Origin of the sequence: Metabacillus rhizosphaerae, from assembly GCF_037201795.1 — a bacterium.
GTDB classification, from domain to species: Bacteria; Bacillota; Bacilli; order Bacillales; family Bacillaceae; genus Metabacillus; species Metabacillus rhizosphaerae.
This window is the reverse complement of sequence record NZ_CP147403.1, coordinates 1,973,874-2,020,000: the sequence shown is the minus strand read 5'-3', so window position 1 is coordinate 2,020,000 and position 46,127 is coordinate 1,973,874. Positions and strand designations below refer to the sequence as shown.

63 protein-coding genes, 1 tRNA gene and 1 riboswitch (2 of these 65 cut by a window edge) are annotated in these 46,127 nt (G+C 36.0%); of the genes, 13 read left to right on the top strand and 51 right to left on the bottom strand.

Annotated elements, in window-relative coordinates:
* Positions 1–547 carry the 5' portion of a hypothetical protein gene (locus WCV66_RS09770; RefSeq protein ID WP_338788847.1) on the bottom strand. The gene continues 167 nt to the left of window position 1, outside the view, so the window shows 547 of its 714 coding nt (coding positions 1–547); its start codon is at positions 545–547; its stop codon lies off the left edge, out of view.
* 66 nt (positions 548–613) lie between these two features.
* A riboswitch (TPP riboswitch) is annotated at positions 614–719 on the top strand.
* 145 nt (positions 720–864) lie between these two features.
* On the opposite strand from WCV66_RS09770, the gene thiT reads away from it, so the two are divergent.
* From thiT to WCV66_RS09750, 4 genes are all read left to right on the top strand, one after another.
* Positions 865–1,437 carry an energy-coupled thiamine transporter ThiT gene (thiT, locus tag WCV66_RS09765; protein WP_338788845.1) on the top strand — a complete coding sequence of 191 codons (573 nt, stop codon included), beginning with the start codon at positions 865–867 and terminating at the stop codon, positions 1,435–1,437.
* Positions 1,438–1,593: 156 nt separating this feature from the next.
* Entirely contained in the window at positions 1,594–2,388 is a 795-nt protein-coding gene (locus WCV66_RS09760; RefSeq protein WP_338788843.1) for an SDR family NAD(P)-dependent oxidoreductase, read from the top strand.
* Positions 2,389–2,753: 365 nt separating this feature from the next.
* Entirely contained in the window at positions 2,754–2,942 is a 189-nt protein-coding gene (locus WCV66_RS09755) for a hypothetical protein (protein ID WP_066339691.1), read from the top strand.
* 307 nt (positions 2,943–3,249) lie between these two features.
* Entirely contained in the window at positions 3,250–4,377 is a 1,128-nt protein-coding gene (locus tag WCV66_RS09750) for a hypothetical protein (protein WP_338788842.1), read from the top strand.
* Positions 4,378–4,388: 11 nt separating this feature from the next.
* Here WCV66_RS09750 and WCV66_RS09745 read toward each other — a convergent pair whose 3' ends face one another.
* Complete coding sequence (locus tag WCV66_RS09745; protein ID WP_338788841.1) at positions 4,389–5,297, bottom strand: DMT family transporter; 909 nt, start codon at positions 5,295–5,297, stop codon at positions 4,389–4,391.
* Between the two features lie 150 nt (positions 5,298–5,447).
* Here WCV66_RS09745 and WCV66_RS09740 point away from each other — a divergent pair, with 150 nt between their 5' ends.
* Both WCV66_RS09740 and WCV66_RS09735 read left to right on the top strand, forming a co-directional pair.
* Positions 5,448–5,951: a DinB family protein gene (locus WCV66_RS09740; RefSeq protein ID WP_066339701.1), complete on the top strand. Its 504-nt coding sequence runs from the start codon at positions 5,448–5,450 to the stop codon at positions 5,949–5,951.
* Positions 5,952–5,975: 24 nt separating this feature from the next.
* Positions 5,976–7,310 (top strand): SGNH/GDSL hydrolase family protein, encoded by a 1,335-nt coding sequence (locus tag WCV66_RS09735; RefSeq protein WP_338788840.1) that lies wholly within the window; start codon positions 5,976–5,978, stop codon positions 7,308–7,310.
* A gap of 61 nt (positions 7,311–7,371) precedes the next feature.
* Here the strand turns inward: WCV66_RS09735 and WCV66_RS09730 are convergent, their stop codons facing one another.
* Positions 7,372–8,175 carry a hypothetical protein gene (locus WCV66_RS09730; protein ID WP_338788839.1) on the bottom strand — a complete coding sequence of 268 codons (804 nt, stop codon included), beginning with the start codon at positions 8,173–8,175 and terminating at the stop codon, positions 7,372–7,374.
* A gap of 290 nt (positions 8,176–8,465) precedes the next feature.
* Here WCV66_RS09730 and WCV66_RS09725 point away from each other — a divergent pair, with 290 nt between their 5' ends.
* Positions 8,466–9,353: a nucleoside hydrolase gene (locus WCV66_RS09725; protein ID WP_338788838.1), complete on the top strand. Its 888-nt coding sequence runs from the start codon at positions 8,466–8,468 to the stop codon at positions 9,351–9,353.
* Positions 9,354–9,570: 217 nt separating this feature from the next.
* Positions 9,571–9,942 (top strand): small nuclear ribonucleoprotein, encoded by a 372-nt coding sequence (locus tag WCV66_RS09720; protein ID WP_338788837.1) that lies wholly within the window; start codon positions 9,571–9,573, stop codon positions 9,940–9,942.
* 64 nt (positions 9,943–10,006) lie between these two features.
* Here the strand turns inward: WCV66_RS09720 and WCV66_RS09715 are convergent, their stop codons facing one another.
* The 3 genes from WCV66_RS09715 to WCV66_RS09705 all read right to left on the bottom strand — a co-directional run bounded on the left by WCV66_RS09715 (position 10,007) and on the right by WCV66_RS09705 (position 14,519).
* A complete protein-coding gene (locus WCV66_RS09715; protein ID WP_338788836.1) occupies positions 10,007–10,891 on the bottom strand; it encodes an SMP-30/gluconolactonase/LRE family protein in 885 nt (294 codons plus the stop codon).
* Between the two features lie 71 nt (positions 10,892–10,962).
* Complete coding sequence (locus tag WCV66_RS09710) at positions 10,963–12,795, bottom strand: ABC transporter ATP-binding protein (protein WP_413789639.1); 1,833 nt, start codon at positions 12,793–12,795, stop codon at positions 10,963–10,965.
* A complete protein-coding gene (locus WCV66_RS09705; protein WP_338789428.1) occupies positions 12,792–14,519 on the bottom strand; it encodes an ABC transporter ATP-binding protein in 1,728 nt (575 codons plus the stop codon). The genes WCV66_RS09710 and WCV66_RS09705 overlap by 4 nt, the downstream gene beginning before the upstream one ends.
* Positions 14,520–14,799: 280 nt before the next feature.
* Between WCV66_RS09705 and WCV66_RS09700 the strand changes: the two genes are divergently transcribed.
* Positions 14,800–14,872, top strand: a tRNA-Ala gene (locus WCV66_RS09700).
* A 108-nt stretch (positions 14,873–14,980) separates the two neighbouring features.
* Here the strand turns inward: WCV66_RS09700 and WCV66_RS09695 are convergent.
* The 3 genes from WCV66_RS09695 to WCV66_RS09685 all read right to left on the bottom strand — a co-directional run bounded on the left by WCV66_RS09695 (position 14,981) and on the right by WCV66_RS09685 (position 17,333).
* On the bottom strand, positions 14,981–15,400 hold the full coding sequence (locus WCV66_RS09695; protein ID WP_338788835.1) for a hypothetical protein: 420 nt from the start codon (positions 15,398–15,400) through the stop codon (positions 14,981–14,983).
* Positions 15,401–15,526: 126 nt separating this feature from the next.
* Positions 15,527–16,066, bottom strand: coding sequence for a replication-relaxation family protein (locus WCV66_RS09690; RefSeq protein ID WP_338789427.1), 540 nt, complete (start codon positions 16,064–16,066; stop codon positions 15,527–15,529).
* Positions 16,053–17,333, bottom strand: a complete 1,281-nt coding sequence (locus tag WCV66_RS09685; protein ID WP_338788834.1) for an FtsK/SpoIIIE domain-containing protein — start codon at positions 17,331–17,333, stop codon at positions 16,053–16,055. Before WCV66_RS09685 ends, WCV66_RS09690 begins: the two co-directional genes overlap by 14 nt.
* A 289-nt stretch (positions 17,334–17,622) precedes the next feature.
* On the opposite strand from WCV66_RS09685, the gene WCV66_RS09680 reads away from it, so the two are divergent.
* The 3 genes from WCV66_RS09680 to WCV66_RS09670 all read left to right on the top strand — a co-directional run bounded on the left by WCV66_RS09680 (position 17,623) and on the right by WCV66_RS09670 (position 18,250).
* Positions 17,623–17,826, top strand: a complete 204-nt coding sequence (locus tag WCV66_RS09680; protein ID WP_338788833.1) for a helix-turn-helix transcriptional regulator — start codon at positions 17,623–17,625, stop codon at positions 17,824–17,826.
* The gene (locus WCV66_RS09675) at positions 17,819–18,019 is read left to right on the top strand and encodes a hypothetical protein (protein ID WP_338788832.1); all 201 of its coding nucleotides are present in this window, start codon (positions 17,819–17,821) and stop codon (positions 18,017–18,019) included. The genes WCV66_RS09680 and WCV66_RS09675 overlap by 8 nt, the downstream gene beginning before the upstream one ends.
* Before the next feature lie 87 nt (positions 18,020–18,106).
* Positions 18,107–18,250, top strand: coding sequence for a hypothetical protein (locus WCV66_RS09670; RefSeq protein WP_338788830.1), 144 nt, complete (start codon positions 18,107–18,109; stop codon positions 18,248–18,250).
* Positions 18,251–18,297: 47 nt separating this feature from the next.
* Here the strand turns inward: WCV66_RS09670 and WCV66_RS09665 are convergent, their stop codons facing one another.
* The 9 genes from WCV66_RS09665 to WCV66_RS09625 form a co-directional block, all read right to left on the bottom strand.
* Positions 18,298–19,152: a peptidoglycan-binding protein gene (locus WCV66_RS09665; protein WP_338788829.1), complete on the bottom strand. Its 855-nt coding sequence runs from the start codon at positions 19,150–19,152 to the stop codon at positions 18,298–18,300.
* On the bottom strand, positions 19,152–19,406 hold the full coding sequence (locus WCV66_RS09660; protein WP_338788828.1) for a hypothetical protein: 255 nt from the start codon (positions 19,404–19,406) through the stop codon (positions 19,152–19,154). The genes WCV66_RS09665 and WCV66_RS09660 overlap by 1 nt, the downstream gene beginning before the upstream one ends.
* A 2-nt stretch (positions 19,407–19,408) precedes the next feature.
* A complete protein-coding gene (locus WCV66_RS09655) occupies positions 19,409–19,693 on the bottom strand; it encodes a hypothetical protein (RefSeq protein WP_338788827.1) in 285 nt (94 codons plus the stop codon).
* A 69-nt stretch (positions 19,694–19,762) separates the two neighbouring features.
* A complete protein-coding gene (locus WCV66_RS09650) occupies positions 19,763–20,002 on the bottom strand; it encodes a hypothetical protein (protein WP_338788826.1) in 240 nt (79 codons plus the stop codon).
* Between the two features lie 96 nt (positions 20,003–20,098).
* Positions 20,099–20,236, bottom strand: a complete 138-nt coding sequence (locus tag WCV66_RS09645) for a hypothetical protein (RefSeq protein WP_338788825.1) — start codon at positions 20,234–20,236, stop codon at positions 20,099–20,101.
* Positions 20,237–20,269: 33 nt separating this feature from the next.
* Positions 20,270–20,449, bottom strand: a complete 180-nt coding sequence (locus WCV66_RS09640) for a hypothetical protein (RefSeq protein ID WP_338788824.1) — start codon at positions 20,447–20,449, stop codon at positions 20,270–20,272.
* The gene (locus WCV66_RS09635) at positions 20,449–22,464 is read right to left on the bottom strand and encodes a phage tail spike protein (RefSeq protein WP_338788823.1); all 2,016 of its coding nucleotides are present in this window, start codon (positions 22,462–22,464) and stop codon (positions 20,449–20,451) included. The genes WCV66_RS09640 and WCV66_RS09635 overlap by 1 nt, the downstream gene beginning before the upstream one ends.
* 81 nt (positions 22,465–22,545) lie before the next feature.
* Positions 22,546–22,722, bottom strand: coding sequence for a hypothetical protein (locus WCV66_RS09630; protein ID WP_338788821.1), 177 nt, complete (start codon positions 22,720–22,722; stop codon positions 22,546–22,548).
* A gap of 112 nt (positions 22,723–22,834) precedes the next feature.
* Positions 22,835–24,097 carry a cellulase family glycosylhydrolase gene (locus tag WCV66_RS09625; protein ID WP_338788820.1) on the bottom strand — a complete coding sequence of 421 codons (1,263 nt, stop codon included), beginning with the start codon at positions 24,095–24,097 and terminating at the stop codon, positions 22,835–22,837.
* A 193-nt stretch (positions 24,098–24,290) separates the two neighbouring features.
* Here WCV66_RS09625 and WCV66_RS09620 point away from each other — a divergent pair, with 193 nt between their 5' ends.
* Positions 24,291–25,523, top strand: coding sequence for a hypothetical protein (locus WCV66_RS09620; protein ID WP_338788818.1), 1,233 nt, complete (start codon positions 24,291–24,293; stop codon positions 25,521–25,523).
* A gap of 3 nt (positions 25,524–25,526) precedes the next feature.
* Here the strand turns inward: WCV66_RS09620 and WCV66_RS09615 are convergent, their stop codons facing one another.
* The 33 genes from WCV66_RS09615 to WCV66_RS09455 all read right to left on the bottom strand — a co-directional run.
* Positions 25,527–27,443, bottom strand: coding sequence for a hypothetical protein (locus tag WCV66_RS09615; protein ID WP_338788817.1), 1,917 nt, complete (start codon positions 27,441–27,443; stop codon positions 25,527–25,529).
* Positions 27,444–27,454: 11 nt separating this feature from the next.
* A complete protein-coding gene (locus WCV66_RS09610; RefSeq protein ID WP_338788816.1) occupies positions 27,455–28,273 on the bottom strand; it encodes a phage tail domain-containing protein in 819 nt (272 codons plus the stop codon).
* 1 nt (position 28,274) lies between these two features.
* Positions 28,275–30,089, bottom strand: a complete 1,815-nt coding sequence (locus tag WCV66_RS09605; protein WP_338788815.1) for a hypothetical protein — start codon at positions 30,087–30,089, stop codon at positions 28,275–28,277.
* Between the two features lie 12 nt (positions 30,090–30,101).
* Complete coding sequence (locus WCV66_RS09600; RefSeq protein WP_338788814.1) at positions 30,102–30,722, bottom strand: Gp15 family bacteriophage protein; 621 nt, start codon at positions 30,720–30,722, stop codon at positions 30,102–30,104.
* Position 30,723: 1 nt separating this feature from the next.
* Positions 30,724–31,110, bottom strand: a complete 387-nt coding sequence (locus WCV66_RS09595) for a hypothetical protein (protein ID WP_338788813.1) — start codon at positions 31,108–31,110, stop codon at positions 30,724–30,726.
* A 53-nt stretch (positions 31,111–31,163) separates the two neighbouring features.
* On the bottom strand, positions 31,164–31,598 hold the full coding sequence (locus WCV66_RS09590) for a phage tail tube protein (protein WP_338788812.1): 435 nt from the start codon (positions 31,596–31,598) through the stop codon (positions 31,164–31,166).
* A 4-nt stretch (positions 31,599–31,602) separates the two neighbouring features.
* Positions 31,603–31,998, bottom strand: coding sequence for a minor capsid protein (locus WCV66_RS09585; RefSeq protein WP_338788811.1), 396 nt, complete (start codon positions 31,996–31,998; stop codon positions 31,603–31,605).
* Between the two features lie 8 nt (positions 31,999–32,006).
* The gene (locus tag WCV66_RS09580; RefSeq protein ID WP_338788810.1) at positions 32,007–32,372 is read right to left on the bottom strand and encodes a minor capsid protein; all 366 of its coding nucleotides are present in this window, start codon (positions 32,370–32,372) and stop codon (positions 32,007–32,009) included.
* Positions 32,373–32,714 carry a putative minor capsid protein gene (locus WCV66_RS09575; protein ID WP_338788809.1) on the bottom strand — a complete coding sequence of 114 codons (342 nt, stop codon included), beginning with the start codon at positions 32,712–32,714 and terminating at the stop codon, positions 32,373–32,375.
* Positions 32,704–33,084, bottom strand: a complete 381-nt coding sequence (locus tag WCV66_RS09570; RefSeq protein ID WP_338788808.1) for a hypothetical protein — start codon at positions 33,082–33,084, stop codon at positions 32,704–32,706. The genes WCV66_RS09575 and WCV66_RS09570 overlap by 11 nt, the downstream gene beginning before the upstream one ends.
* 2 nt (positions 33,085–33,086) lie before the next feature.
* Positions 33,087–33,386 carry a hypothetical protein gene (locus WCV66_RS09565; protein ID WP_338788807.1) on the bottom strand — a complete coding sequence of 100 codons (300 nt, stop codon included), beginning with the start codon at positions 33,384–33,386 and terminating at the stop codon, positions 33,087–33,089.
* A 17-nt stretch (positions 33,387–33,403) separates the two neighbouring features.
* Positions 33,404–34,387, bottom strand: coding sequence for a major capsid protein (locus WCV66_RS09560; RefSeq protein ID WP_338788806.1), 984 nt, complete (start codon positions 34,385–34,387; stop codon positions 33,404–33,406).
* Positions 34,388–34,407: 20 nt separating this feature from the next.
* The gene (locus WCV66_RS09555; protein ID WP_338788805.1) at positions 34,408–34,992 is read right to left on the bottom strand and encodes a phage scaffolding protein; all 585 of its coding nucleotides are present in this window, start codon (positions 34,990–34,992) and stop codon (positions 34,408–34,410) included.
* Positions 34,993–35,242: 250 nt separating this feature from the next.
* Positions 35,243–36,346, bottom strand: a complete 1,104-nt coding sequence (locus WCV66_RS09550; protein WP_338788804.1) for a phage minor capsid protein — start codon at positions 36,344–36,346, stop codon at positions 35,243–35,245.
* A 2-nt stretch (positions 36,347–36,348) separates the two neighbouring features.
* The gene (locus WCV66_RS09545) at positions 36,349–37,824 is read right to left on the bottom strand and encodes a phage portal protein (RefSeq protein ID WP_338788803.1); all 1,476 of its coding nucleotides are present in this window, start codon (positions 37,822–37,824) and stop codon (positions 36,349–36,351) included.
* Between the two features lie 11 nt (positions 37,825–37,835).
* A complete protein-coding gene (locus WCV66_RS09540) occupies positions 37,836–39,107 on the bottom strand; it encodes a PBSX family phage terminase large subunit (RefSeq protein WP_338788802.1) in 1,272 nt (423 codons plus the stop codon).
* On the bottom strand, positions 39,104–39,892 hold the full coding sequence (terS, locus tag WCV66_RS09535; protein ID WP_338788801.1) for a phage terminase small subunit: 789 nt from the start codon (positions 39,890–39,892) through the stop codon (positions 39,104–39,106). Before terS ends, WCV66_RS09540 begins: the two co-directional genes overlap by 4 nt.
* A gap of 62 nt (positions 39,893–39,954) precedes the next feature.
* Entirely contained in the window at positions 39,955–40,542 is a 588-nt protein-coding gene (locus tag WCV66_RS09530) for a hypothetical protein (RefSeq protein ID WP_338788800.1), read from the bottom strand.
* A 135-nt stretch (positions 40,543–40,677) separates the two neighbouring features.
* Positions 40,678–41,136, bottom strand: coding sequence for a sigma factor-like helix-turn-helix DNA-binding protein (locus tag WCV66_RS09525; protein WP_338788799.1), 459 nt, complete (start codon positions 41,134–41,136; stop codon positions 40,678–40,680).
* Positions 41,133–41,324 carry a hypothetical protein gene (locus tag WCV66_RS09520; RefSeq protein ID WP_338788798.1) on the bottom strand — a complete coding sequence of 64 codons (192 nt, stop codon included), beginning with the start codon at positions 41,322–41,324 and terminating at the stop codon, positions 41,133–41,135. The genes WCV66_RS09525 and WCV66_RS09520 overlap by 4 nt, the downstream gene beginning before the upstream one ends.
* Positions 41,325–41,431: 107 nt before the next feature.
* Positions 41,432–42,052 carry a hypothetical protein gene (locus WCV66_RS09515; RefSeq protein ID WP_338788797.1) on the bottom strand — a complete coding sequence of 207 codons (621 nt, stop codon included), beginning with the start codon at positions 42,050–42,052 and terminating at the stop codon, positions 41,432–41,434.
* Entirely contained in the window at positions 42,049–42,249 is a 201-nt protein-coding gene (locus WCV66_RS09510; protein WP_338788796.1) for an XtrA/YqaO family protein, read from the bottom strand. Before WCV66_RS09510 ends, WCV66_RS09515 begins: the two co-directional genes overlap by 4 nt.
* A 135-nt stretch (positions 42,250–42,384) precedes the next feature.
* On the bottom strand, positions 42,385–42,630 hold the full coding sequence (locus WCV66_RS09505; RefSeq protein WP_338788795.1) for a helix-turn-helix transcriptional regulator: 246 nt from the start codon (positions 42,628–42,630) through the stop codon (positions 42,385–42,387).
* Between the two features lie 150 nt (positions 42,631–42,780).
* Positions 42,781–42,966: a hypothetical protein gene (locus WCV66_RS09500; protein ID WP_338788794.1), complete on the bottom strand. Its 186-nt coding sequence runs from the start codon at positions 42,964–42,966 to the stop codon at positions 42,781–42,783.
* A gap of 25 nt (positions 42,967–42,991) precedes the next feature.
* Entirely contained in the window at positions 42,992–43,168 is a 177-nt protein-coding gene (locus WCV66_RS09495; protein ID WP_338788793.1) for a hypothetical protein, read from the bottom strand.
* A gap of 126 nt (positions 43,169–43,294) precedes the next feature.
* Positions 43,295–43,492 carry a hypothetical protein gene (locus WCV66_RS09490; RefSeq protein ID WP_338788792.1) on the bottom strand — a complete coding sequence of 66 codons (198 nt, stop codon included), beginning with the start codon at positions 43,490–43,492 and terminating at the stop codon, positions 43,295–43,297.
* Between the two features lie 100 nt (positions 43,493–43,592).
* The gene (locus WCV66_RS09485) at positions 43,593–44,144 is read right to left on the bottom strand and encodes a dUTP diphosphatase (protein ID WP_338788790.1); all 552 of its coding nucleotides are present in this window, start codon (positions 44,142–44,144) and stop codon (positions 43,593–43,595) included.
* Positions 44,122–44,367, bottom strand: coding sequence for a hypothetical protein (locus WCV66_RS09480; protein ID WP_338788788.1), 246 nt, complete (start codon positions 44,365–44,367; stop codon positions 44,122–44,124). The genes WCV66_RS09485 and WCV66_RS09480 overlap by 23 nt, the downstream gene beginning before the upstream one ends.
* Complete coding sequence (locus WCV66_RS09475) at positions 44,357–44,782, bottom strand: RusA family crossover junction endodeoxyribonuclease (protein WP_413789638.1); 426 nt, start codon at positions 44,780–44,782, stop codon at positions 44,357–44,359. The genes WCV66_RS09480 and WCV66_RS09475 overlap by 11 nt, the downstream gene beginning before the upstream one ends.
* A complete protein-coding gene (locus WCV66_RS09470) occupies positions 44,775–44,936 on the bottom strand; it encodes a DUF6011 domain-containing protein (RefSeq protein ID WP_338788784.1) in 162 nt (53 codons plus the stop codon). The genes WCV66_RS09475 and WCV66_RS09470 overlap by 8 nt, the downstream gene beginning before the upstream one ends.
* A gap of 11 nt (positions 44,937–44,947) precedes the next feature.
* The gene (locus WCV66_RS09465) at positions 44,948–45,106 is read right to left on the bottom strand and encodes a DUF6906 family protein (protein ID WP_338788782.1); all 159 of its coding nucleotides are present in this window, start codon (positions 45,104–45,106) and stop codon (positions 44,948–44,950) included.
* Positions 45,103–45,303 (bottom strand): Fur-regulated basic protein FbpA, encoded by a 201-nt coding sequence (locus WCV66_RS09460; protein ID WP_338788781.1) that lies wholly within the window; start codon positions 45,301–45,303, stop codon positions 45,103–45,105. The genes WCV66_RS09465 and WCV66_RS09460 overlap by 4 nt, the downstream gene beginning before the upstream one ends.
* A gap of 4 nt (positions 45,304–45,307) precedes the next feature.
* A protein-coding gene (locus WCV66_RS09455; protein WP_338788780.1) for a DnaD domain protein crosses the window boundary here: on the bottom strand, positions 45,308–46,127 show its 3' portion. 191 nt of this gene lie beyond the right edge of the window; only the last 820 of its 1,011 coding nucleotides appear in the window; its start codon lies off the right edge, out of view; its stop codon occupies positions 45,308–45,310.

The window sequence follows — 46,127 nt, the reverse complement described above, 5'->3', positions numbered from 1 at the left end:
ATTCAATATGAAGCTTACAATATACTTTACATTTTTGCATGGAGGCCTCATCATTTTCACGCAACAGATAATGCATTTTTATTAATTCCTGATATGCTCGATGGATCATTATCGGAGTAAAAGCTCGATTCACGATCTCCATTAATATTTTTTCTGTTAGTTCGTATTCCTTCGATTCATATGACCATGATGCAAGTCCAAATAAAAAACTACAATCACTTCTCTTCGTTTTAACATTACTATCGGTATGATCAAATTCCTCTGACTTAATTTTCCCTCCAAAAGACCATTTTGTACAATTCCTTAAAAATGCTCTTTCATATCCTTTTAATTGATGCCAAAAGTCATCAAGCTTGAGCTGATGAATAATTCCACCATATAGTTTTTCACTCTGAATTTGGTTCACTTGTTTTACTAACGATACATTTTTTAAACTTAATAGTTTTTTTAACCCCAAATCATTCACCTCTTGGACAATCTCAGATGAATTATATGAAGATCTCATCACATTCATTACTACAAAGCCACACCATCTCATACCTTCCATTACACAAACTACTTGCCTGTTCTATTTATAATCATGTATAGTAAGTATCAAAATAAAATAACGCATGTAAACCACAAGGGGAGCCATAGCTGAGATTGAACGTTGTAAAAATCGTTCTAACCCTTCGAACCTGTTAGTTAGCACTAGTGTAGGGATGTGGATGGCCATATTAAAAGCAATGTTTGGAACCATCATCATATTCCAAGTATTGCTTTTTTGTATTTTCACTCCTGGAAGCAGTCATATTAGTTATCTTTTAATAGTAGTGGCAACTATAGGTTACTTTTTGGTTTTATGTAAAGAGAGAGGTTTTTAGTTTGAAAGTAAATCAACGTTTACTATTTTTAGTTGAGGTGGCGATGTTATCAGCATTGGCATTCTTATTAGATTTATTATCAGGTGTTATCGGAAAACTACCACAAGGCGGCTCGATTTCATTAGGAATGATTCCTGTTTTTATTATTGCCTTTAGATGGGGAGTAAAAGGCGGGCTTTTATCAGGTTTATTATTCGGACTTCTCCAAGCATTTCTAGGAAGTCCATATATTATTCATCCAGTACAAGGATTCCTTGATTACTATTTAGCTTTCACAGTCATTGGTCTGAGTGGGATTTTCTTCAAGAAGATTCAAACTGCTTTACTAGATAAAAAGCAAAAAACGGCTATATTGTACATTACGCTTGGTACTTTGCTTGGTGGTATACTTCGTCTTACTATTCATGTCCTAGCAGGAGTGTTCTTTTTTGCTTCATTAACACCTAAAGGAACACCAGTGTTAATTTATTCAATTGGATATAATGCTTCATATATGATTCCTACTATTATTGTCTCAGCAATAGTTGTTAGTTTCTTATTAATAACTGCACCACGTTTAGTTACTAGAAAATAATGAGTCTAAACCTTGGATAAAAGTCCAAGGTTTTTTGTATTGTTTAGACAAGGTAATAAAGGGTAAATAGAAATGACTCTATCATCCGTTCTATTTTTTAGTAAAAATAACATTCCTAGAAATACTAGTATTATGACTAATTTCAGGAGGGTGCTCATGAATCTATATGATGAAAATAGGTTTGTAAATAAAGTAGCTGTTGTTACAGGTGGAAGCTCGGGAATTGGACGTGCTGCGGCAATTCATTTAGCTAAACAAGGAGCAAAGGTTTGTTTAATGGATATTAAGGAAGAGAATGCAGAAAAGGTGAAGAAAGAAATTGAAGAATTTCAAGGTGAGGCACTAATTACAGATGTTGATCTTTCCGACCATAATCGAGTGAAGGAAGGAATTGAAGAAATAGTGGACAAATGGGGCAGATTAGATATTGTATTTGCAAATGGTGGGATTAACGGAGTTCTTGCTCCCATCGAAGATTTGAGTCCAGAAGATTGGGATAATACTCTACAAATTAATTTAAAGGGTACGTTTCATACGATTAAATATGCGATACCAAAAATGAAGGATAATGGTGGAAGTATTATTATCACTAGTTCAATTAATGGAAGCAGAGTTTTTTCAAACTTTGGCATGGCTGCATATAGCACTTCTAAAGCCGGTCAAGTTGCTTTTGCAAAAATGGCAGCTTTGGAGCTTGCCCAATATAAAATAAGGGTAAATGTTATCTGTCCCGGTGCAATCGAAACGAATATTGGAATGAACACGAAAAAAACACCGGAAGTTAAAAAGATTGATATACCTGTTGAGTATCCAGAAGGAAGCCAGCCATTGGAACATGGTCCTGGGAAGCCAGAGCAAGTTGCTCAACTTGTTTCCTTCCTCGCTTCTGAGGAATCTAGTCATATTACTGGAACTGAGATTTATATTGATGGAGCAGAATCTTTATTATAACAGTCATAAGTAAGAAATACAGATGCTTATCGTCAAAATTACTTAATTAAACCTATTATTCAAAGAATATTAATTATGCTAAATGAAAAAGGATCATTCAAAATATGGATGATCCTTTTTCTGTCTATACATTCTCCTTTGATACACTATTCTTTCAATACAAATTCCCCAAAACTCTCACTGACCTGTTCCGTTAAAATGAGATTAAGCAATTTAATAGAATGATAAATCTTCCTATACTCTAGTTCCCTTTTTGAACGCACCCGATGTTCTATGAAAGTTTATGAAAAAGTTATCATATTAAGAGAAGCTTGAGCATGTATTAATAGAAAGAATAGATTGTAAAAAAGGCGGAGGACTTGATGATGAATATTTCTTTTGCAGTAATGTTACTTACACTTTTTTTATCATTATTCCATTTTTCTTACGGTTATAAGGAAGCGATACGAATTAGTAATGAAGAGGGACCAGTTCAAGGATTGACTGTTATTTTCAGCCTTCCTTTAGGGTTTACATTTGCTTATTTGTCATCGATTTTTTATCAACAAGTTTAACATATGCAGTTTTAGCGTTATGCATATAGCATAACGCTTTTTAGGAATTATAAAATTTGTTGAACTGTGGATAAGCGCACCACATCCAGCTCCAGCGCCTAGCCCCTCGAGGTCATAAGCTATTTTAGAATTGAAGGCAAAGTACGCCTTCTATTCTAAATTAGCTTATGCTTGTCGGGGCTGTTCAAGGCGCTTGCGCTTTTGTTCTTTGTCATAACATTTTTGAAAATTAAATAGCAAATATCATGATTTTTTTCTTAGTTCCTTCATAGATATCAATAAAGATACACCTTTATAGGAGGTTACTTTGAAAATAGTTAATGTGATTTTTACAAATCTTTTTTATTCTTTTCTTTCATTTATCATGACATTTGTTATTTTATTAGCTTTATTTTTAATTATGAACATACAGGTAAGTCTTATTTTAAGTATTATCATGGTACTTCTTTCTTTCAGTCTATTTTGCTTCTGCATCTATTCGTTTGTATGTATAAATAGGAACTTTCATTTTCTTTTTTTAAAGGGAATCAGCGGATTGGTCTCACTTGGATGTTTAACAGTCGTGTTTACGATCGTCACCGTTTTCTTTTTTTCAATAAATTTTATGATTTCAACCGAGCTTGGCAAAAACCTTACAATAGAAGAAAAATTCGAGCTATATATGCTTCCCTTTCAAGAAGATCAAACGACACCAACTGACTATAATGCAATGAAGGAAAATAAATTAATCCAATCCTATCGAAATGTAACGATCTATTATACGCCACAGGAAAAGGAACTTCTCCCAGTAATAGAGGGAGTACTGGATAAAGCTGATTCCTTAACAACACGTTTATTCGGGAAAGTAAACGACAATAACATTGATTTAATTCTTCATGCTTCTTCTGAAGATCTTTATGAAAGAACATCACTAATTGAAACGATGGGTTATTTTGATGATCCGAATGATATTGTCGGGGTAGCAATATCTGATCTAGATGAAATTGTTTCTGATCAGATGCCAGGTACTTTTTATTTCCAAAGCACAATTATGCATGAATACACACATTATCGTCTACAAGCTTTTATTAAGGAGCAAGACCTTTTTGTCTACAGGATTCCTCTTTGGTTTCACGAAGGTGTCGCTGAATTCGTTGGGATGTATGATGTAGCACACCGTTATTATCCTTTTCAAGAGACGTCATTTGAAAATCTAGTGACGCATGATGACTGGGAAAAAAAACGTTTAGAGGACTATGATGTTTATCTTCAAAGCTATTATGCAATTGACTATTTAGTAAATCACTACGGAGAAAAAATGATTAAGACGATCATTGAAGAAACAGCTAAGGTGAATGATTTTGATGAGGGATTTACCAATGCCACAGGTATAAGCGTTAAAGATTTAGAAACAAATTATTTAAAGGAAGCTAGACAATCTATTGAGGAAAAATAAAGCCTGCACATTCAGCTAGCAGGCTTTAATTCATTCGTGGATAATTTCTTTAAACGTTTTTCAAGTAAAAACAAAATGATACCAACCATTATAATAGAGCCACCGATAACCTGCGGGAGAATAACCTTCTCATCTAGTAAATAGTAAGCAAGTATAATGGCACCTACTGGTTCTAATAGAATCATGACGGAGATTACATTTGTGCTAACCCACTTTAATGACCAATTAAATAATGAATGACCTAATAATGTCGGGACGATTGCTAACAAAATAAAATAATACCAATCTTGCATTGGATAAGGCCCTAATGGGTAGTTCAAAAGCAAACAATAAAGCAATAATGTAATCGAGCTAATACCATACACTATAAACGTGTATAATGTTAAAGAATGTCGCTTTCTAATCCCTTGCCCTAATAGCAAATACGCGGTTATCATCGCACATGCTGCAAGTGCTAACACATCCCCAAACAATGCAAGGCCACTTATTTGAAAATCTCCCCAGCTAATGATGACACTGCCAACAATTGCAATTACCCCACTAAATATTGCAATTCCAGAAATCCTTTCTTTAAAAAAGAAATACGTTCCAATAAACGCAAATAATGGCTGTAGCGTAACGAGGACAACAGAGCTTGCAACAGAGGTGAAATTCAATGATTCAAACCATAAAATAAAATGAAAGGCTAAAAGCACACCAGCGATTGTCGAATATAACCAATCTTTCTTTGACATCTCATTTAACTCACCTAGACTTTTTATGAAAAATAACGGCGCGATAAGGATTGTTGAAAAAAACAATCGATAAAAGGCAATAACAGGTGCCGGAGCAGAAGTTAGCTTAACAAATATCGCAGAGGTTGATACAGCAATGACACCAATAAGTAGTGCTGCGTAAGGATATATGCGTGAAGAATTCATACTTTGTCTCTCCTACTCTTTAAAATAAAACCTTTCTCATTCTACCATGAAAGGAACAATAAATAGATGCGAAATTTGTAGATGGAATTTTCAAAAGAGGGAAAAAGTATGTAGTATAATGAAAAAGAATGACAAATCGGGGGGAAATATATGATTTTACAGTTAAATGCAACACGGAAAGAAATCTTGATGGCCATTGAAAGCATTCCTGAACATTTATTCAATGCAAAAAAATCAGAACACACTTGGAGTGTTGGACAAGTTCTTGAACACTTACACAAGACAGAAGTTGAAATTACAAAGGCGATTTCGTACATGCTTTCATTACCACCACAAGAACCTCTAGCAGATATCCCACTAGCCATGACGCTTGATCGTTCAAAGAAAATAACGGCATCATCGACAATTACCCCATCATCACAAGCACTTAATAAACGAGATATTCTTGACTCTCTATCGAAATCTCGTAACCACTTATTGCAATTAATTGACACCATTCCTTCTGAGCTAGATTTGACTAGAATTGGATTTAAGCATCCAGTTTTTGATAAAATTTCTTTGAAGCAATGGATCGAATTTATTGGCTATCATGAGAAAAGGCATTTAGCACAGATTGAAGAAATAAAGGATGCTATTACAACTGAAAGTGTCTAATCACAAGGAGGATTTCAATTAAATATGATTAAAAAGATACCTTTCCTTTTTGCTATTATACTTCTATTAAATGTAGTGTGTTCATCGTTTGTTGCTGCAAATGAACCTGAGAAATTGAACATTTTATCATTAGGTGATTCGATTACGTTTGGCTATGGTCTTGAAGAGCCAACTAAAAACGCCTTCCCTTATTTAATCGCGAATGGAGCAAGTGAAGTAGAAAATATTAGTTTTCCCGGCTGGACATCCACTGAATTATTAACAGAAATCCGAAAGGAAGAATATACACCTCAGCTCCAACAAGCAGATGTGATTACATTATACATTGGGGCAAACGATTTGATGCGGGCTGTAGAGCTTACGGAAATCTTACATTCACAACAACCAGTTATGTTGACAGAAGAGATACAAGTACAAATAGGACTAGCAACTCAAGCTCTGGCTGAAAATTTAAAAGAGACAATTAAGCATATTCGAACAAATACAGAAGCACCTATCTTAATATATTCTATATATAATCCATTCGCAGTTAATACGGAAAATGCCTTTGCAGGTTCCTTACATATGATGGGTGAGCAAATAACAACAATCGTTAACAGTAATGTAATTAGTCAAGCTGCATTACTACCAGGAATCTATTACCTTGATGCATACTCCGCTTTTGCTGGTAAACAAGCAGCTTACGTTATTCCAGGTGATATTCATCCTACTGTTGCCGGTCATCAAGCGTTAGCGCAACTCGCAACAACTAAAATTGTTGAACTTCAACCAAAAGAACTGATTATTGAACTCACACTTTCAACCGAAGCAGAAACCACTGAACCGGTTGTTGTTACGATCGGGGAAATCGCAGATGTAGAAAAATTGAAATGGCTGCCCGGAGAAAAGGGTACAGTAGACTTTGCTAATGCGGGTAACGATATCAATGGGAATAAATTTGAAGTATCTGAAAATGGCAAATATACGATTTATGTAAAAACTACGAATCAAGAAGCTGTCACAACAATTGAAATTAAAAACATCAAGACAGTTCCCGATAAAGAAGAGGAACCTGTTGTTGAAGAGCCGCCAACAGAACAACCAGAAGAAAATAAACCAACAACACCAGTCGGTAAACCCGAACCTGTTGAGCCTACTCCTGAGAAAGTAGGTCAAGAGGAACAAGAACAAGTTAAAGCCGAGGAAACATCTAAGGTTGAAAAACCGGCAAAACCTATCGTAAAATCTGGACATACCTTACCAAACACTGCTACTTCAATATATAGCTTTTTAATAACTGGATTATGTTTAATAGTAGTTGGTAGTGGTGTATTAATGATTCAATGGAAACGTAAAACAAAGGTATCTAATACACTTTAATGAATAAAGCCCCATCCTATAAAATCAATATTTAGGATGGGGTTCTTTAGTTAGGTAACCGCTATTCTGTTTCTCCACCAGAGGATTCCCCTTTATGGAAACCACCTTTGTGTCCGCCAAAATGAAAGCCTCTTTCTCCATCAAATGGGAAAAGCTTCTGCGCTTTTGCTTCATCTGCATAGTTTGTGAAAACTTCCTCCATGATTTCACGGGTTGTTTTATCTTTCGTATCTATTCCTAGTTTTTCTGCAGTTTGAAGGACCTTTTTATCCATTACTTCCTTCACTAGCTCCCTCTCATCTTTCCCTTCTGTTTCAATGCCTAGTTCTGCAGCATCTTTCTTAAGGCTAGCTTCACGAACTTCTTTTGCTAAATCTTCAAGCTCTTTTCCTTTTGTTTCTATCTTTAATTCTTTTGCTTTGTTTAAAATGAGTGTTTCTCTTACTTCGTGAGCTAGATCATCAACCTCTTTTCCTTCTGTTTCAATACCAAGTTCTTTCGCTTTATTTTGAATACGTATTTTCCTAACTTCTTGGGCTAAGTCACCGACTTCTTTTCCCTCTGTTTTAATGCCAAGCTCTTTCGCTTCTTGTTTCAAGTGAGCCTCATGAACCTCTTCTGCAAGCTCCTTTGCCTCTTTTCCTTCTGTTTCAATCCCTAATTTTTCTGCTTGTCTTTGAAGAAATTCTAAATGATCCTCAGGATCACCATGTCGATGGCCAATATCAGCATATGCCACCTCACGCTGTACTTTTTCAACTGACACTTTAGCTGCCTGCACCTCTTCAGCATAAGCTTGACTTGCTCCAACAACTCCTAGAGTCAATACTCCAGATAGGGCAAATGTGAGTGTTTGTTTCTTCATCTTACTACCTCCAAAGAATTAAGTATTGTATTACTGTTTGAGTGTTCTCTCCTACTGACTCTACTATCAAATCATGTCAGCAGTATGTCGGAGTATTGCTCACCTCCACTGATTTTGATAACCGTCATTAGTAGCTTTTCCAATAATTGTGAATAAATTATGACCAATCTGTTACTTAATGATTAAATCATTCTATTTAGTTGTTACTTCTTTTATAAAGGAAGTTCACGACATTAATCGAAATACTTAGCATAAGTCAACTAAAACCCACAGTTTGGAGTGATCGCTATATGAGGAAAAAGGTATTATTGGACACAGACATTGGTGGTGACATTGACGATTGCTTATGCTTAGCTTATCTCCTTCGCCAGCCTTCCTGTGAATTAGTTGGAATTACCACTGTTGGAGGAGAAGTTGAAAAAAGAGCAATGGTCGCGGATGCGATTTGTAGTGCAGCTGGTAAAAGCATTCCGATTTATGCAGGTGCAGACAAGCAGATGCTTTTTAACAACCTATATCCGACACCTGATGGAGCAGCCAAACTATCAAATTGGTATCATGATTCTTCTTTTAAAAAGAATCAAGCCGTAGATTTTATGCGTCAGACTATCCGTGAAAATCCACATGAAATCTCACTTCTAGCTGTAGGACATCTAACAAATATTGCGTTGCTTTTTCTAATTGATCCTGAAATCCCTTGTTTGCTCAAAGAACTTCATATCATGTGCGGGGTATTTTCTGAGGAATTAGAAACTAGCTTGGATATGCCAATGGCTAATTGGAATTCATGGTTGGATCCACATGCTAGTGCGATTGTTTACAATACAAACGTTCCTATTCATAGAACCTTTGCCCTCAATGTGACTACAAGGCTTGTGCTAAAACGGGATGAGAAGGTTGACCTTTTTAGCTCTAATTTAATGAAAGCAGTTGAAGATTTTGGTTCACCTTGGCTTGAAAAAAATGATATGACTTTTCATGATCCACTTGCTGGTGCCTGTTTGTTTGAACCAGAGCTATGTAAGTATCAACGAGGTTTTATTGATGTTGATATCTATAATAAGCAGAATCTTGGAATGATGAGTTTTCATGCAGATGTAAGAGGAAATTGGGAGATTGCTATTGAGGTGGATCGAAAAAGATTTTTTGAGCATTACTTTTCAATTTCTTGCATCTAGTTATACATTATTACCTTTCATACAGGCAATTACTCGATTATTTGAGGTTAACCGAAGTTCATATGGCTACTTTTTGGGATTAAAGAAATAATTCCATTTATATCGGCTTCTCTTTTTCGAATATTTTGATCAATTTACAGAAAATAATTTTCCTTATAAAAAATTGTAACCTCCTCTCACTAGACGAATATCATGTATTTTGAGAGGAGATGAGAAGATGTCTGTAGAAGGCTACAATTATTATGATGATACTGATTTCACAAGAAATATACATGGAAAATGCAAAAGTTATATGTACCATCACGTTGTTTTAACAATGCAAGATGGTAGCTCTTTTGATGGGATTATTGAAGGTGTTGACGATAATGGTGTTTCTGTTCTAGTTGGTGAAGATGCAATGGAGCAAGAAAGAGACGATTTCGAAGATCAACGATATGGTGGTTATGGTGGTTATGGTGGTCCGCGAAGACGGTTTAGACGCTTTAGACGACAGTTTTTTCCGATTGCTGCTTTAGCTGCATTATCATTATTACCTTACGCATACCCATATCCATATCCATATTATCCACCTTATTACCCTTATTATTAAAATGAAATACTTAGGTAAAAACGAAAGAGCCAGCATATCATACTGGCTCTTTCGTTTTGGTACCTTATTTGCTACTACGATAATGATTCCCGCGTACGCCTTGTACATCTGTTTTAACCTTAAACAAACCACCTGATTGTGGGAACTTTAACAATTCGTCATCATTCATCCCTTGGCGTGCTGTTGTGATATACAATTCATCCAAGTTCTCTCCACCAAATGCACATGATGTCACATTTTTAGCTGGTACAATGACTTCATCTAGTTGTTTACCTAAGTGTGGATCCCAACGTGTTACTCGTGAGCCTCCCCAGTGCGCAACCCAAATCATCCCCTCTTGATCGATTGTCATCCCATCTGGTGAACCCATTTCTTGTGGAATTTTCACCGCAGGTTGCTTGTAGGAAAGATCACCAAATTGTTGATTATAGTGATAAATTGCAACTTCACCTGTTGGGGTATCAATAAAATACATCTCGTTCCCGTCCGGACTCCAGGCAAGACCATTGGAGATCGTCACCGATGACAGCATTTTTGATAGTTGACCATCACGATCTAAACGATACAATGCTCCGCTGCCTTTTTTGCCGTTTAGATCCATTGTTCCGACATAAAATCTGCCAGTAGGGTCACATTTCCCATCATTGAAACGATTATTCGGTTTATCAGATTCAGGATCTGCTATGAGAGTGAGAAGCTTTGATTCTAATTCATACCGATAGATTCCATTCTGCATTGCTAGGATTAGTTGACCTGTTTTTCCTGGAACTACGGCCCCTATATATTGATCGAATTGCAATGTTCGATTTTTATTAGTGACTGGGTCAAAAGCGTGAAGCTTCTTCCCAATAATATCTACCCAATACAATTTGTTTTCTTGATGATCCCAGTGAGGACCTTCCCCTAATGTTGCTTTCTCATCAAGTACAAGTTCTGCTAAGTAAGCCATTTTCTCCCTCTCCCCTTTGTATCTACTTCCCCATCACATTCCACACTAATAACGTTATCCCTGCTTCTTTTTTATGATGCAGTCTCACTATGTGAAAATTGACTTTCATATAAGTCAGCATAAAAACCACCTTGATCAAGTAATTCTTCATGTGTTCCCTTTTCAATAATGTCTCCTTGATTCATAACAAGAATGAGATCAGCATCCCTGATCGTTGATAAACGATGAGCAATAACAAAGCTTGTTCTTCCTTCCAATAGCTTAGTCATCGCTTTTTGAATTTTCATTTCTGTACGTGTATCAACACTACTTGTTGCTTCATCAAGGAGCAGGATTTTAGGCTTGGCAATGATCGCACGGGCAATTGTGAGCAGCTGTCGTTGTCCTTGTGATAAATTTGTTGCATCCTCACCCAACACAGTGTCATAGCCATCTGGAAGTGTACGAATAAAGTCATCTGCATAAGCATTTCTTGCTGCTTCCTCGATTTCCTGATCTGTAGCAAATCCACTACCATAGGCAATATTTTCAGCAATCGTTCCATTAAACAGCCACGTATCCTGCAACACCATCGCATAAAGACTGCGCACCTGTTCTTTGCTCATATCTGTTAAGCTTACACCATCGATTTTTATTGAACCTTGGTCTAACTCGTAAAATCTCATCAACAGATTGACAATCGTTGTTTTTCCGGCACCGGTTGGCCCAACAATCGCAACGGTTTTGCCCTCTTTCACCTCAAGACTTACATCATTGATGATCGGCTGATCTTTTTCATAACCGAAATGTACATGATCAAAGACCACCCGCCCCTGTAGCCTTTCAACATCAATTGGTGCAGCCTCTTCCTGTTTTTCTTCTGCTTCATCTAGTAATTGAAAAACACGTTCAGCCGAAGCAATGGCCACTTGAATCATGTTCGCAATTCCTGCAGCCTGTGCTAACGGATGAGAGATTTGCTGAGTATATTGAATAAACGCTTGAACGTCACCGACGCGGATGCTTCCATTTAAAACTAGCAGACCACCGGAGATCGAAACGATAATAAATCCTAAATTCCCAACAAAGCCCATTAACGGCATCATTAGCCCTGAGATGAATTGTGCCTTCCAACTTGAATGATACAAGCGATCATTAATCTCATCAAATTCTGCAATCGATTTTTTTTCATGTCCAAATGCCTTTACAACTTGATGGCCGGTAAACATTTCTTCAATATGTCCATTAATATTCCCTAGCTCCTCCTGTTGTTTCACAAAGTGCTTCTGAGAAAACTTCGTCACAAATTGTGCGACAAATAAACTAAGAGGAATTGTGATCAAAACCACTAGGGTTAAAAGTGGACTGATGATAAGCATCATAATAATAATCCCAATAATCGAAATCACTGAATTAATAATTTGTGTAAGCGCCTGTTGTAACGCTGTATTAACACTATCAATATCATTAATTGCTCTACTTAACAAATCACCATGTGAGTGTTTGTCAAAATAACTTAGCGGTAAGCGCGATAGCTTTTCATTAACTTCTTTTCGTAGTTGGGCAACCGTTCGTTGAGAAATACTAGCCATCACATATTGCTGAATATACGAAAACAAAGAAGATAAAAGGTATAATCCAATAAGCAGTAGAAGGATTCTAGCAATAAATTCAAAATCAATTGAGGTTCCCGCTGTAAAGCTATCAAAAATGGATGAAGTTGCATCTCCTAATAGCTTTGGACTAATGACATTGAATAACGTTGAAAAAATCGCTGCCACTGCTACGAGGATCATCCGATTTTTCCATGGCTTTAAATATCCAAATAGTCTTTTAAATGTTTTCTTAAAATCCTTTGGTTTTTCACCGACCATCCCTGGTCCGTGACGCATTGGAGGACCACCTGGACCTTTCATTTTGCTCATGCACTCGCCTCCCCATTTTCTTGAGATGCTACAATTTCTTGATAGATTGCATTTTCATGCAATAGCTCCTGATGTGTCCCAACACCAGCAATTTCCCCTTCATTTAAAACGATAATTTTATTTGCATCCTTAACGGTATTTACTCGTTGGGCAACAATTATAATCGTCGCATGTGATGTTTCTGTTTTTAGTGCCTGTCTGAGCATACTATCTGTTTTATAATCGAGAGCCGAAAAGCTATCATCAAATAAGTAAATCTTAGGCTTTCTCACTAGAGCACGTGCGATCGATAAACGCTGCTTTTGTCCGCCAGATAGATTAACTCCTGCTTGCTCAAGGTTGCTTTCAATTCCATGTTCTCGTGATTGAACAAATTGGGTCGCTTGGGCTGTTTCTAATGCCCCAACAATATCCGCTTCTGTTGCGTTCTCTTTGCCATAGCGCATATTTTCAGCAATAGTTCCACTAAATAATGTAGCTTTTTGTGGTACATACCCGATCTTTTCTCTAAGGGCACTTTGCGTCATGCTTTGAATATTCACTCCATCAATTAAAATCGAACCACTCTCGACATCATAGAATCGCGGAATAAGTTGGAGTAATGTTGATTTCCCTGCTCCTGTACTACCAATAATCGCTGTTGTTTCACCAGGCTTTGCTGTAAAGGAAACTCCTTCAAGAACAGGCTTTTCAGCACCCTCATATCGAAACGTCACATCTTTAAATTCGATGATTCCTTCCGCATCACTTGATTGTACTGCTTGTTCCGGATCTTTAATCATTGGCTTTGTTAATAAAACATCATTTAACCGCTTTGCAGAAACTTGAGCACGCGGAATCATAATAAACGCCATTGAAAGCATAATCAATGAAAATAAAATCATCGCGGCATATTGGATAAACGCTAATAGATTCCCAACCTGCATATCACCTTGATCAATTCGAATCGCACCAAACCAAACGATCGCAATGTTGGTGAAATTCATGATAATAAGCATGATCGGAAACATTAACGCCATCAATTTCCCAACTTTAATTCCCGTATCACGAAATTCCTCATTCGCAACATTAAAGCGACTTCTCTCAAACTCGACTTTATTAAACGCTCTGACAACTCGAATCCCTGTTAATACTTCTCGGAGAATAAGGGTTAAACGATCTGTTTTTTTCTGCTGAACTGAAAAAAGCGGGATGGCTTTTCGAGCGACGATAAAAATCACTAGTGCTAAGATTGGTAAAGCAGCGAGGAAGACGAGTGAAAGATAACGATCTCGTGACACAGCAAGCAAAACTCCGCCAACTAGCATTAATGGAGCTCTTGTCATCATACGCTGCATCATATTAATGACATCTTGAACAACCTTTACGTCATTTGTCGTTCTTGTAATCAAGGAGGCTGACCCAAATTTCTCATACTCTTGCAAAGAAAAATGTTCAATATGGACAAATAGTTTTCTGCGCATATCACGGCCAAAGCCTAATGATACCTTTGAAGCAAAATAGCTGACGCCTACCATTAATAGAATTGACATAATGGTACAAACCAACATCCAGCCCCCAGTTTTTAAGATGAATGGTACATCCTCATTTACGATTCCTACATCGACAATATCAGCCATTAGTGTTGGTAAATATAGTTCGAACAAGATAGCAACTAATGAAAAGAGAAAGACGAGGAAAAGCTGTGTTTTGTATGGCTTTAGGTGTTTGATCATTTCTAGCATTTTAGCACCTTCTTTATATGTAGAATTTTCCATGTTCCATTATTTCCTTTTTAATTATATTATACCTGGTGTTTATTAACCTAATGAAATATTTTATTGGTGAGTTTATTTTTGATGTTTTTGTCTACGGATAAGAGTAAATGTTTAAGGTAGTTGTAATTGGATGGAGCGTTGATTGATGGAGGTTGCTAGATTCTATACTAGATTTTATGTTAGGAACCTTGTATTCTATTGTAAATATAGTATAATATTTTTAGTTCTCAAATTAGATTTTTATCGTGGGGCATTAGCTCAGCTGGGAGAGCGCTACGCTGGCAGCGTAGAGGCCACCGGTTCGAACCCGGTATGCTCCATCTCTTTGAACCCTTGTATATCAAGGGTTTTTCTTATGTCTACATTTAACATTAAATGCCTGTTTTCTCCCTTTGTTGGCAAAGTGTTGGCAAACTCTATTTTTCTACTTAAATCGCCCCTCCAACTTCTTTTAATACATTTAAAAGCAACGGCATTATTTGTATTAGTACATACCCTAATCCAGCATTCATTATTCCACTCCAGGCTCTATCTGATTTACCAAACATGAAGAAGAAACAAGCACCTATAATAATCACCGAAGATATAGGGAAACTTAATGCAACCATTAGATCAACAAGTGGATCAAGAGCATGAGCAAGCATATTTAAGGATTTTTCACTTAACCATTCAGTTGCACTAGCTGGAACAGCTTCTGGTGTAATAGTTTGTGCTGAAGCAAATGCGGGAATTAACGTTAGTGGTAAAGTGGAAGTTGCTGCAATTTTCATTTGTTTGATACTTATCTTTTTCTTCTCCTTATATGACCCAGACATAAACTCACTGATTGACATTGTTTGTGTTCTCATGTTGATCATCCTCTCTTTGTACCTTTGCGTTTTTTAGTAGCTTTTCTCTTCTTATGCTTCTTCAACCCATAATCAAGCGCTATCAGACTGACTTTAATCGCTGCTTTCTTCCACATAATAAACCCCCTATTTAATGTCACCCCATAGATAAACTTGAATATTTAACCCTTCACATAATGATTGAATCTTAACCTTTCTAAAATGTGTAGTTGTTACCCAGATCAACATGAAGTTTGGATTGTATTCAAATAGTTGTTTATAGCGATTAATTTTAGATTCATTCTGTTTCATAGATTGCTTATGATCCACTTCAATAAAATAATCGTGTGTATTGTCTATCTTAAACATTGCATCTACAACAATAGAAATCTTAGTTTGTGGGATCTTAATCTTGATCTCATTTTTCCATGAAAATGGTTTTCCAAGAAAAATATATAAGTCATTTCTCATTAAAAAGTGGTCAACTGTAGGTGTTTTCTTTCGTATCTTGGTTGCACCAACCCTTTCCCGACCTTTTTTATTCAAATAATAAACCTTCTTCTTTTCGTTAATGAATGAGGACATATATTCATCCATTCCAAAAAGCACCTTTTGAGCATTTCTTACTTGGCCTAGATCATGCATTTTTTGAATTTGCTCTCTTGTTAAGTAGTCACATTTCTTCATACTCAAAAGTATTGCTTCCTCCCTCTTTGCTTTGTCTAGGTTCAACTTTCTCACTCTCCTTTTCCTTTCTAGGACGAATAACAATGTGAGGTGTAATCTGTTTTTGGATCTCCTTGTTGCTTATATAAGGCGTTTGAACAACCTGAGATTTAACATTTTTATAAATCCCTCTTCCAGGTATCAATGGAAGTTCTTCTGCTCCCGTCTGTCCTAATGCAGTATTAGAAGCTGTTGCATCATCTAGCACAAAACATAAACGTGAAGGGATATTTCTCTTAGTCTGCTGTGGAATGGATTGACTGGAAGGGTACTGAGTTGCGTAAATGAGGTAATATCCTGCACCTCTTCCCCTTCTTGCTATATCTGTAACAACGTTCATACAATCTTGATCCCCTGCAATGTCTGCAGCTTCATCAATGATAATGAAATGACGTTCTTTCCTTCCTGATTCTTTTATATCTTCATAACCTTGATCAACTATATTTTTGTAATTATCATTCATTTCTGTTTGGATACTTTCCAATATTTCTTTAGCTTCTGATGGTTCTCGAGTGAAATGCTTAGTTTGCTTCAAGTTTTCGAATCGCTGAAATGCAGATCCACCCTTTAAATCAATCAGATGTAAATTAACATTATCTAGTTGCTGAAGCACTAAAGAGGTAACGATAAGCTTCAGAATGGCACTTTTACCGTATCCAGTAGCACCAGCAATGATTAAGTGTTTATGTTCGTCAAAATCATGCCTAACAATGCCTTGACTAGTCTCACCAATAGAAACGGACCATGTACCTTTCTTTAAGTAATGCTCATTCCATTCATAGCTATCTTGCATACTTTCGTTATAAACCTTAATCCTCAGCATTCCATCAAAGGATAATTCAACTTCTTTTCTCTTAATCTTTTTGCTTGTAAGTATCTTTTTTATTTGCTTAAGAATTGTTATATCAAATTTAACCTTTAAAAGCTCTGAAATATTAAACTCTAAAGTCTTATGTCTAATGTTCAACCCATCCTCTAATATGTGCTTATCGGATTCAATCTTCTTCCTATCAAACCCTAAAGGTATCTGGTACACATATTCAACACCACCTTTAAATTTAGCTTTTCTTTGAAGTCGGATAGTTTCACCGTTTTTTCCATTCCATCCTGAGTTAGCAAAAATCTTTTGGATTTTATCTGCATCATTTGAAGGTGATCCACTTGTTTTTAAGTAAGCATAACCAGCAACACCACCCATGATAATTGTTGATCCAATTTCAAACAGCATCACGCCACCTCCATTTTTGGATATTACGTAGTAATAGTTTCACCGAAAACGAATTTTGAAATGATAGTCTATCCCTTAATATCACAAGGTTTCCTCGATTCTCTTTCGTGTTCGTAGCACGAACAGTTAAACGCCATGCCTCAACGAACTATATAACGTCTTTGTCTCTGTATTGTTCAGCGCCCATGATAATGTATATGACCGCGTACCTTATTTTCTTGCACGTCCCATAATAAAAAAATTTAAAGGACAATCACTTTTTTTATAGAAATATAAATTGGGTGATAATATGAAAATAGAATGCAAATTAAGGGATTTTCTTAATGAAAATGGTATTAAACAGAAGTTCATTGCTGAAAAAGCTGAAATTTCACAGGGAACTTTAAGTTTAATTATCAGAGGGGAGTCATTGCCTACTTTACCAGTAGCTTATAAAATCGCAGGAGTAGTAAATAAACCTATTGAAGAAATTTGGGTGAGAGTAGATGAGTGATCGATACAATATCATGCATGTTTATTGGAATGGTCCATATAAAATGATCAAAGTAATGGACTGGAGAGACGGTAGGATGATCGGATTCACGATTGATGAGATTGATAAAGATAATTTAGATCCTGAATTGAGGGAGTATATACGTTCGATTAAAGATGATATTGAGAGTGGGAAGTATAACTATAAGATATAATTACAAATAATTTACATTTTCATAATATTAAATTTAACCTTCTGTGATCTAATTGTCTTAGGACAAAATAATCATTGGAGGTTTAAAATGAACGACGAATGGATAAAACTTATCGCATATCTAGAAGCTGAGGGTGTCACTCCTATAGAAGCTAATAAAATGATTCGAGGGTATCAAATAATTATGAGTGTGATGGAATCAATGGAAAAGATGGATTCTGCAAATGAATAAACTCGACTAATTGATTTAAGCCCCTCCAAAAGGAAGGGCTCTTTTATTTAAAACATTTTAGAAAATGTATTTCTGCCTACAATACCGTCAGAGGATAAGCTGTTATCATCCTGGAAAACTTCAACTGCAGACTCACATCCATCTCCAAAAATGCCATCAAATCCTTTAGGGTTGTAACCTAAGCAATAAAGCATCCCTTGAATAATACGCGTAATATTCCCCTTCGCACCTTTTTTAACAGTACGAATAGCTGATTTAGTCCTAGGACCCCATTTACCATCTACAACTAATTGAGCATCAAACTGTTTGTTTAATTCCGTTTGCAATGCCTTTAGTGTAGCTGCTTTTGTTTTCGGGCCATATAAGCCATCAACTTTAATACCTGCCTTATAATTAGTGTTTAACCAGGACTGGAATACACTGATTTTATTCTCGTTCTTAGGTGCATGAACAATAACGGATTTAACTTCTGTTTTTGGCGCTCCTACAGTTTTTGATTCACTAAAGGTATCTGTACCATATCCTTTGAAGTTGAATTGTAAATGAGGCTTATCAATGAATCTTCTCCAATCTCCTCCCCATTCAAAACCTAACGACTTAGCATATGCAATAGCCTTTTTGATAGCAGATGAACCATAACCACCCCATAGGCATTTACCGTTACTATCTACAGGAACAAAGTCTAATGCTTGTCCTACACGATGATAGGAATTCATGGTTTGTGAAGCCCCACTATTCACGTATTCTCTTTGTTTTTCTTCAGTTCTCATTGTTTCATAGATCAAGATGTTAATATTATTCTTTACACAATAGTCATACCATTTAAGTGCGGCAACCTTTGTTTTGTTAGCTAATTTTGAAAGGTTTGAACGGTTTCTAGAATCATAATATAAGTTTGTCATTATTTTTCCTCTCCTTTTTCAATTGCATATTTAATGGCAGCAACAGAACCAATTCCATACAGGGCATATTTTAATCCTTGTAAAAGAACTTCTGATGAAAAAGAGCCACTTTCAAATGATGTGAAAGCGACTCCGAGTAGGATTGCAATAGAAGGAATGTATTTGTTTGATAATCCAGTAGCTTGACGAATTGCATACAAAATAACAGCAATCCCTACGTATGCAGTAAATTCAATTGTAAATAGTGCTTCCATTTTTACATTTCCCCTTTGTTTTCAATTTTATCAATACGCCTATGTGCTTGTTTGCTCGATTCTTCTACACGAATAACTCGATCAGATAATGAACTCCAACGTTGTTCGCTTGCTCTTAAATCAATCCTAATTGAATCGACCGATTGACTAATACTATCAAGCTTTGTCTCTATAACTGCAGACTTTGTAGCATCGTTTTTAACATCTTTATCTCGGTTTCGACTAAATGTAACAAGGCCAATTAAAAAGCTTCCTATTGCAATTAAAACGGTAATTTCAACTGTCAACTACCTCACCCTTTCAAGACAAAATAAAAAGATCCTGGCTTTTAAACCAAGATCCTTTTATATAAGTATTTAGTTTCTCAAATTGATTTCTTCCATAATCGCAACTTTAATGTGTATTTTACATTCCGCTGACATTGGATATCGCTTACGTAAAATCGTATCTCTTTGAAGAAAACCACCATCATACTGAACAATTTCATTAAAATCTCTATCGAATGCTGAATCATATCCTTCGACATTAACAAGATAAACTCCGTTTTCTCTTTCTTGAATATCTACTACCCTAGCAAAACCCTTTTTTGAAGTCATAAAAATTCCCCTTTAAAAGTTATATTTGAAGTAAAACCTTTTCAATAAAACTTGTCAAGGTGATACACTCAAAAATTGGAAATTCAGACTAAAAATCTATTTATTAGGGTTCTCGATTATTAATGTATTTCCGATCATTTCGTTCCTTTGAGGTACTTCTTTCCATTCAGTTGCGGTTATCGTAAGAGGATAGACTATCAAAAGCAATAAAACTACTAAGAGTAACTTCTTCATAACTATCCTCCTTTAAATGATGTTTTTGTATTTTTATTGTTCTTGGGGCACTGGAACGACTAGTTTTATATCAATTTTGGAAAATATCGTGTTACCGATCAGCACCGTATGAACTTCATTACTGTTCAGCTGTTCATTTAGTAAAATAGGATCATACACTTCAACTTCAATTTTTAAATCTTGCCCACTATGTGTTACTACGTTTAAGGTCATTAGAAAGTTCCTCCAATTCTTGATTGAATAAATAAACGGGAAATTATATTTGCATTTACACGTCCTAATTGATTAGGTGTAATGGTTACTTCATGCCATTGTCCGCGATTAATACGACCACCTGAATCTTTAGATAGATATGGGATTAAATCAATATCAGAGCCATTTGTTGATGTTACAGGGACTGTATTCCCATCCACTTTAATTACAACAGCACTTGGAGTTTCAGTTAACTTGAATATACCATGTTCGATATCATGTGTATGGTTGGGTAAAGTAATCGAATGGCTATGGTCTGGTATATCAATGTCATGCGTGTGGTGCGGTATCGTCAAATTATGAGTGTGGTTCGGAATCTCAACAGAATGTGTATGGCTAGGAATATTTGTTGAATGCGTATGACTTGGAATATTTACTGAATGTGAATGATTGGGAACAGCAACACTATGTTGATGTGGATAAATACTATGCGTATGTGAATCCATACCATAAGTACTTTGTGTTTTAGGCCATGCTGTTTCTGCAATCCCAGCTGTCACTTCTTCCTGTAAATTTGTTGTTCCGTTCCAACCACCACCAGAACTAGAAGATTCTGTTGATCCACCGCCACTACTGGAAGTTTGCGTTGATCCTCCACCACTAGAACTAGTTTGTGAAGATCCTCCACCTGAACTTGATGTCTGAGTAGAACCACCACCACTTGATGTTGATTTAACAACAGCACCACCACCACTTGTTGATTCTACAATTGCACCACCACCCTTGGTTGCTTTTGAATAAGCTCTAAACTCTTCGGTTTCATAAGTTAAAGTCATTGCATTTACGTTTACTAGATCATCAGGCAAATAAAAACGGATAACCGCAGGATTGTTTTGATCGCTGTTATCCGAGTAATCATGAGTATCAATATTTGTAGAACCCTGGCTATACGTTTCATTGACCAGCTGCTTCTTCTCTAAATCGGTAATAGTTGTCTCTAACGGTTCTCTTACATTACCAAGGTCAAACTTGATATCTTGTGGAGCTCCGTAAATGTCTGATCTAACAATCTTCACAATACGTAAATCAATATTCGTTTCTGTATCCTTATCCTCGACCCTTAAAATCTTACTAATTCCGTATTTAACAATCTTGTAAGGATCAATTAACTCGTAGTTTATACAATCGACACTAACTGTTGTTATAGGGTCTTTATAACGATTTAACAATGCTTGAGCACTTGCTTTTAACGATTCAGCATCCTCAAAACGTCGATCAGGCCATATTTGTTTTTGTAATCCGTATTCATCAATAGAAGCTTGATCCTGTAAGTAAGGAATTCCACCATTTACTTTTTCAATTCCTAACTGATTAACACCCTCCCCATATCCTAGAGGGTAAATACGGTTAACAATCCCATATGGATCTTCATCTTTTTCAATACCTTTTAAATTCTTACCGAACCTCAAAGTATCAACATATTCATCAGTCGGTGATATAAGGTTTAATGTAAAAGGAAAAGTAGTGTCATCCCAATCCCATAAATACGACTGGTCAAATGTCTTTGGAACACTAACTATTGCATTTAATAAAGATTCTTCATTTTCCCACCCATAATGAAAGTAACGAGTGAAATCCACTGTTCCCAGTTTCCAAAACACTTCTTCTTGCATATCAATTAAAGCTTGTAATACTTGCCTTGTTGTCCAATTCGTGAATTGATGGTAACGAAAAAGGACCTCACTATGTAAGGTCCCTAATACGTGTTCGCATGTATAAGTAATCGATCTATCACTTGTGTTTTTCTTTGTTTTAATTGGTTGAACAATGAACATACCTATCCGTTTGTCGTGATCCCATAATTCGATAAAACGCTTGGGTGTTATATGGTTACGCTTGGGATCGTTTAAAGGTAAGGTAAACTGACAAGTCCAAATGTTATTTTGTTCTAACTCATAGCCGATCTTATAGGCTCTGTTTAGTATCGCAACTCTATTCATGCTTCTGTCATAGACTTGTATATGTTTCTTTTTCAAGTTTTCACCTCACAAAAAGAGCCACCCTTAGGTGACTCGAAAACATATTTTATAACTAAGGAAATTTTATTCGATAGTAAATTAGTACTTTTCTGTAACTAATTCTGACGGAATAGTCAAGATTTGTAATGGATATTCTCCTTTATCAATGTCTTCTTGTAATACAACTAAAAGAAATCCACTCGATAATTCCCCAATAATTTTGTATTCTTTATCTAAATAATAACAACTACGCACTAACTTATATTGATCTGACAATATTACACCGCCTAAATAATTATTTTAAATTAATTTTATCGTTTAATATAAAATGAGTAAATAACTCCTATTAAACAATAAAAATTTTAACTAAGTTTAATTTCAGTTAAAATTAATTATCTAATATTAAATAATTTGGACTACTAGATAATTCAATAGTTGTTTTGTTTTTCAAATACCCCTTTTCTTCTCCTAACACAGAAACTACTCTCCCCTCCACTCTTAAAGGTAAAGTTGTTTTCTGCTTGTTTCTCGAAGTCCAAAATACAATCACTTTATCTTCATTTTCATTAATGAATTCTAGCATGTAATCATCAGGGTCCCCGATGTTAATTCTCTCATTTAACTTATATCCAGATAATATATATGTGAGGGTATTTATGGCCATATATCCTTTTTTAGGTTTGATTACGTTGTGTTCTCTTAACCCAAAGTTGTGTTCTCCGTTATTAGAATCAATGCCATCATTTTTCCAATCGTACCAAATGCTTATAGGGACATCATACAACAAATTAACAAAGAACATTCTAACGAGATAGTCAGCTTGTTCTTTTTCAGTTAATTCTAATCCATTCCACCCCTTAGCAGTTGAATATCCCCATTCACCTGATATTATTGCAATTTCTTTGTTTGTGTATTTGTCTATTAACTCTCTTAAAGATTGATAGTCTTTTCCTACCGTTTCAGGATTGCTAACTCGATAAGGATGCACAGATACAGCATCAATGTAATCTAATATTCCTTCCTTGAATATCTCCTCTAGCCATTTTAAAGATTCTTCATTCAATCCAGATAATGCTGGTGCAACAACAACTCCACTAGGATCATTTTCCTTAATTACTTTTGAAACCTTTTTAACTAAAGATGAATACTCATTGAAATTTGGTTTCGGTTCCCAAAAACCAATATTAGGTTCATTCCATATTTCCCAAATGATACCTTTATTTTTATATCTTGAGGTTGCTTCTTCTGCATATCTTGCAAATGCTTCCTGCCCTTCTTTAGTTACAATAGATCTGTTTGCTTCATATAGTGTATTGCTGTAGGCTAATATATAATAAGGTCGAATCCCCTCCTTAATTAAGGCATTGGTTAATTGATCATATTTTGTAAAGTCATATTTTCCTCGTTCTTTTTCAACGTTATCCCAAAAAAGATCTTTCCTTACAATTTTAAATCCAGCATCTTCTATAAGGTCTACATCAATTGGATCTCCATTAAAATGTACATTCACACCAAAACCATCAGGAATTTTGTCAGGAAAACTGTTATTGTTATTGTTTTCTTGGTTCATCCAAAGAATTATGAGAAAACTACTAAATATCGTAATAATTGTTAACCACTTCAAGAACTTCCTTCTATCTTTTCTTAACACGATTTGTATTCCCCCTAAACTTTCAATATCTTCATAATAATATACTGGGGAAGATTCAAAACAGTTTTAACAACTTCATCTAAAATACTACCAGTTTTCTACAAAAATTATATAAATTTAAATTTACCATATACACTTTTTGAAACATATTGTAAAATCATTGGTAAATAATAAAGAAAGTTGGTCATTAAAATTGGAAATTGGTACCAAAAGCATAACTGATCGATATTTTCTAATTTGGGCATTGTTTATCCCTATAACATCGATACTTTTAATCCCTTCTGTACAAGGCTCTTTACCCAGCTATGGTCTAGCGTTTTTATCTTTTGTTCTGGTTCTAGCAATGATTAAAAATAAAAAAAGATATTTTTATGATTTATTTATCATAAGTTTTATATTTTTCCTAGTGACATTAACTTCACAGCTTATTAATACTATGGTTAACTTACCTTCTTTCGAAAATTTAACTTTAGTCGAAGAGGCAAATCCTGCAACCACTATATTAAGATCATCATATTTTACACAATCTCTTTATTTCTTTGTTGGAATACTGACATTTGTATTCATTAAGAACTTCTATAAAGAGGAATGGGTAAAATATATTTTTGTGTCTATAAACATTTTTGCTGTGTATGCTCTATATGAATTTGTGTACTACTTGGTTTTTAATTCCTATGGTGATTTTCTCTCAAATAGATCATTTGGAACACACGACACAATTGCACTAGGTAACCAGTTAATGACGATAAGCTCCGTTACATTTCAAAGAATCAACGGTCTCACACAAGAACCTTCAATGTTTGCTTTTGTAGTTTTGCCGTTCTGGGTTTATGCCTGGTCTCTAAAAAAGAAAAAAACATTCGCTTTATTGACAACTGTCTTACTTTTATCAACATCATCTACAGCTATCATTGGAATTGTTCTCGGTTTATTTTCACTTATAAAACGATCTAATAAACTGTTATTGTTTTTCTTATTAGGATTTATCGCGTTAGCAACTTTATTATTCTGGAATGAAGTATATATGCTACTTGATCGTATTATTTTGGATAAATTACAACAATCAAATGAATCTGGTCGTTCAAGATCCATGAGTTTTGAAAACCATATGGAATACTACTTTAGCCTGAATTTCCTAAGTGCTTTATTTGGAATAGGATTTGGGTACGTAAGATCCTCGGATTTATTCTCTACATTTCTAGTTAATACTGGTCTTGTAGGATTTGTGTTATTTACAATTTTATATTTAATCCCAATCCTTAAACTTAAGAAATCAAGAGAGAATTTAGGAATAAAATTAGCGTTGATCATTATTTACGTTACCATGATGGTATCTGTACCCGAATATTCTTACTTATCATCATGGTTATTTCTTGGAATTGCATATTATAAACTAAGCCAACAAAAGTTGGCTTTTTGTTTTTAATCATTATCTAAATACAAACGGTATAATGGAAACCGTCCTTTCACTTCCGTATAGATTTGTTACAGTTATCCTTCCGCTAGATAAATAGACATTAAATTTACCACTAGTATTTTGATTTGTATCCGCAACTACCATATCATTTCCCACGAAAACAGGTGCTAAGTTTGTTCCATTAGTGTAAACAATAGCATAAGATTGTGCGCTAGGCGTATTAGCCATTATTACATACATGCCCCGTCTGCTAGGATTTTTAGATGTATCTACACTAATAGATGCAGATCCATTGTTTGGTATGGATTGATTAAAATCCGATGCATACTGTTTGGGATAAAGATTTCCCGCGTTATCCAGTATCATTTTTGAAGTAAAGTTATTTGTTGGATTAGAATCGAGACTGTATCCCCACTGTATTGAGTCATCAGAGTTATATTTATTCTGCCACCTTCTATTTTTATAAGTTGGAGATGTTAAGATTGTATTACTTTCATCTAATGAAACAGTATTCATATCATTTACAGCACACCTTTTAAATTTAACAACTTCATCGATATCAGCATTAACTAAAGGTGTAGTGCTTGAATTTTGAATAATATCATTTTTAGAAGGGTTTGCATTACCTGTTGCCCCTGTCTCGAACAAAACTTGCTCAAATGTTACATTTCTAGTGTATCCACCCACTTCTAAAATTTTGGTTGAATACGATGGTTGGGGGTTTGTTGGGACTATTCGATTTACAGTACCGTCCTCCAAGTGAAAACCATAAACATCTATTAATTTAAACATAGGAACGAAGTTGCTTGTGGTTACTCCTTGAGTCTCGCCAATTGTATTATTTTGAGTACATTGTATACCTTTAATACTAACATTAGAAACTCTGTATAAATCCATGAACGTTGTGTTAAATGAACGTGCTTCCATGTGGCAACCGTGAAAATAAAAATTCGTGTGCAATTGAGATGGATAAACTTTATCACCTTTTATTTTAATGAATGTAGCTCCAACACCTTGTTCCCAATGACAACGGTAGAACGCTAAGTTGTTAGTATTATCATGGTTGTGGGTTAGAACATCTAATATAATCGGGTTTGTTCCTCTGGAAGAAAAGAAACCACAATTGTAAAAAGCGAAATCATACATATGTCCTACTTCAATACATTTATGCCAGTAATAGAACTGAACCCCGTTAAAAATACCTTGTTTCGGTGCAGAATGGGATCCGTCAGCTGCATCAGCCTCACCTAACACGATAGCCTTACCTACATCCGAAGTACCTCTAAACCTAAGATGTTCGATAACTGGTTTTACAGATAGAAATTTAAATAAAGGTTGGTCACTTCCTTGAAACAATCTAGTGCCAGCACTTTTTCCTGCCATATAAAAATCTAATTGATTAATTAAAGATAGATTCGCTATTGCTCCATCAACCACAACAGTGGTATAAATTTTAAAATCACCCTCAGGAATTTCCAGCTTCTTAGGGTAGTAAACATCGCCCACATAGGTACCTCTTAATGCATCATTCACTGCCTCTTGAAATGCTGCTGACCAGTCATCGCCAACAACTATGTGTTCGTAATCCAAAGGGCTAACTATTCCTTTGATTTTTGTTGCAATACCTGCCAATACAGCGTCAGATTCATCTAATCTTCCTTTTAAAGTTGTGAAGGAAGTACCGTCTTCTTTTACCCTTGCTTGTGCCGCCTCGACTGAAGAATCTCCCTCTATTACTACTTGATTAAATTGTACTTGTACACTCTCAGCTTTCGTTTCAGCTGTCTGAGCTGTTTGAACCGCGCTATTTGCTGTAGTAACAGCATTGCTTGAATCGGTTTCAGCTTTATTCGCTTGATCAATTGCGCTATTAAGCTTGTCAGTACCTTTTCTTAAAACCTCATCGTACTTAATATGTTCCGTCGGCATATCCTCACCACCTACATGTATTTATCTCTGAATCTGACTTCAAAGGTAAGATTTAAGCCACTGCCTGTTATGGTGATGCTGTTATCACCGTTTAATAGTTCAATCCAATCTCCTGATAGATAATTTTTGTTGTAATCTGATAAACCGTTTGCTCCATTTTTCAGAGCTGTGTAATTGTCACCATCAATAACCCAATTAACATTGCTGAAAGTTCCCAGGGAAAAAGATTGCCCATTTGCCGAAATGATTACATTTGTTCCTGATCCGTTTATGTTGAAAATAGGACGTAAAGTATCACCATTTACTGTTTCAACAATCGTTTTTGGTGCTGTAATTGAATGAGTTTCCCCACCAATTGTTCCAAATAGATAATCAGATTCGAAGGTGATAACCTCACTACCCCAAGTAATTTCATCGTTAGCAACAATTGAATATTCAAAAGGATCAAACGCTGTTAAAGGCAAAACAAAACGCCCTTTATGAATCAACCTTTCTAAAGGTAACGATCCACTATAACGGGCGTTGTAGTATTTATTTGGTGCATAATCGAATGAAAGTTTAAAAGTCTTAGGGTTTCCGTATCCATCTAGAATAGCTTTTTTAAAACTTCTAATCTCAAATACTATATCGGTGTTAGATTTAACGTTTATAAAATCAAAAGGCAAATTAAATGATTTTGGTCCCATATCAGCACCAAAATCATAAGCACCAGCCATGCCAGGGATACTAACTACATAATCCCTAGTATCAGATAAGGCAGGGTGATCATGATCTAACTTACACCTGAGGTTATATTCAGATATTGGTACGTCATCAAGTTTTATGCTCATCCTATAACCTCCTTCTGCTTTGTGGAATGTTACTATTCATTCGTTTACTAACTTGTTCGGAAATTACTTCACCGTCGAGAATTGATTGAACAATGATCGTTTGCTCACCCGTCCCACCACTAGGAGTTGGCATTTCATCAGCGATTTTCGAACCGATCATACCTAAAACGCTTGGGGAAAGTGGTAAAGCTGCCTCTTGGTAAGTTTTGTTATCACCAACACCGATTAATCTTGGTGAGTTGGCAGGGAATACAGCACCATTTGCATACCAACCATCAAAGCTAACACTTGGAATACTAAAACCGTCACCGTCCATAGGATTCATGTCGAAGCTTCCACTTACACTAAAATGTGGCATTGGGATGTGGATAGAACTGAAACCATCTGCCAAACCTTGCATAATTGATTTTCCTATTGAATATAAGTCAATGCCATCTAAATAATCTTCGACTTTCCCCCATGCATCTTGAATTGCACCCCAGATATTGTCCCAAGCATCTTCAACAGCCTTCCATAATTCAATAGCTTTCGCCTTTACCGAATCCCAATTTCGATATAACAGGACACCGATAGCGATTAAACCAGCTATTAAAGCTACAACCCAAGTGATAGGGTTTGCTAGCATAGCAGCGTTCAATCCCCATTGTGCAACTGTTGCTGCTAGCGTTCCGGTTCTCCATGCCACCAATAACGTATTAATAACACCGATAATCTGTAGAGCTTTCATAATTGCTACGAATGACCCAACAGCAACCGTTAAGCCAATTACTGTTTCTTTAATAACAGGCCAGTTATCAAGTATCAAGCTTGTGAATGATTGCAAACCTGTTAAAACGTCTGCTCCTAATGGCGCTAAATCAGTGACAAGTTGTTGCAGGATACCAACAACATTTCCGATTATCTCCATCAACACTGGACCATTTTCCATTGCGTAATTCACAAAATCTTGAAAGGCTGTCGAACTAGCGATTGAACCTGACCACTCCAAAAATCTTTCTGACAAACTCAAAAAGCCCTCTTCAATTTCAGCACCTATAGGAGAAAAAGAACCTAATAAGTTAAAGAAACCACCTATCACATTCCCTGAAATATGAGCGAAATTATATAAGGATTCTGCAGCGTTTGATTCCAACCATCCAAAAAAATCCTTTAAACCACCTTCTATAACCCCGTTATTCATCTCTTGGAACAATTCATTAATAACTGCTGCAACAGAATCAATCGTTGGTGCTAAACCTGTAAGAATGTTTTTAGCAAGCGCTAATCCTGTACTGAATGTTTCTAGGATGGGCCTTTCAAACTGCTTTGTGAAATCAGTCCAAAACGACTTAAAGCTAGCAAGTTGATCCATAGCATTCTTTTGTTCATCAGAAACGCCCTTCATAGCTTCTCTAAGTTCCTTTTGCGCTGCGATTCTTTCCTTTGCTGTATCTGCATTAGCAAGATTTTCTTCAAGTTTAGCAATCTCTTCCGACTTTTTGAACACTTCACCAATAACAGATGTTGCAACCACACCATATGCTGCTACACCAACACCTGCAGCAGCAAACGAAGCAGCCAAACCACCTGCCAATGTAAGCAAAGGCGCTCCTGCAGCAACTGCACCTGCAAAGGCCAAACCTAAAGATATAGTTTTTGTTGTTGCTAAAACAATTGAAGATATTAATGACGGTGCTAACAGAACAGACGCACTAAGGGATTTTGTTTTTGTTAAATTTTTATCTAAACCAGATAGCTTTGAGCGTATCTTAGCTAAACCTCTGGATATCCCATCATCGTCAATGTTGGCATCAATAACAACACTACCATCTGACATATTTCCACCTCCTTACTTTTTCTTAGAGGTATTTTTAAATGTATGTGAAAGAGCATCAAACGCACTATTCATGCGTTCTTCTGGCTTTCTTTCATCTATGCTATAAAGTTGTTGCATCTTGACAAGGTGGTTTCTGTGTTCTTTACCAATTTGCTTTTCTGATGGAATCTTCATAGTTCGGTATCCAACAACTTTCTTAAATGGGGAATTATCATCTAAATGGAGTAATAAGGCTTCAAACTTACGCCAGTGAAGCATTCCTTTTAGTTCAAACAAATCCATTCTGTAAACAGCAAAAAAGGAAGCATATATCAACGTTGCATCCTTTTGATAATCAAACTTCTTCACTTGTACTTCACCGGATTCGCTTTTTTTATCAAGATCAATTTCAAGAAACTCATTTAACAGGTATTTGAATAACTCAAAGGATTCTTCATGTGATTCAAGATCTAGTTCGTTGTATTCTTCGATAAGCATTTGTAAGGCAAAATAAACCTTTTCATGCTCATACAAATCCCCATCGTCAAACATTTCGAACAGCAACAGAATGTTATCAAACGACATATCAACGTTATATACCTTGCCTTTAAAATCAAAGCAATCGTAAAATTCCGTTGTAAGGGTGAAACTCATGTTACTTCCCTTTTTTCTTTTTGAGATATCTGTTAGCCTTTTCTTGTCTACGTGCTTGAATCATTTCAGCTACTTCATAAATAAAGTCAAACAATTCATCTGTTTGTCTGCCTGATGCTTCATAAAGTTTTTCTCCTGATCCTTCACCAAAGAAAATATCAAGCGTTTTTAATGTTGATTGTTTGATTTCTTCTTCTAATTTCAGTGAATCATCACGTGTGATTGTCTTAGGATCAACTTTTTGAGCTTTATCTAAAGATTCATAGAATCCTATAAGGTGATCACTGTAATTCTTGCGATCATCATCATTTAGACTGATTCTGTAAACTTCCCCAACAACTTCGATTTCTTCATAAGCTTTTTTAAATTCAAATCTTTTCATTGCCATGTTCCTTTTCCCCCTAAAGACAATTTAAAAAAGAGCCATTGAAGGCTCTCTGGTTAAACTCCTGCTGTGTATGTTGGTCTTTTATTGAAGTGAATCTCGAAAGATATTTCACCTTTTGATCCAGCATCTCCACCAGGACCTGAAATATTTGCAATTGTGCAAGTTCCTGAATATTTCCCTCCGTCTGGTTCAGTCCATTCAAAAGGAACCCGTCTGCTCACACCTATAGAAAGCATTTTCCCAAAAATAAAATCTTGCGCTGGATCTCCATAATCTCTATGACCAGTGAACGCAAGAACTGTCTGCGCTCCAATTACATCAGTTTCACCAAAACCATCACCATCTAGGTATTTCGTTTGATCTAATTCTTCATTATTGGAAATAGCAACATTGGTAATCCCTGCGCCTATTGCTTCTAGGGCTGGTGTTGTTCCGGTTGTATCTGTATCAATTTGAAACAAATGCTCATTCATAACATTTTTAGGCATTAAATTACCTCCCTATCTCTAATTCAGCATTAAATAACGCTGTGTAGATGTAATAATTCTGTTCTGTTTTCTCAACAAAGTTTGGTGAGGTTGTACATTCACATTTTGTAAAAGAAAAACTGCCATCAGCACTAGTAATAGCACCGTTTGACAGTCCATCTAACTTCTTAAATATGTCATTAATGATTTTCCTAGTATTAATCACGCTCGGATCCTTAACAAGTATCTGAAACTGAAAGTTGAATGTTTTACCAGAGTTCATGTACCGATTAGCAATGGAAGAAGGTGACTCACGAATGGCGATTGAACTACCATCATTCAGTAAAGGAGAAACCACAGGTAAACCGTTCAGACTCGCATTATCCGTTAGATATTTCGATATTTGTGCAATAATATCCATCTGTTCACCTACTTCCCGTCGAAATGCTTGTTGTAAGTTTCTTGTACAATTTCTTTCCATGCATCTTTATTAAGTGCTTTTGCTGCTTCATACCACAAACCTTGTGCATTAGGATTTACATCATGCGAAAAGTTATATTGGGGATTATAGTAAAGTCTTCTTGCATACTTTGTTTTCCACCTAATTAAGCCTAGACCTAACCTGCTATGAAGAATACCCGATCTCGCTAGATTCAGTTCTTGCATTGGAATAAAGAAATTACTATCTTTTAATATTTGCGAATCTAAATTAAATTGGGCATCTTTATAAGCAGCGTCCTTTTTAGCCTTTAGCTTTCTAGTTTGCATTTTTATATGAGTTTTAAATGAAAGCATCTACTTCAACCCAATCTCATAGTGATGGAGTTTAATAGCTTCTACTGGATTTACCTTTTCAATAAACATGGTCTTTCCATTGTGATTAACCTTGGACTTTTCAGTGAACTCAAATGGAGCACTGGAAGAAGAATTAACAACATCATAAAAGAGCATTGCATCGTATAAAAGATCTTCTGAATTAGTATTCTTTTTGATGTTAGACAATGCTTGCACACGTACATCAGAAAGAGTGACAGGAGGGAGAAAACCACTTTCTGTTGTTATCCCGTCACCCTCTTGAAATTGCTCATATACGACCGTATGGATAAGTAAATGCTTTGGTATAGGTTTAACAATCACTAACGCTCACACCCCTATATAGTAAGCCTGTGGGTCTAAGATAATTGATTGCAAATTGAGACACGACTTGTTGCCCTTCACCAGAGTCTTGATAATTGAAATTACCAATACCAACAGAAGAAGGAGAACCACCATGTACAGATGTTTCTCCTCCTTGCATTGCCATATATTCAGCTTGTGCTGCAGTTGCTTTCTTCACATTGTCCTGAATCAATTGAGCAAAATCTTCGAATGCAACACCATGAAGGACGTAATTTGTCACCATATCGACTAGATCAGAAGCACGAACAGCTAAACGGTCAAATTGCTCCTGTGTAATCGATGTACTTTTAAAGGTATTGGTGTAATATGTGTAATCGATATACGGCATGATTACTCACCTTTTTCTGTTTCTTCTTTTAACTTCTCAATCAATACATCTTTGTTATCATCTGACTTATATTCAACATTTAACTCATCAAGTTTAGCTTTGATTTCATCTTTTGTTAGCTTAGAAATATCTGTTTCGATAGGTGGATTACCTGGCAATTGTTCATCCTCAACAACCTCGTACCCTTTATTCTTAAACCATTCAACTAACCACGGATTATCTGTTTTTGCTTCACCTTTCACAAATGGAAGGGAAGCACTAACCCCCGTATATTGAGGGTTAGGACTTTTAATTGTAGCCATCTACAAAACTCCCTTCATTATTGAACTTTAACGTTACGTAATACGCCTGCTTTACGAGTAGCTTTAAGGGCAACAGCTGCAACCATTTCTACTTCACCTGTTTTAACGGCACCTGGCGCATTAAAATCAGGTAGGAAATTACGGATTACACTGTTTCCAGTAGGAGAAACTCCGTGGAATCCATCTAACCCTAAGCCAACAGCATATAGATCCGTTAGACCTGTTTGTGCAACTGTAGCTACCGTACGATTCTCAATGCCAACAGTCGGAACAGTAGAGGAGCCATCGTAGAAGTACCCAAGGTCAACCAACGGAATACCATCATAGCCAGTTACTGTACGACCAAATCCATCCTCAGAAGAAGTAAGATATCCAGCGCGACGTGCAACAGCTTTAATCTTAGTGATTAATTTGCTATTCCCCATAAGCATTGAAGGACGACCATCTAACTCAGCTAAGAAGTTGTCTAATTCATCAAGGAATGAGAATTTATTGCTATCTAATCCTGATTCAGTTGAAAGATCAATAACATCTTCTGTATTAAACTCTGTGTTAGATCCTGTAAGTGCCTTATCTAATCCATCAAATGCGTTTGTATCAACAGCTGAATCACCGTTAATAACTGTGTAATGGAATAAGTTAGAAGCTCCAAGAATCTTTTGTTGCATTTGGAAGTTCATTTCGTTAATTTGACCTGATGTATCTTGAATAACACGGTCAATATTGAACGTTCCTCCAAAGATTTTAAGGTTAACAAATAGGTTTTCACGGTCTGCTTCGTTTGCTGTGTATTCGTTATTTAGAGCACGAAACCCAGCAGTTGAAGGAGTTTTTAAACGTGTGTAACCATAAGTTAAAGTTGATCCACCTGTACCTGGTGAAACAGCATTATCAAACGTTAACGCATCTAAAAGTAAAGAACTGCGACGAAACTCGTCAATAACAAATTGATCTACGTGGTCTGCCATTCCGACCTTTGCTTGTGCTAATGTAATCGGCATATAAAATCATCTCCTAATTATTATTGTTTTGTAAATCTTTGTGCTAATGCTTCTGCAAGACTAGTAGGTGCATCGCCTGTTTGTTTCTGATGTTGGCCAGTAGTAAATTTCACACTTGATTGTTGCTGCTGTTGTTGCTGTTCAGAATCAAATAAATATGAATCACTTTCTTGAATAGCTTTTAACTGCTCATCTAATCCAAGTAGCTTGTCACCATCAAGTTTGATAGCTTCTTTGTTTAATAGTGCTTCAACAGCCTTCGGATTCTTAGCTTTAGCACCAGTGAGTGCATCTTTAAGAGCAAAATCAAACGATTGTTGATTTAACTTTGCCTGGTAATCATCAGCAACTTTTTTGTTATCTGCTTGTAAATCTTGAATTTGCTTTTGTAAATCCGCATTACCTTGTGCTTTTGTTTCTAAATCTTTAAGCTGAGTATCACGGTCTTTCAATTGACCTTTAAGGTCCTTATTTTCTTTGTTCACCGTGTCGAACTTATCTTTCGGAAACCAATTACCATCTGAAACAATAGCAATCTTGTTGTCTCCTGTTTTCTCCATAACCTGTTTATATAACTCTTCACCTAGCAATTCTTTTAAATCCATCTATATGACACTCCTTATTAGTTTTTTTGGCGTGTAACCCTCCACGCTAAGGAATACGCTTCTTTAGGGTCTAGCCTTTAAAAAGACCAAAATAAAAAGCCTTAACTGAAATAGCTAGGCTCCTTAGGTTTCTTCAATTCTTGAACTTCCCGCGCTAATTGATCCAGATGGTACATCATTTGTTGGAGAAGTTCCTCTTGGTGTTTGACCTTATTCTTTAACTCTTCATATTCTTTTTTAGAGATAAACATCAATACACCTGCTCTCTTGGTCTATTTCTTCTTCTTCCAGTAGCTTCAATGAACTCCCTCATCTCAGCTTGACGATCTCTTACCTTCTGCTTAGCCATCTTAAGCCCAACATCATCACCCATTGCTTGCATCATATGGAGTTCACGCTTAGCTGCTCTAATACGTCTTTCGAGTAACCTTTGCTGTTGGCTTTCCTCGTACTCTTTTCGGTTCTTTTCCTCGTCATATGGCTTATATGTCTTTCTGGAAACACCTTCGATAAATGCGTATTTAACATGCCTACAATTGACTCCAAACAACCCACTAGCTTGTCCATATGTTGTTGAACTAAGCGCAGGATATATAGGATGGGTACCACTTTTCGAAAAGATTCGCCCTTGATACGGAGCACAACCAGGTCTAGCACCCATATGTGAGGATACTTCGAATAGATCAGCTCCAAAATCATCCATACGTGCATCTTGCATATCATTAGCAACATTGTTTACAGTAGATCGCATTACAGCATTTAAATAAGCTTCTGTGGACCATTGCCTACCTGCCTTATCAATTAAAGCAGGAACACCTTTGTTCGCCCATTTAATAGCACTCTCTCTTAGCGCCTCCTGAGGTGTTTGAGTGCCTGCTAATACTTTGCCTACCGTTTGGTTAACAATGTCTAAATAGACTTGCTGAGACTGTTGTAACATGGTCGTATTTATCATGTTGAAAGAATCAAGAGCTTGTTCTTGATAGGTTGCTAAAACATCCTGTAATGCCTGGCTAGCTTCAATACTTGGTGGAGCAAGAAGCAATCCCATTGCAACAGCTGCTTGTAAGTCTTCCTCATCTTCTTCAACCGCGCTATATCCTGCCTGTTCAAGTGCCTTTGCTACTTCATTTACAGCCATACCGGAATGCTTCGCTATAGCAATAATATTCTGTTGTGTTAACTGGCCCATCATTGAAAGCTGTTCAGTTTGCCAAGAAACAATATTATCTTCAGTTAGTAATGATCGATGCTTTCTTAATTGTTTCGCGATATTGATAAGCATCTGTTCTTCGATCGCAAGGAAAACCTCTACAGTTGGCATTACTAGTTGTTGCTGTTTAAGTGGATCCAACCTTATTCACCACCAAAAAGATCAACATTTCCTGCAGTAATTGTTTTTTGTTCTTCTTTGATAACTTTCAACAAATCCTCGGCTTCTTTCTCAGTCAATCCATGAATCTTCATGATCGCTCTCACCTTACTATTCAGACCATTAGTGACTAACTGAATCTGCTTTGCTATCTCAGCGCTCTGATCTTCTGCAATCGAATCATCAAAAGCAACGGTAACTTCGTACTCCGCAGGACGAGAAAAAACACTGAAAGCATCTGCAATTTCAACAATCGCATCAACTAATTCTTGAATGGCTGCTTCAACGTTTGTTTCATGGTCCTGTTTAGTACGGAACGTTTCACTATTCTCTGAAACTACTTCTGTAGCTGTTTTGACACCAACACCATCGAAAGTAAATGTTCCTGCATTAAAGCCGATCTGCATAGCTAAGACATTTAATAGAGCATTGATTGAAGCAACATGTTCATCTACTCTCAACTCAACTGAGATATCATATACCTTTTGACCTTCTAGGCCATCCCCTAAATTCATTGCTTCATACACTTCATCATCAGCATCAAAATAACGGTGAGTAGCTCCTGTTAATGGATCAATAACTGTTTTTAATGCTGAATTCGGAACAATAATACGTTTTTTTCCTAGGATAAACTCCCTTTGGAAGCTATCAAACGCAATATCAAGTGATTTAAGCGTGTCTACAGAGTTAGCAAAGATTGAAATACCTAGTGGTGAGTTGGTATCAAAGTTGTTAGCTATATTCGGTTTGAAATAAACAAAGATCGTTTTCTCAATCTCATGGAAAATGATTTCTTCTTCCAGTCCTGCAAAATGGACATCAAGAGATACCTTAACGCCAATCTCATTATCATCCTTGCTCTCATATAGCTCATTTCGGACGATATAATTGTTATCTTCCCACACATGCCACTCAAGGTGTGTATATCGCTTCTCGCCTTTTCTGAACGTGCTGACGAATACTCCTTCTGTAATCCTAAAGTTATCCCAAGCAAGGGGAATGAAACAATCTGAGGTTGTATATGATACTTTAATTTGGTTGTCCTCATAGTAAGCCTTCATGACCATTCCACCGAGAGCAAAGCCGTATTCTAGGTATCTTCTAAACTCTCGATTGAATTTGTTAGCTTTTAGAACGTCTTTGATTGCTTTCTCAAGTGTTTCATCAGAAATATTAATCTCACATTTTTCGTTAAAAATAAGTGTGGCCATTTTTTGAGAAGCAACCTTTGCCATTCTCATAGATGCTCGTTTGCGTTGCTTCTTACCGTTAACAGTCATGTATGAGGTATCATGCCAATCCTTTAAATAACCTGCATAGATTGCTTTCCACATCTCTATACGATCATACATCTCATCATTAACAGGAATTTCTCGCTTATCTGATAGCTTTTGGATCCCTTTGATCAATCCCATTTTGTACATCACCTGCCTCACCTTGGCGATTAATCCTTTAAACATGTTGTCACCGCCTAAATTACATATCGTTTGTAGAAATAGTTATTTGCATAACGTGCTTCATCGAGAGCATGGTTATAATCATCGATTGGCTTTCCGTTATCCTCTCGACAATACATCCCAACTTCTTTTATAAAGTCGTAATGATCGTATTTATCACATTCAACTAAAAAGAATTGATCATTGGTAATAGCATTCTGGAAACGCTCAATACCAACCTCAATTCCTTTCGAACCGCCTTTTATATCATGCGCATTGTTATCAGCACCTGTAGTTTGTATACCTACGAGGTGTAATTCTTCTCTTAATGATCTACAAGCAGGATCGACAAAGAACTCTGTATAAGGCATCTGAAACTTCTCAGTACACCATTTAACAAAGTCGTTCTTTATTTCTTTCGCATAGGTAGACATTGCCTTTATTTGTCCTGTTTCTTTACCACTGTGATAGTAGTTAGCAACACGATTAAGCCTAAACTTACCTTCATACCTGGTTACAATGTTGCAGCTGACACTTGTCGCATCAGATTGACCACCATCGGCCATAAAAAACATTTCGTATGGTTGTCCAAGCAATGTAGGTATTTGGTGTTTGTCCAGATTTAGCATGGAATAAATAACACCCTCAGGCATTGTGCGCTTACCTTCCCAGTCACGAGCAAATAAATAAGGATTCTTGCTCAATACATCATAAATCTCTTGTTTACGCTCATCTGTAAGAATTGGGTTGTCATGAATGGTCCAATGTTTCCATTTGGTATTCTGAACATCGAACACCTTTTCGATAACTGGATGATTAGGTGCTGGTGGATTTAGATCGGCAAGATGATATCTCATTCTTGCAGCAAAAGTACGTCTAAAACATTCCTGAATCATATCCATGTGAAGTAAATTAATCTCACAGAATATGACACTGCCAAGCGACATACCAGTAATAGCTTTTACACTATCAACCTTACCGCCACCTTTGTAATAAACCTTCTTAATACCACTTGGAGTATGAATCTCTAAATGATCACCAAGCTCATCATGTTTCACTTTGGAAAGATCACCAAATATATGCTTTAATCCGGTACCGTCACCATCAACAAAAAGCCTATATGCCTGTTCTTGGTTATAAGCTGTAATCAAATGATTCTCATCAGGTGTTAACGTCAAATAAAGAGCATACCGAAAGTGTCCGGCAGTTGTTTTCCCACTACGTGGAGTACCTTCATTAACTTCAAGAGTATGGGTAAACGGTGCTGTAATTACTTCACGTTGTTTAGGAGAATAAACTATGTTCATGTCTTATCACCGTTAAATGCATCAATAAGCGATTCAAGTAATCCAGTATCTTTCTTAGATCCTTTAAGAAGCTTCGTACGTTCTTCAATGAACTCTGTTTCTTTCTTGGTTTTCTCGATACCGAACTTAATCTGATCCAATTTAAGCCGCCTTTCGTCTTCCAAATGTGCTAGATCATCAAATTGTTTTATCAAGCTCTGTAATGTAGAAATAGCCCTTGATTGAGCATTCAAGAACGTGGCATGTCGATCCCAAGCAAATTGGAATTCATATTCTTCTTCGGTAACTGATTTTTCAACGCCTCCACCTTCTTCTTTAGGACGAGGGTAATATTCATACTTAGCTTTCTTAAGCTCCTTGATCATCTCATTCTTACCAGAAACAAACATGATGCTCTGAGCACGAATGATAGCAGCATACTGAATCTGTATCTGATCGTAAATTAAATCAGCTGTAGTTCTCTCTTCCATTGCTTCCATGATCTCTAATGTTTCAGCAGGAATGAACTTAGAAAAGAAACCATGCTTTTCAGCTGCCTTGTTCCGTTTTGTAAATTGATTTTGAGGATTAGGATTGCCACTTCTTTTTCTAGTTGCATCCTCTTTCGGTGGGGTTGCAACCTTTTTTATTTTGGTTGCATCCTTTTTCGTAGGATCTCTTGACCATCCTTCACGACTTTTACGGCTCTTTAAAGTACCTAATTTTATATTATATTTTTCAGAAAGTGCAGCAAGAGTAATTTTTGATGTTTCGAACTCTTTTCTTATTTCATCCCATTTCGGCATATCACATTCACCTGCCACCTCCAATTATTTGAGTTGTTTTGGAAAATAAAAAAAGCACCCAATTAAGAGTGCTTTATTTTGTAAACAAGATTTAATATTGCATTATCTGCTTTAGCTAATCCTTGATAATAGGTGAACAACCTTTCTTGTATTTCTTCATCGGTGACACCAGGTCTAATATTTTCAAGATACTCTGATATAACCCCAGCATAATAATCGATACTCTTCACTTCTCTATAAAACTCAATTCCTACAAACCTAGCCTCTTCTGATAATTCGGATGCTTTAGTCTCCAATGCCTTTGCATCTTTTAAGATAGCATCTATTGTTTGAAACCAATTTTGCGGACTTAAACTTTTTATCCCGTTATAAACTGCTATTAGTTTAGGTAATAATTCAGTGAATACATAATTTGCTTTTTCGTACTTTAATAGACTTTCTTTTCTATTCTGTGAGTCAAGTGTCCATTTCACTCCAACTAATGTCAGTAGTCCCCCTAATACAGAACCGACAAAACCGATTAATGCTGCTATAATTTCTTTTTCAAGTATCTTTAAAGTAACCAGTAATGCATAGATAATAACAATGTCTATAATAATTACAGTAAAAAGGAAAAAATAAGGCAAATACCTAAGAATATTATATTTCATTATGTCACCCCCTTGTCCATTATAGGAAAAAGGAGGGGTTTAATCTACAAGATTTAACAGTTTATAAACCGAAGGTTATTGATCGAAAGTAGATTTTCGGACATGTAACTAATCCGCGCCGACCTCCCTCCCATTTTACACCGCAATTTTTTCCAATTTCAATAACTGCAAAAGGTGGCAATTTTGGCATAATTGGTTTAAGAAATCTATTTTAATTTGCCTAACCTTTTCTCTGGAGATGTCTAAGTGGTAACCGATAGCTCGATAGCTCATCCCATCAAGCATGCAATCATATACAATTTTCTCTATTTCATCATTCAGATAATCAGCTGCAGCTTCAAGAGCAAAAACACGACCTTGCAATTTCCATAACCTTTTTAACAACCTTTCTTCCCTGATATCCATCTTCTCTAATTCCATTTGACTCTTACCAGGACTTCCTTTTGGCATTGCTGCATCTTCTCCATACTGAGCAACACCCCAACTTTTCATAGGAGTAGAGTAACCATATAAAATTCTTTCCAGGCGATTAACTTCTTTTCTCATCCAGTGATAATCTTTAATTAATTGTTCAACCTGAGTTTGTATTGTCATTTTAAAGCTCCTCCTCTACCGCGGTGCAATGTTTTCATGTTGCTCCTCATTAGAAAAGCTAGGTCACGATCTGAAAGCTTTTCCTGTTTCTTTGCAGGTGGTTTCTTCTTTGGTTGTTTACGTTGCTCTTTTACTTCCATATGGTCCTTTTTCCACTGTTTCAATTGATCTTGTAAACTAGTATTCATGTACAACCTCTCCTTTTTGACAAATAAAAAGAGGACACCAATCAAAACACAGATGTACTGTGTAAAGATCAGTGTCCTCCAGATGGCCGGTAGAACTCTATTAATTTTTAATTTATAACTTTATTTATTTTTTGAAGTTCTTGTTTTGATTCAATATCAAATTCATCTATAGAATTAGAAATTTCTTTTAGTTTTTTTAATCCCTTAGTAAACCCTTCATAATTATCGCTCCAGTGAATATAATCTGTTCTTATAGGTTTTTGTAAATCATCTATGAGAAATTCTACATCTACTTTAAGAATATCAATTATTTCCTTGCCTATAATAAAACAATTATAAAACTCGTAAGGAATTTGGTGATAATTCATTGTTGAAATCTCTTTTGAAACATTATTTAATGATCCTAAATATCCTTTAGAATGTTTTATTGTCTTTTCTTCAAAAACACCTACTCTTGTATCATCATGTGATATTCTCTTTTCCAATTCTTCACCTGCATTTATAACGGCTTTTATTCTTGAACTAAAATCAGAGCTGATTTTTAAATAACTCGTTATTTCTTGTTTCTTTTTATTTGAACTGTCATGCTTAAGTTGCTTCCTTACAGAAAATATTGTAAATAAACCTGCTAAAAATGCTCCTAAAAATGCTCCAATTAAAGTTCCTATACCAGTAAACCAAGCGTCTGGAGAAATACAATTCCAAAATCCTTCACAAACTTCCTTCAAAACTCTTCCCCCTCATCAAACTTAACACGTTTCACCTTACCTTGATGAGTAACAATTCTAGTTTCACCATGGGAAGGTAATTCGGTTATTTTAGCTTTACCTTCGCATAGTACAATGGCAAAACTTCCTTTTAAATCCATTATATCAATCTCTAGTCTCATGGTACTAGGATCTATTTTTATTTCTTGCAACCTCATTAAGATCCCTCCATGTGTTATTTTTTTTGAGAGAATCTATATTTTTATGAATCTTTTTACTAGGTCGTCCGTATATAATAATATCGAATCAAATAAGAAGTATTTATTAAGAAGTCAGGTTGCCGCCTGGCTTTTTCATGCAATCAATCTACTATTTCTAATTCTCAACTTAACTACTATTCTCATTGTTCTAATTATTGCATGAACATTATTTGGAATTGTAGCAGCGTTTTCCCAATTAATTACTGTACTTTTTGTAACTCCCATGGCATCAGCAAATTCCCTTTTGGTCAATCCGATGGAACTTCTCATGTGGTTAACAAATTCTGAAAATTCTTCTATGGTAATTAGTTCTTTAGAGAAGTTATCCAGTTGTCTCATAATTACGCAGCCCCCTTAATCTGATGGAACCAAATATTATTCAATCTTTGAATTTCCTCTTTATCACCATTCTTAAAGGCTCTTAATAAACGCCATTCTAAATCATGTGGCATAGGTTATTCCTCCTTCGATATTTAAGCGTATTGTGAATTACTCTTTGCACTCGTTACAGAATATACGGTGCAATCCACAATCTTCACAAGGTTCTAATTTCCTTGCTTTAGATTCACAAGACATATGATAAGGTGTAATATCACCGTTGTTTTCTCGTCTTCCTATTTGTTCTTCGTGTATGGAAACCTCATTATTACAGACACCACAATTCCTATCATTCATAAGGTTCACTCCTTCGCAATTTTCTTCACTTATACCAGACGTTCCAATACAAGTTCTTTTCTTCAACCATACCGCCACCAACCATATAAGATTCTCTAATCTTTGATTGAGACAACATTTGTACATTCAGCACATCGTTTTCAGAAAGAAATTTGTTCAGTTCCTCTAATGAGTAGATGATTTTCACTCTTGTGCCCTTCATTTCAACACCTCGTCAAAATACAATGTTAACTACTACTAATACCAAGAAATAGATCCAAGTTAGCCAAAATAAAACGCTCTTTATAACTGATTTCATATAACCTCTCCGTTACTTCGCAATTTTCTTCTAGACCGACTTAACATGTGGTAGATCCACACCAGCTAACTTGAGAGAAAAATAAGTGTCTTTATAAACACGTAACTCTTCATTTTCCTTCTTCAACTGCTCGATCATTCCATATGCTTTATCTAGATCAACTCTTTGCCTACGAATCTTACGACTAGCATTGATGTAATCATCTTTTAGCTTTTCATGATCCTCCAACCGGATTACCTCCCCTTAAATCGGTTACGCCAATCATGTTCGAATGTAAGAACCAAACCAATCAAAGTGACAATAGCAACGATTGTTAGTACTGGCGACATTAATAACCACTCTCCTGGCGTTCATGATTGATTTTGTTTTTATCCATGTATGCTTGTTCGATTTGATCCCATGTGAATCCGAGCATTTCACCTAAATAGTAGTAAGCAGCAAAAAGATTAGAATATTCACAGTCGTAATTTACTGTGTTAGCAAAATAGAAAACCGTATTGAATTGCTCTATAATATTTTTGGATTTTTGTTCTTGGCTTTTTATGTCGTTATCAATCTCGCTGATATAATCACACACATCAAATTGAATCTCATAAGCTATCTCCAATGCTAATTCCAAAACAAAGTGTAGTCCGTCCACATATTCTTCAAGTAAAGGATTGTAATACTCTTTATCCTCTTCCATCATTGCTGGATGTCTTAATGCAAGTGTTCTAGGTTGTTGATTAGTGCTCCAAAACTTAAAGCCTCTCCACTCATTTGCGCATTCTCCTACTTCCACAAGCAAAGCTAAAATTAATTTGTTAAAACGATCAGGACCGTCATACCCAATGTGGTCTCTTAGCCCTTTCTGCATCTCAAACAACTTTTGTAAATTCATCTGGTACCTCCTCAAGATATTTTTCAAAATGCCTTTCAATAATCTCAAAAGTTTTAGGGCCAATACCTTTTATGCCTTTCAACTCTTCAAGCTTTTGGTCAAACAACATTTTTGATGCAACTCTGCTTACTTCAACGCCTTGCTCAAATCCAAAAAGACAACCTTTGTTATAGAATTCCTTCTCAGCCTTCTCGATGGCTGGATTTCTTTTCTTAGCCATCATCACTCAGCTCCTTTATAAAAACCTCTACTCTCGGATAATCGCTATAAAACTTGCTAACTACTAAATCAACAATCTGAGCATCATCTTTGTAAATGATCTTGTTCATGGCATCCAGAACACCTTTTGCATGGTTATCTAGATCAGGTTTAGTTATCGGACGTTTAATGCCTTGTTTAGCAGCTTCTTTTTCTTTCAAGGTAAAACTCTTAAGGATAGGCTTGTACACCCTTAATTCAACAGCTAATGGACCTGAGAGAAGCACTTTCGGACGATTCTGTGAAGCTAGTAATTTCACATAGCTTTTAAAGTCCTTAGATTTCTCTGGATCCCGAACTTGTATTTTGCCTCTTCTGTTGATCGATGCTCTTGGTCGACCTTGTGCTACTGCTTCACCTGGTATTACAAATTCAATCATGTGCAACACCTTCTGGCAGGTAATCATCTATTTTTGTTTGCCCCTCAGGAGGCTCGTTTTCGAGTTTCTTGACCTTTACCTCACAAACAGGACCAATACCTCTCTCAATGCTTTTCTTGCTTTTTAGTGGTCTATTACAGATTGGACAAATCATTTATTTCACTCCTAAACCGCGATTTCGCGTTGTCTACCAGTTTCACGATGAACCAGTTGCAACCTATGTTCATGTTTTAGATTTTTAACGATAAGCCAATTTTGAGGATTTAAACCTGCTTGTTTGATTTGATATTTTTGAGCATTTGTTGGACGTTTACCTTGTTTCATGCGTTTTCCTCCTTAGACAATTCTTTACCGAATTGAGCCTTAACAATAATATGTATCTGCTCCAATTCGCTAAGATTCAATTCGTACAGCTGCTTATTATCAGGAGTTTTGAAATAGCCCATTTTTAGCAATTCATTTTTCAGAAAATCTTTTCTTTGCTCAACTGCTTGAGTTAGCCTAGTTGCTTGTGTGTTCATCATGTCACCCACTTTTTTGATCTTTATAATTTTTGATACGCTCTTGCAACTTGCGCTTTTCTTCTTCAAAGGCTGCAATCTCTTCTGGTGTGTATTCACGTTGCGGTTTAGGATCTTCTTCTTTACCAAGCCATTCAGGTTGTTGCTCAGTACGAATCACTTTACCGAATCGTGTTTTACTACCACCCTTTGATTCAAATTCTTTATCAATTACATGAACATCCTGAATGCATTTCACATGACGCTTAACCCAGTTTTTCATAATGCCAACGGCATAACTAAATGGTTTTTGATTGATTAAAGCTCTTTTCATAGATTCAATTACAACTTCATCGTTTAGATCGTTACACCAATGAATAATTTCATCGATCATGTATTCATTCGTGAAACCAAAATTTTGTTGGTAGAATTTAACGGCATCGTCAGCAACGCTTTTTTCTTTATGTTGTTCTTCTTCTTTTTCTTCTTCTTTTTCTTCTTCTTTTTCTTCTTCTTGTCCACCTGTCGTAGACGTATCGTGGTACGTATCGTAAAAAGTGTTGGTATTACTGGGTTTTCCGTAATTTGGCGTATCGTGATACGAGTCGTGTGACGTATCGTAGTACGACTCGTATAATTTTTGAATTTCTTTTTTCTCGATACGTTCACCAACAAGATAAATTAAGGAAGTATCTTTTACCGTTTTCAGCTCTGTTCTTACGCAATCGAGAACCGGTTTACCACCTCTATTGAAGTTATATCTTCCCCAGTTTTTAATCGCGATCTCCCTAGTTTGATTGTTGTAAATAACTATTTCGTGATGATTCGTAAACCTATCTAATAAA

Excerpts from the sequence above, each read along its gene's own strand:
- WCV66_RS09645 (WP_338788825.1), bottom strand. The coding sequence starts at position 20,236 with ATGAAGAAGTTACTCTTAGTAGTTTTATTGCTTTTGATAGTCTATCCT.
- WCV66_RS09590 (WP_338788812.1), bottom strand. The coding sequence starts at position 31,598 with ATGCCTAAAAATGTTATGAATGAGCATTTGTTTCAAATTGATACAGAT.
- WCV66_RS09660 (WP_338788828.1), bottom strand. The coding sequence starts at position 19,406 with ATGGAAGCACTATTTACAATTGAATTTACTGCATACGTAGGGATTGCT.
- WCV66_RS09465 (WP_338788782.1), bottom strand. The coding sequence starts at position 45,106 with ATGAAACAAGGTAAACGTCCAACAAATGCTCAAAAATATCAAATCAAA.
- WCV66_RS09695 (WP_338788835.1), bottom strand. The coding sequence starts at position 15,400 with ATGAGAACACAAACAATGTCAATCAGTGAGTTTATGTCTGGGTCATAT.
- WCV66_RS09715 (WP_338788836.1), bottom strand. The coding sequence starts at position 10,891 with ATGGCTTACTTAGCAGAACTTGTACTTGATGAGAAAGCAACATTAGGG.
- WCV66_RS09470 (WP_338788784.1), bottom strand. The coding sequence starts at position 44,936 with ATGATTTGTCCAATCTGTAATAGACCACTAAAAAGCAAGAAAAGCATT.
- WCV66_RS09570 (WP_338788808.1), bottom strand. The coding sequence starts at position 33,084 with ATGCCGTATATCGATTACACATATTACACCAATACCTTTAAAAGTACA.
- WCV66_RS09745 (WP_338788841.1), bottom strand. The coding sequence starts at position 5,297 with ATGAATTCTTCACGCATATATCCTTACGCAGCACTACTTATTGGTGTC.
- WCV66_RS09580 (WP_338788810.1), bottom strand. The coding sequence starts at position 32,372 with ATGCTTTCATTTAAAACTCATATAAAAATGCAAACTAGAAAGCTAAAG.
- WCV66_RS09685 (WP_338788834.1), bottom strand. The coding sequence starts at position 17,333 with ATGCTGTTTGAAATTGGATCAACAATTATCATGGGTGGTGTTGCTGGT.
- WCV66_RS09710 (WP_413789639.1), bottom strand. The coding sequence starts at position 12,795 with ATGAGCAAAATGAAAGGTCCAGGTGGTCCTCCAATGCGTCACGGACCA.
- WCV66_RS09605 (WP_338788815.1), bottom strand. The coding sequence starts at position 30,089 with ATGTCAGATGGTAGTGTTGTTATTGATGCCAACATTGACGATGATGGG.
- WCV66_RS09460 (WP_338788781.1), bottom strand. The coding sequence starts at position 45,303 with ATGAACACACAAGCAACTAGGCTAACTCAAGCAGTTGAGCAAAGAAAA.
- WCV66_RS09705 (WP_338789428.1), bottom strand. The coding sequence starts at position 14,519 with ATGCTAGAAATGATCAAACACCTAAAGCCATACAAAACACAGCTTTTC.
- WCV66_RS09585 (WP_338788811.1), bottom strand. The coding sequence starts at position 31,998 with ATGGATATTATTGCACAAATATCGAAATATCTAACGGATAATGCGAGT.
- WCV66_RS09510 (WP_338788796.1), bottom strand. The coding sequence starts at position 42,249 with ATGAGGTTGCAAGAAATAAAAATAGATCCTAGTACCATGAGACTAGAG.
- WCV66_RS09690 (WP_338789427.1), bottom strand. The coding sequence starts at position 16,066 with ATGAAGAAATGTGACTACTTAACAAGAGAGCAAATTCAAAAAATGCAT.
- WCV66_RS09755 (WP_066339691.1), top strand. The coding sequence starts at position 2,754 with ATGAATATTTCTTTTGCAGTAATGTTACTTACACTTTTTTTATCATTA.
- WCV66_RS09760 (WP_338788843.1), top strand. The coding sequence starts at position 1,594 with ATGAATCTATATGATGAAAATAGGTTTGTAAATAAAGTAGCTGTTGTT.
- WCV66_RS09730 (WP_338788839.1), bottom strand. The coding sequence starts at position 8,175 with ATGAAGAAACAAACACTCACATTTGCCCTATCTGGAGTATTGACTCTA.
- WCV66_RS09480 (WP_338788788.1), bottom strand. The coding sequence starts at position 44,367 with ATGATGGCTAAGAAAAGAAATCCAGCCATCGAGAAGGCTGAGAAGGAA.
- WCV66_RS09640 (WP_338788824.1), bottom strand. The coding sequence starts at position 20,449 with ATGACCTTAAACGTAGTAACACATAGTGGGCAAGATTTAAAAATTGAA.
- WCV66_RS09680 (WP_338788833.1), top strand. The coding sequence starts at position 17,623 with ATGAAAATAGAATGCAAATTAAGGGATTTTCTTAATGAAAATGGTATT.
- WCV66_RS09555 (WP_338788805.1), bottom strand. The coding sequence starts at position 34,992 with ATGGATTTAAAAGAATTGCTAGGTGAAGAGTTATATAAACAGGTTATG.
- WCV66_RS09665 (WP_338788829.1), bottom strand. The coding sequence starts at position 19,152 with ATGACAAACTTATATTATGATTCTAGAAACCGTTCAAACCTTTCAAAA.
- WCV66_RS09610 (WP_338788816.1), bottom strand. The coding sequence starts at position 28,273 with ATGAGCATAAAACTTGATGACGTACCAATATCTGAATATAACCTCAGG.
- WCV66_RS09670 (WP_338788830.1), top strand. The coding sequence starts at position 18,107 with ATGAACGACGAATGGATAAAACTTATCGCATATCTAGAAGCTGAGGGT.
- WCV66_RS09495 (WP_338788793.1), bottom strand. The coding sequence starts at position 43,168 with ATGAAGGGCACAAGAGTGAAAATCATCTACTCATTAGAGGAACTGAAC.
- WCV66_RS09485 (WP_338788790.1), bottom strand. The coding sequence starts at position 44,144 with ATGAATTTACAAAAGTTGTTTGAGATGCAGAAAGGGCTAAGAGACCAC.
- WCV66_RS09725 (WP_338788838.1), top strand. The coding sequence starts at position 8,466 with ATGAGGAAAAAGGTATTATTGGACACAGACATTGGTGGTGACATTGAC.
- WCV66_RS09675 (WP_338788832.1), top strand. The coding sequence starts at position 17,819 with ATGAGTGATCGATACAATATCATGCATGTTTATTGGAATGGTCCATAT.
- WCV66_RS09540 (WP_338788802.1), bottom strand. The coding sequence starts at position 39,107 with ATGAACATAGTTTATTCTCCTAAACAACGTGAAGTAATTACAGCACCG.
- WCV66_RS09560 (WP_338788806.1), bottom strand. The coding sequence starts at position 34,387 with ATGCCGATTACATTAGCACAAGCAAAGGTCGGAATGGCAGACCACGTA.
- WCV66_RS09520 (WP_338788798.1), bottom strand. The coding sequence starts at position 41,324 with ATGAATACTAGTTTACAAGATCAATTGAAACAGTGGAAAAAGGACCAT.
- WCV66_RS09525 (WP_338788799.1), bottom strand. The coding sequence starts at position 41,136 with ATGACAATACAAACTCAGGTTGAACAATTAATTAAAGATTATCACTGG.
- WCV66_RS09500 (WP_338788794.1), bottom strand. The coding sequence starts at position 42,966 with ATGAATGATAGGAATTGTGGTGTCTGTAATAATGAGGTTTCCATACAC.
- WCV66_RS09475 (WP_413789638.1), bottom strand. The coding sequence starts at position 44,782 with ATGATTGAATTTGTAATACCAGGTGAAGCAGTAGCACAAGGTCGACCA.
- WCV66_RS09600 (WP_338788814.1), bottom strand. The coding sequence starts at position 30,722 with ATGAGTTTCACCCTTACAACGGAATTTTACGATTGCTTTGATTTTAAA.
- terS (WP_338788801.1), bottom strand. The coding sequence starts at position 39,892 with ATGCCGAAATGGGATGAAATAAGAAAAGAGTTCGAAACATCAAAAATT.
- WCV66_RS09530 (WP_338788800.1), bottom strand. The coding sequence starts at position 40,542 with ATGAAATATAATATTCTTAGGTATTTGCCTTATTTTTTCCTTTTTACT.
- WCV66_RS09565 (WP_338788807.1), bottom strand. The coding sequence starts at position 33,386 with ATGGCTACAATTAAAAGTCCTAACCCTCAATATACGGGGGTTAGTGCT.
- WCV66_RS09735 (WP_338788840.1), top strand. The coding sequence starts at position 5,976 with ATGATTAAAAAGATACCTTTCCTTTTTGCTATTATACTTCTATTAAAT.
- WCV66_RS09505 (WP_338788795.1), bottom strand. The coding sequence starts at position 42,630 with ATGAGACAACTGGATAACTTCTCTAAAGAACTAATTACCATAGAAGAA.
- WCV66_RS09545 (WP_338788803.1), bottom strand. The coding sequence starts at position 37,824 with ATGTTTAAAGGATTAATCGCCAAGGTGAGGCAGGTGATGTACAAAATG.
- WCV66_RS09720 (WP_338788837.1), top strand. The coding sequence starts at position 9,571 with ATGTCTGTAGAAGGCTACAATTATTATGATGATACTGATTTCACAAGA.
- WCV66_RS09740 (WP_066339701.1), top strand. The coding sequence starts at position 5,448 with ATGATTTTACAGTTAAATGCAACACGGAAAGAAATCTTGATGGCCATT.
- WCV66_RS09615 (WP_338788817.1), bottom strand. The coding sequence starts at position 27,443 with ATGCCGACGGAACATATTAAGTACGATGAGGTTTTAAGAAAAGGTACT.
- WCV66_RS09650 (WP_338788826.1), bottom strand. The coding sequence starts at position 20,002 with ATGACTTCAAAAAAGGGTTTTGCTAGGGTAGTAGATATTCAAGAAAGA.
- WCV66_RS09595 (WP_338788813.1), bottom strand. The coding sequence starts at position 31,110 with ATGGCAATGAAAAGATTTGAATTTAAAAAAGCTTATGAAGAAATCGAA.